Annotated in this window: 46 protein-coding genes, 1 tRNA gene and 3 pseudogenes; 23 read left to right on the top strand and 27 right to left on the bottom strand. The window is 65.9% G+C overall.

Annotated features, from left to right (window positions below):
- Positions 1–738: 738 nt before the first annotated feature.
- Both C489_RS12730 and C489_RS23230 read right to left on the bottom strand, forming a co-directional pair.
- Positions 739–813, bottom strand: a tRNA-Val gene (locus C489_RS12730).
- A 40-nt stretch (positions 814–853) separates the two neighbouring features.
- Positions 854–1,165 carry a DUF7553 family protein gene (locus C489_RS23230; RefSeq protein ID WP_083902811.1) on the bottom strand — a complete coding sequence of 104 codons (312 nt, stop codon included), beginning with the start codon at positions 1,163–1,165 and terminating at the stop codon, positions 854–856.
- A 116-nt stretch (positions 1,166–1,281) separates the two neighbouring features.
- On the opposite strand from C489_RS23230, the gene C489_RS12725 reads away from it, so the two are divergent.
- Together C489_RS12725 and C489_RS12720 are read left to right on the top strand one after the other, a co-directional pair.
- Positions 1,282–3,048, top strand: a complete 1,767-nt coding sequence (locus tag C489_RS12725; RefSeq protein ID WP_006431693.1) for an adenine deaminase C-terminal domain-containing protein — start codon at positions 1,282–1,284, stop codon at positions 3,046–3,048.
- A gap of 104 nt (positions 3,049–3,152) precedes the next feature.
- Complete coding sequence (locus C489_RS12720) at positions 3,153–3,347, top strand: hypothetical protein (RefSeq protein ID WP_049890829.1); 195 nt, start codon at positions 3,153–3,155, stop codon at positions 3,345–3,347.
- A 68-nt stretch (positions 3,348–3,415) separates the two neighbouring features.
- On the opposite strand, the gene C489_RS12715 is transcribed toward C489_RS12720, so the two are convergent.
- Entirely contained in the window at positions 3,416–3,949 is a 534-nt protein-coding gene (locus C489_RS12715; RefSeq protein ID WP_006431691.1) for a cob(I)yrinic acid a,c-diamide adenosyltransferase, read from the bottom strand.
- A gap of 126 nt (positions 3,950–4,075) precedes the next feature.
- Here C489_RS12715 and C489_RS22200 point away from each other — a divergent pair, with 126 nt between their 5' ends.
- Positions 4,076–4,252, top strand: coding sequence for a DUF7838 family putative zinc beta-ribbon protein (locus tag C489_RS22200; RefSeq protein ID WP_006431690.1), 177 nt, complete (start codon positions 4,076–4,078; stop codon positions 4,250–4,252).
- Positions 4,253–4,359: 107 nt separating this feature from the next.
- Here the strand turns inward: C489_RS22200 and C489_RS12710 are convergent, their stop codons facing one another.
- The 3 genes from C489_RS12710 to gcvPA are packed head-to-tail and all read right to left on the bottom strand — an operon-like array spanning position 4,360 to position 8,261.
- The gene (locus C489_RS12710; protein WP_006431689.1) at positions 4,360–5,391 is read right to left on the bottom strand and encodes a hypothetical protein; all 1,032 of its coding nucleotides are present in this window, start codon (positions 5,389–5,391) and stop codon (positions 4,360–4,362) included.
- Between the two features lie 15 nt (positions 5,392–5,406).
- The gene (gene gcvPB, locus C489_RS12705; RefSeq protein ID WP_006431688.1) at positions 5,407–6,927 is read right to left on the bottom strand and encodes an aminomethyl-transferring glycine dehydrogenase subunit GcvPB; all 1,521 of its coding nucleotides are present in this window, start codon (positions 6,925–6,927) and stop codon (positions 5,407–5,409) included.
- A complete protein-coding gene (gene gcvPA, locus C489_RS12700; RefSeq protein ID WP_006431687.1) occupies positions 6,924–8,261 on the bottom strand; it encodes an aminomethyl-transferring glycine dehydrogenase subunit GcvPA in 1,338 nt (445 codons plus the stop codon). The genes gcvPB and gcvPA overlap by 4 nt, the downstream gene beginning before the upstream one ends.
- A 214-nt stretch (positions 8,262–8,475) precedes the next feature.
- Here gcvPA and C489_RS20865 point away from each other — a divergent pair.
- Positions 8,476–9,182, top strand: a pseudogene (locus C489_RS20865) (DUF2270 domain-containing protein).
- Between the two features lie 19 nt (positions 9,183–9,201).
- Here the strand turns inward: C489_RS20865 and C489_RS12685 are convergent.
- From C489_RS12685 to C489_RS12670, 4 genes are all read right to left on the bottom strand, one after another.
- A complete protein-coding gene (locus C489_RS12685) occupies positions 9,202–10,308 on the bottom strand; it encodes an AI-2E family transporter (RefSeq protein WP_006431685.1) in 1,107 nt (368 codons plus the stop codon).
- Positions 10,309–10,557: 249 nt separating this feature from the next.
- Positions 10,558–11,895, bottom strand: coding sequence for a hydroxymethylglutaryl-CoA synthase (gene hmgB, locus C489_RS12680; RefSeq protein WP_006431684.1), 1,338 nt, complete (start codon positions 11,893–11,895; stop codon positions 10,558–10,560).
- A gap of 236 nt (positions 11,896–12,131) precedes the next feature.
- The gene (locus C489_RS12675; RefSeq protein ID WP_006431683.1) at positions 12,132–12,710 is read right to left on the bottom strand and encodes a DUF2150 family protein; all 579 of its coding nucleotides are present in this window, start codon (positions 12,708–12,710) and stop codon (positions 12,132–12,134) included.
- Positions 12,711–12,879: 169 nt separating this feature from the next.
- Positions 12,880–13,731 carry a TatD family hydrolase gene (locus C489_RS12670; RefSeq protein WP_006431682.1) on the bottom strand — a complete coding sequence of 284 codons (852 nt, stop codon included), beginning with the start codon at positions 13,729–13,731 and terminating at the stop codon, positions 12,880–12,882.
- A gap of 252 nt (positions 13,732–13,983) precedes the next feature.
- Here C489_RS12670 and C489_RS12665 point away from each other — a divergent pair, with 252 nt between their 5' ends.
- Positions 13,984–15,555 (top strand): Na+/H+ antiporter NhaC family protein, encoded by a 1,572-nt coding sequence (locus C489_RS12665; protein WP_006431681.1) that lies wholly within the window; start codon positions 13,984–13,986, stop codon positions 15,553–15,555.
- Entirely contained in the window at positions 15,552–15,824 is a 273-nt protein-coding gene (locus tag C489_RS12660; protein WP_006431680.1) for a DUF7513 family protein, read from the top strand. The genes C489_RS12665 and C489_RS12660 overlap by 4 nt, the downstream gene beginning before the upstream one ends.
- Before the next feature lie 48 nt (positions 15,825–15,872).
- Here C489_RS12660 and C489_RS12655 read toward each other — a convergent pair whose 3' ends face one another.
- Positions 15,873–16,343: an NYN domain-containing protein gene (locus tag C489_RS12655; protein WP_006431679.1), complete on the bottom strand. Its 471-nt coding sequence runs from the start codon at positions 16,341–16,343 to the stop codon at positions 15,873–15,875.
- Between the two features lie 273 nt (positions 16,344–16,616).
- Here C489_RS12655 and C489_RS12650 point away from each other — a divergent pair, with 273 nt between their 5' ends.
- Positions 16,617–18,239: a S8 family serine peptidase gene (locus tag C489_RS12650; protein WP_006431678.1), complete on the top strand. Its 1,623-nt coding sequence runs from the start codon at positions 16,617–16,619 to the stop codon at positions 18,237–18,239.
- 33 nt (positions 18,240–18,272) lie between these two features.
- Here the strand turns inward: C489_RS12650 and C489_RS12645 are convergent, their stop codons facing one another.
- The gene (locus tag C489_RS12645) at positions 18,273–19,754 is read right to left on the bottom strand and encodes an aldehyde dehydrogenase family protein (RefSeq protein WP_006431677.1); all 1,482 of its coding nucleotides are present in this window, start codon (positions 19,752–19,754) and stop codon (positions 18,273–18,275) included.
- A gap of 236 nt (positions 19,755–19,990) precedes the next feature.
- Between C489_RS12645 and gcvT the strand changes: the two genes are divergently transcribed.
- Positions 19,991–21,088: a glycine cleavage system aminomethyltransferase GcvT gene (gcvT, locus tag C489_RS12640; RefSeq protein ID WP_006431676.1), complete on the top strand. Its 1,098-nt coding sequence runs from the start codon at positions 19,991–19,993 to the stop codon at positions 21,086–21,088.
- Positions 21,085–21,468 carry a glycine cleavage system protein GcvH gene (gene gcvH, locus C489_RS12635; protein WP_006431675.1) on the top strand — a complete coding sequence of 128 codons (384 nt, stop codon included), beginning with the start codon at positions 21,085–21,087 and terminating at the stop codon, positions 21,466–21,468. Before gcvT ends, gcvH begins: the two co-directional genes overlap by 4 nt.
- A gap of 161 nt (positions 21,469–21,629) precedes the next feature.
- Here gcvH and C489_RS12630 read toward each other — a convergent pair whose 3' ends face one another.
- Both C489_RS12630 and C489_RS12625 read right to left on the bottom strand, forming a co-directional pair.
- Positions 21,630–23,837: a universal stress protein gene (locus C489_RS12630; RefSeq protein WP_006431674.1), complete on the bottom strand. Its 2,208-nt coding sequence runs from the start codon at positions 23,835–23,837 to the stop codon at positions 21,630–21,632.
- Between the two features lie 387 nt (positions 23,838–24,224).
- On the bottom strand, positions 24,225–24,935 hold the full coding sequence (locus tag C489_RS12625; RefSeq protein WP_006431673.1) for a helix-turn-helix domain-containing protein: 711 nt from the start codon (positions 24,933–24,935) through the stop codon (positions 24,225–24,227).
- A gap of 188 nt (positions 24,936–25,123) precedes the next feature.
- On the opposite strand from C489_RS12625, the pseudogene C489_RS12620 reads away from it, so the two are divergent.
- A pseudogene (locus C489_RS12620) lies at positions 25,124–26,691 on the top strand (ABC1 kinase family protein).
- Between the two features lie 76 nt (positions 26,692–26,767).
- A complete protein-coding gene (locus C489_RS12615; protein ID WP_006431672.1) occupies positions 26,768–27,406 on the top strand; it encodes a metal-dependent hydrolase in 639 nt (212 codons plus the stop codon).
- 39 nt (positions 27,407–27,445) lie between these two features.
- On the opposite strand, the gene C489_RS12610 is transcribed toward C489_RS12615, so the two are convergent.
- The gene (locus tag C489_RS12610; protein WP_006431671.1) at positions 27,446–28,207 is read right to left on the bottom strand and encodes a competence/damage-inducible protein A; all 762 of its coding nucleotides are present in this window, start codon (positions 28,205–28,207) and stop codon (positions 27,446–27,448) included.
- Positions 28,208–28,563: 356 nt separating this feature from the next.
- Between C489_RS12610 and C489_RS12605 the strand changes: the two genes are divergently transcribed.
- The 4 genes from C489_RS12605 (at position 28,564) to C489_RS12590 (ending at position 33,119) form a co-directional block, all read left to right on the top strand.
- The gene (locus C489_RS12605; RefSeq protein WP_006431670.1) at positions 28,564–29,913 is read left to right on the top strand and encodes a hemolysin family protein; all 1,350 of its coding nucleotides are present in this window, start codon (positions 28,564–28,566) and stop codon (positions 29,911–29,913) included.
- Between the two features lie 186 nt (positions 29,914–30,099).
- Positions 30,100–31,065 (top strand): hypothetical protein, encoded by a 966-nt coding sequence (locus C489_RS12600; protein WP_006431669.1) that lies wholly within the window; start codon positions 30,100–30,102, stop codon positions 31,063–31,065.
- Between the two features lie 181 nt (positions 31,066–31,246).
- Positions 31,247–32,761, top strand: coding sequence for a replication factor C large subunit (locus C489_RS12595; RefSeq protein WP_006431668.1), 1,515 nt, complete (start codon positions 31,247–31,249; stop codon positions 32,759–32,761).
- A gap of 157 nt (positions 32,762–32,918) precedes the next feature.
- Complete coding sequence (locus C489_RS12590; RefSeq protein ID WP_049890828.1) at positions 32,919–33,119, top strand: hypothetical protein; 201 nt, start codon at positions 32,919–32,921, stop codon at positions 33,117–33,119.
- Between the two features lie 12 nt (positions 33,120–33,131).
- On the opposite strand, the gene bioD is transcribed toward C489_RS12590, so the two are convergent.
- The 4 genes from bioD to bioB all read right to left on the bottom strand — a co-directional run bounded on the left by bioD (position 33,132) and on the right by bioB (position 37,469).
- The gene (bioD, locus tag C489_RS12585) at positions 33,132–33,884 is read right to left on the bottom strand and encodes a dethiobiotin synthase (protein WP_006431666.1); all 753 of its coding nucleotides are present in this window, start codon (positions 33,882–33,884) and stop codon (positions 33,132–33,134) included.
- Complete coding sequence (locus C489_RS12580; protein ID WP_006431665.1) at positions 33,881–35,104, bottom strand: aminotransferase class I/II-fold pyridoxal phosphate-dependent enzyme; 1,224 nt, start codon at positions 35,102–35,104, stop codon at positions 33,881–33,883. Before C489_RS12580 ends, bioD begins: the two co-directional genes overlap by 4 nt.
- Positions 35,105–35,273: 169 nt before the next feature.
- Positions 35,274–36,335, bottom strand: coding sequence for a hypothetical protein (locus tag C489_RS12575; RefSeq protein WP_006431664.1), 1,062 nt, complete (start codon positions 36,333–36,335; stop codon positions 35,274–35,276).
- A gap of 27 nt (positions 36,336–36,362) precedes the next feature.
- Positions 36,363–37,469, bottom strand: a complete 1,107-nt coding sequence (gene bioB, locus C489_RS12570) for a biotin synthase BioB (protein WP_006431663.1) — start codon at positions 37,467–37,469, stop codon at positions 36,363–36,365.
- Between the two features lie 241 nt (positions 37,470–37,710).
- Here bioB and C489_RS12565 point away from each other — a divergent pair, with 241 nt between their 5' ends.
- Positions 37,711–38,622 carry a haloalkane dehalogenase gene (locus C489_RS12565; protein ID WP_006431662.1) on the top strand — a complete coding sequence of 304 codons (912 nt, stop codon included), beginning with the start codon at positions 37,711–37,713 and terminating at the stop codon, positions 38,620–38,622.
- Positions 38,623–38,878: 256 nt separating this feature from the next.
- Entirely contained in the window at positions 38,879–39,910 is a 1,032-nt protein-coding gene (locus tag C489_RS12560; protein ID WP_006431661.1) for a hypothetical protein, read from the top strand.
- Between the two features lie 127 nt (positions 39,911–40,037).
- Here C489_RS12560 and C489_RS22195 read toward each other — a convergent pair whose 3' ends face one another.
- The 3 genes from C489_RS22195 to sucC all read right to left on the bottom strand — a co-directional run bounded on the left by C489_RS22195 (position 40,038) and on the right by sucC (position 42,406).
- Entirely contained in the window at positions 40,038–40,193 is a 156-nt protein-coding gene (locus C489_RS22195) for a hypothetical protein (protein WP_006431660.1), read from the bottom strand.
- A 192-nt stretch (positions 40,194–40,385) separates the two neighbouring features.
- Positions 40,386–41,258, bottom strand: coding sequence for a succinate--CoA ligase subunit alpha (gene sucD / locus C489_RS12555; protein WP_006431659.1), 873 nt, complete (start codon positions 41,256–41,258; stop codon positions 40,386–40,388).
- Positions 41,255–42,406: an ADP-forming succinate--CoA ligase subunit beta gene (gene sucC, locus C489_RS12550; RefSeq protein ID WP_006431658.1), complete on the bottom strand. Its 1,152-nt coding sequence runs from the start codon at positions 42,404–42,406 to the stop codon at positions 41,255–41,257. Before sucC ends, sucD begins: the two co-directional genes overlap by 4 nt.
- Positions 42,407–42,793: 387 nt before the next feature.
- Here sucC and C489_RS12545 point away from each other — a divergent pair, with 387 nt between their 5' ends.
- On the top strand, positions 42,794–43,666 hold the full coding sequence (locus C489_RS12545) for a UbiA family prenyltransferase (protein ID WP_049890825.1): 873 nt from the start codon (positions 42,794–42,796) through the stop codon (positions 43,664–43,666).
- 105 nt (positions 43,667–43,771) lie between these two features.
- On the top strand, positions 43,772–44,008 hold the full coding sequence (locus C489_RS12540) for a hypothetical protein (RefSeq protein ID WP_006431656.1): 237 nt from the start codon (positions 43,772–43,774) through the stop codon (positions 44,006–44,008).
- Between the two features lie 90 nt (positions 44,009–44,098).
- On the opposite strand, the gene C489_RS12535 is transcribed toward C489_RS12540, so the two are convergent.
- Both C489_RS12535 and C489_RS12530 read right to left on the bottom strand, forming a co-directional pair.
- Positions 44,099–44,326, bottom strand: a complete 228-nt coding sequence (locus tag C489_RS12535; RefSeq protein ID WP_006431655.1) for a DUF5795 family protein — start codon at positions 44,324–44,326, stop codon at positions 44,099–44,101.
- A 372-nt stretch (positions 44,327–44,698) separates the two neighbouring features.
- Complete coding sequence (locus tag C489_RS12530; RefSeq protein ID WP_006431654.1) at positions 44,699–45,496, bottom strand: helix-turn-helix transcriptional regulator; 798 nt, start codon at positions 45,494–45,496, stop codon at positions 44,699–44,701.
- 171 nt (positions 45,497–45,667) lie between these two features.
- Between C489_RS12530 and C489_RS12525 the strand changes: the two genes are divergently transcribed.
- Entirely contained in the window at positions 45,668–45,997 is a 330-nt protein-coding gene (locus C489_RS12525; RefSeq protein WP_006431653.1) for a hypothetical protein, read from the top strand.
- Between the two features lie 11 nt (positions 45,998–46,008).
- Here the strand turns inward: C489_RS12525 and C489_RS12520 are convergent, their stop codons facing one another.
- The 3 genes from C489_RS12520 to C489_RS12510 all read right to left on the bottom strand — a co-directional run bounded on the left by C489_RS12520 (position 46,009) and on the right by C489_RS12510 (position 47,730).
- On the bottom strand, positions 46,009–46,776 hold the full coding sequence (locus C489_RS12520; protein WP_006431651.1) for an MOSC domain-containing protein: 768 nt from the start codon (positions 46,774–46,776) through the stop codon (positions 46,009–46,011).
- 126 nt (positions 46,777–46,902) lie between these two features.
- Entirely contained in the window at positions 46,903–47,157 is a 255-nt protein-coding gene (locus C489_RS12515) for a HalOD1 output domain-containing protein (RefSeq protein WP_006431649.1), read from the bottom strand.
- 270 nt (positions 47,158–47,427) lie between these two features.
- Complete coding sequence (locus C489_RS12510) at positions 47,428–47,730, bottom strand: amphi-Trp domain-containing protein (protein WP_006431647.1); 303 nt, start codon at positions 47,728–47,730, stop codon at positions 47,428–47,430.
- A gap of 136 nt (positions 47,731–47,866) precedes the next feature.
- Here C489_RS12510 and C489_RS12505 point away from each other — a divergent pair, with 136 nt between their 5' ends.
- The 3 genes and pseudogenes from C489_RS12505 to C489_RS12495 form a co-directional block, all read left to right on the top strand.
- A complete protein-coding gene (locus tag C489_RS12505) occupies positions 47,867–48,163 on the top strand; it encodes an ArsR/SmtB family transcription factor (protein ID WP_006431646.1) in 297 nt (98 codons plus the stop codon).
- Between the two features lie 118 nt (positions 48,164–48,281).
- Positions 48,282–49,385: a sodium:calcium antiporter gene (locus C489_RS12500; protein ID WP_006431644.1), complete on the top strand. Its 1,104-nt coding sequence runs from the start codon at positions 48,282–48,284 to the stop codon at positions 49,383–49,385.
- A 75-nt stretch (positions 49,386–49,460) separates the two neighbouring features.
- Positions 49,461–50,159 (top strand): annotated as a pseudogene (locus C489_RS12495) (sodium:calcium antiporter); the annotation flags it as partial.

Genomic DNA, 50,159 nt, shown 5'->3' with positions numbered 1-50,159 from the left:
AGGATCAACCGGAATGCTATATGATCTCCCCCGTTGGGGAGGGTCTGTTGGCGGTGAATGTTGGTACACACTCACACATAATGGTCCACGTTCGATGACTCCGACTCGACGACCGAGCGGGCGTCACCGAACTACCAAGGCTAACATCAGATCCCATCTGTACGGCGGACCGCAGGGGTGGAATCCTCATCTTCTTCGTACTAAACCGTAATCACTGGTCTATACTTAAGGGCTACGAACCTTGGCTTCAAAGATAGGTAGTACCAAGCGCATCTACAATAGAGAATCAATGTTGCAACTCAGGAGAGAACGCACTACTTCTGAAGGTGTAGCGGTTCGGCCAGTGCCGTCATCACACAGGGCTCAGAAGGGTAACCATTCGTCATCGCCGCCACAAATGTACTGCGGAGTGCAAGTGTTTTGAGTCTCGGCTTCTGTAATCAGATCCACCACGCCAGGTGATGGATAAATATTAGGAGAATATATTATAATTGAATGGGTTGGATATCGTCGGAGAGTCAAGCTTAATCCCTACGGATATCGTGCTCCACAGATTCATGAGGAGAGTGGATTTATTATCAATCATCTCATACTTTGGGCGAGATTGTGGCACTGCACTGGGGCCAACAAGAACCTTGTTGGATTGGTAGCCGAGGTTACCGACAGGTTTCCAGCGAATACACCAGTAGAGTCCGTGAGGACGGGGAAAACGTTCACTCGACTCCGTCAATAATTTGATGGGTTGGGGCAGATTCGAACTGCCGACTTCCTCCGTGTGAAGGAGGTATCATAACCGGACTAGATCACCAACCCGCACGAGGTGATTCCCGTGCGGTCGACTTAAGACTTCCTTTCACCGATCGCTGTCGGCCTCGAGCAACCGATCCCTTGCCACCCGACTACGAACGTATCCGAGCGCCCCGCGGGCCCGCGTCTCGGCGCGGCGCTCGAGTGCGCTCACGTCTTGGCGGACGCCATCGAAGCGCCCGGATTCTGGCTCCGGATCGGTCTCCTGACCGAGGAGCGTTCGGACGCGATCTGCGAGTGGCTCGAGGGACTCGGTACGGCCGAGGCGGGCGTGTTCGGCGGCGCGGGAGAGGTAGTAGCGGCTGTCGTCGAAGTGCTTTTCATGTGATCCTCTCCCGTAGAGGTGCCAAGCGAGGATATAGTTCTTTTGTCGGCAACAGAATTCGAGAATCCGACCCGAACGGACACTACGGGCGACCGCGACCGCTCTCGAGTGACCGATTCACATAGGATCCTGCACGAGAATGACCGTCCATGAACGAGTTTCAGTCGGTCGCCCTCGAGCGCGAGGGGGCGACCGCCGATCTGGTCGTCGAGGGGGGCCGCGTCTACTGCTCGAACCGCCGGGAATTCCTCGAGCGCGACGTCGCCGTCGTCGGCGACAGAATCGCCGCGCTGCTCGGGGACGCCGACTCCGTCACCGGGCCGGAAACGACGGTCGTCTCCGCAACCGACCGCGTCGTCCTCCCGGGGTTGATCGATGCCCACACGCACGGGGACATCCAGCTGATTTTCGACCGCGCGGTTCCTGACCTGCTCGCGACCGGCACGACCGCGGTCGTCACCGAAAGCTCCGGGCTGGGGTTGCTGTTCGGCAGCCGCGGCGTCGACACGTTCCTCGAGCGGACCGCCGACTGCCCGATCACGACATATCTCACCCTCCTGCCCCAGGCCTTCATCGATACGTTCGGGCCGGCGACCGGTACCGCCGCCGAACTCGAGGCGCTCTCGGCCCTGCTCGATCGCGAGCGGGTCGTCGGCATCGGCGAGATCGACTGGATCCACGTCGTCGGCCGGGACGCGCCGATCGAGCGCCTCTACGAGCGCGCACGCGACGCCGGCGTCCCGATCGTCGGCCACGGAGCTGGCTGTCGAGGCGACTCGCTGCGCGCGTTCGCGACCGTCGTGGACAACGACCACGAGGCCATTTCGGCCGACGGCGTTCGCGAGCGCGCCGAGAACGGCGTCCACGTGGTCGGCCGCTGCGGCTCGATCCGTGACGACCTCGACGCGCTCATCGACGCCTACCCGGACCTCGACCCGCGGAGCGTCTCGCTTTCGACTGACGGCGTCTGGCCCGGGGACCTGCTCGAGGGGTTCGGCATGGCCGAGATCGTCCGGCGGCTGATCGAGGCCGGAATCCGCCCGGCGGACGCGATCGACGCCGCGTCCCGGAACACCGCCGCCCACTTCGGGCTCGCGGATCGGGGCGTCGTCGCACCCGGAGCCGTCGCCGATCTGCTCGTCGTCGAGGACCTCGAGACGATGGCCGTCGAAACGGTCCTCTCGGAGGGCGATCGCGTCGTGGTAGACGGCGACCCCGTCGTCGAAGCCAGAACCGACCCGTACCCCAACTACGTCTACGACACCGTTTCGGTCGATCTCGAGCGCGAGCGCTTTACCGCGCCGCTCGAGGCGGCTCCGAACGGCACCGTCCGTGCGATGGCGGTCGATCGGGGGCTCGTCACGACCGAAACGACGGCCGACGCTGGAATCGATGCCGGCGGAGACGCCTCGGACCAGCGGCTCGGGCCCGACCCCGAACACGATGTCCTCACCGCGACGCTACTCGACCGCGATCCAGCTACCGAGGATCGGGGCTTTACCGGCTTCCTCACCGGCTACGGCCTCGAGTCGGGTGCCGTCGCCACGACCGGTACGTGGGAAACAACTGGGCTGGTGACCGTCGCGGCGGACACCGACGACGCCGTCGTCGCCGCAGGTCGCGTCGCGTCGATGGGCGGCGGCTTCGTGGTCGCCCGCGACGGCGAGGTCGTCGCCGACCTCGCGATGCCGATCGCCGCGACCGCGGCGGAACTGTCTCCCGAAACGTTCGCAACGAAGTTCGGCGCGCTCGAGGACGCGCTTCGAGAGAGCGGCGTCGGCATCGAGCGGCCGCTGTTGACCCTCCAGACGCTCACGTTCCCCGGCGTTCCCGCGCTGAAGCTCACGGCCTCGGGCTACGCGAACGTGCTCGGGCGGTCGATCGTGGGCCTCGAACTAGCAAACCCGCCGAAGTGAGCGCCGACACGCCGGTTCCGAGGGGTCTGTTCGATACCGTTCGACGGCGAGTTCCAACGTCTTTTGGCGGACAGTTCAAGCAGTCGCTGGCCGACGAAGAGAGTATGGCAACGAAAGAGACAGCAGCGGTCCCCACTCGCGAAGCGACGAAGCGGTTCCTCGTGGACTGTGACAGCTGTTCGTACGAACGGACGGCCGACGGCCGCGAGGAGGCGACGCGGATCGGAGCCGACCACCGGCGAGCGACGGGACACGAACTCGTCGCGCTCGAGGTGCCGCAGTCGGTCGAGACCGCGTAGTCCTTCTCGTCCGCTCGGCTTCGACTCTCCGACGAGACGATCCAGCAGTCGCTTCCGAGATTCTAGCGCTAGTAGTCGGGCGCTTCCTCCGGTTCGCCGTCGCGGGCGTTGACAACGCGGGCGAACGTGAACAGCCCATCCGACAGGCGATTAAGATACTGGACTGCGTCCTCGTTGATCTGCTCGTCGGTCGCCAAGGCGACCGCCCGCCGCTCGGCGCGCCGACAGACGGTGCGGGCGTGGTGTAACGCCGCCCCGTCGTCGCTGCCGGTCGGCAGGATAAACGAGGTCAGCGGCTCGAGTTCCTCGTCGTACTCGTCGATCCAGTCCTCGATAGTCTCGACGTGGGTTGAACGGATTTCGGGGTCGCCCTCGTCGGGATCGGGATTCGCGAAGTCCGCCTGCACGACGTGGAGGTGGTTCTGGGTTTCGGACAGACGGTCATCGATGTCGTCGTACCCGGTCGACCGAACTGTCCCGATCAGAGCGTTGAGTTCGTCGACGGTCCCGTAGGCCTCGATCCGGGTGCTCGACTTCGAGACGCGGGTCATGTCCCGGAGATCCGTCTCCCCGTCGTCGCCGCGGCCGGTGTAAATCGACATGACCGAACCGACGGCGGGATTCCACTTAACTTCCCTGTCGCTCGAGCGGCCCGAGCCGCGTCTGGCGGTCCCGAGTCGGCCCGCGGAATCAGTACGTTAAACTCGCTTCGCTCACTACCGTCGGGTATGGCTCTGGAACTCGACCACGAGTGTCCCAACTGCGGGGACGAGAAGACGTTCTACCGCGCAGCCAGCACGACGCTTCACCTCGGCGAGAAGGTCAAATGGCACTGCCCGGACTGTGACTACGGCTTCGTCCGCATCGGTGACAACGGCACCGCCGTCGACTCGAGCACCGCGTAGCGCGTCGTCCCGTCCGGTTTTCTCGCCGTCCGACAGACTCCATTTTCCCCACCGCAAACTCGGCTCGAGTACGGAATTCTAACAAGGGGTGAGCGGTCGCGTGTCCGTTACACCGCGAGCGAGCGTTCGAACCAGATCGCCGCTTCGTCGGTCGTCTCCGCGGCGCGTTCTACCATCTCATTGTAGGTCCCGTACCGATCGTCGCGGTACGCTTTCGCTAGTACCGGCGCGGTGTCCATCGCGACGACGGGAACGACCCGATCGACGGGGAGACCCCAGTCGTGTCTGAACAGCGCCGCGTAGCTAACCGCCTGCCCGAGCGCCGTCTGAAAGCCGCTCACGTCCGGTTCGGACTTCACTTCGACGACGTAAAACGTCCGTCGAGCCGGGATATACACGACGAGGTCCGCGCGATACCGCCCCGCTTCGTCGCCGAAGATTCGCGTTCCGACGGGAACCTCTCGAACCCGTTCGCTCGCTCTCACCGCCGGCGGTGCGTGCGGACCGGTTAGAAACTTCCACGCGACGATTTCCTCGGCGGGCGTCTCGAGTTTTGGCCGTCCCTTGAGTTCGGACAGACAGGCCTCAATATCCGGGGTTGGGTCGACCGTTCGATCGAACGCCTCGCCGGTCATCGGCCACCAATCGGACGACTCACAGCAGACATCGATGTCAGTATCGCAGGCGGCGACGAGCAGCGAGCCGTGGGACGGGCGGTCGCCGAGAACGAGTCGGCGATCCACCGTCGCGATTTCCGGCTTCGGATAATACCGGTGGCGATCGCCGCCGTCCGCCGCAACGTGGGCTTCGAAGCCGCTGACGGCGCGTTTCGAGTCCCACGGTCGCTCCCGCTCCGCGAACGCGCGACGGACGGCCGCACGGTCGCGGCGAAACAGGTAGTCGTACAGCAGTAGCTGCCCGATCCCCCGAAAGGAGTACTTCCGCTTGCATTCGACGAGGAGATACGACTCCGCACCGTCCCGTTCGGCCAGCGCGTCGATCGCGGCCGCTTTCGGGCCCGCCATCGGCGTCAGGTCGGTGTACTCCCGCAAGAATCGGTTTCCAACGGTCTGTTCGATCGCGTATTCCTCGGCGGCGGACTCGCAGTAGTCCGCGCGGAACGACGACTCGGTTGTCATCTCACGACAGATCGGTCACTCGTCCTCGAGTGCTTGCCACGACAGCTGCGGGGTCCGCGCGGCGCTCGTCTGATCGATCCGGCGTGCGGTGGTCCGTTCGGGCGCGTGCTCGAGCGTTTCCGTCTCCTCGCCGGCGACGGCGTTGAACGCGGCGGCGAGCCGGTCGAGCGTGGCCTTGCTCTCGACCTCGGTGGGTTCGGTCATCAGCGCCTCGGGGACGATCTCGGGCCACTTGGTCGTGGGCGGATGGACCCCGTAATCGAGCATCCGCTTTGCCACGTCGGCCGCGTCCTGCCCGCCGGCGCTGGCGACGAACTCGTGGTGGAACGGGCCGTACGGCACGTCGTACTCGACCTGCTCGGCGAGGTAGTTCGCGTTGAGCACCGCGGAGGCGCTCGCGTCCGCCAGCCCCTCGTCGCCGAGGCGCGCAATGTAGGCGAAGGCCTTGACCAGCACCAGCCAGTTGCCGTCGAATCCGTGGACCTTGCCGATGGTGTGTTCGGGCTCGAAGCGTTCGTAGACTGGATCGCTGGACTTCGATCCTTCGTCGCGCTCCCTGACTCGAGGCGTGGGCAGGAACGGGGCGAGGTCGTCGACGACGCCGACCGGCCCCGCGCCCGGCCCGCCGCCGCCGTGGGGCGTCGCGAACGTCTTGTGGACGTTGTAGTGCATCACGTCGAAGCCCATATCGCCCGGCCGAGCGCGGCCGAGCAGGGCGTTCAGGTTCGCGCCGTCGTAGTAGAGCAAGCCGCCGACGTCGTGGACCATCTCGGCGATCTCGGTGATGTCGCGCTCGAACAGGCCGAGCGTGTTCGGGTTGGTCAGCATGAGCGCCGCGGTATTCTCGCTGAGGGCGGCCTCGAGTGCCTCGAGATCGACCCGCCCCTCGTCGTCGCTTGGTAGGGAGACGACGTCGTAGCCGCCCAACGCGGCGCTGGCAAAGTTGGTCCCGTGGGCGCTCTCGGGGACGATGACCTCGTCGCGGTGGCCCTCGCCGTTGTGCTCGTGGTAGGCCGCGGCGACGCGGATGCCGACGAACTCGCCGGCCGCGCCGGCGGGCGGCTGGAGCGTCACCGCGTCCATCCCACCGATCCGACCCAGATAGTCCTGCAGCCGGTACAGCAACTCGAGAGTGCCCTGAACTGATCCCTCGGACCGGTCGGGGTGGACGGCGGCCGAGGGCAGCGCCGCCACGTCCTCGGTGAACTTCGGGTTGTACTTCATCGTACACGATCCCAGCGGGTACGGCCCGCTGTCGATCCCGTAGATCATCTGGGAGAGCCGCGTGTAGTGGCGGGCCAGTTCGGGTTCGGAGAGTTCCGGAAGCTCGAGGGAGTCGCGGGTGAGGTCGTCGGGGAGCGGCGAGGCGTCGCTGCCGGTGCCATCGCTCTCGTCGCCACCGTCACCGCTACCGCCGCCGATCTCGACTCGCGTCAGATCCTTTGCCGAGAGCAGCGGTTCGTACTCGCCGTTCTCGATGTATCTGGCCTGATCGTAGCGCGAATTCGCCTCGCCGACGGGTCGGTCGTCGCTCATCGCGCCACCTCCGCGAAGGCCTCGGCGAATCGATCGATTCGGTCGTCGGAGACGCCGGCGACGCAGACTTGAATCTCGTGGTCCCCGAGGACGTGGACCGCGAAGCCGCGTCGCTCGAGGTCCTCGGCGACGGCCGTCGCGGGCTGGTCGACGCGGGCGACGAACTCCCGGAGGTGGTGCCGATCGTGGACCGGCGCTTTCACGCCGACGATGCCGTCGAGGCGGGCCGCGAGGTCCCGCGCTCGCCGCACGTCGCGCTCCGCGAGGTCGACCATGCCGCTCGGGCCGAGGACGGCGGCGTGCATCGCAGTCCGGAGCGCGACCCACGCCTGATTCGTACAGATGTTACTCGTCGCCCGTTCCCGGCGGATGTGCTGTTCGCGGGTCTGCAGGGTGAGCGTGAACGCCCGGCGGTCGGTCGCGTCCTCGCTGGCCCCGACCAGTCGGCCGGGAACCTGCCGAAGGTAGTCCTCTCGCGTCGCGAACAGGCCTAGCCCCATCCCGTAGCTCGTCGGGAGGCCGAGCACGCTCGCGTCGCCGATGACGACATCGGCACCGACATCGGCAGGACGCTGCAACACGGAGAGCGCGATCGGGTCCGAGCCGAGGACGAAGAGCGCGTCGTTGTCGTTGGCGAGGTCGCCGACCGCATCGAGGTGCTCCTCGATCGTCCCGCGTACCGTGGGGTTCTCGGCGTAGAGCATGACGACCTCCTCGTCGATCGTTTCCTCGAGCGCCGCGAGATCGACGTTGCCGTCCTCGACCGGATAGGTCTCGACGGCGAGGTCGGTGCCGGCGACGTAGTTCTCGAGGGTGCTTTGCCGTTCCGCGCGCAGGCGTTCGGGGACAAGCACGCGGTGGCCAGTGGTGTCGCGGATGCGGTCGGCCAGCGTCGCGGCCTCGCCGAGTGCCGTCGCCGCGTCGTACATCGAGCAGTTCGCGACCTCGAGGCCGGTCAGTTCGACCAGCAGCGATTGGTACTCGAACAGGGCCTGCAGGAACCCCTGCGAGATCTCGGGTTGGTACTGCGTGTAAGACGTGAGAAACTCCGAGCGGTCCGCGAGATGGTCGACCAGCGACGGGATGTAGTAGCCGTAGTGGCCGCGCCCGAGCAGTTCGGTCAGGTCGTCGTTGCGACCGAGCACCGAGCGAACCAGCCGCCGCGTCTCCCGCTCCGTTCGCGCGTCGATATCGAAACCGTCCTCGAACCGGACGTCGGCGGGAATGTCGAAGAGGTCCTCGACAGTGTCCGCGTCGACCGCCTCGAGCATCGCCGTGCGGTCCTCCTCCGTGTGGGGAGCGTACGGGCTCCCCGTGGCGTGTGATCCGTGCATGACTAAGCGTGGTCTCGATCGATCGAACCGTTCGCGCCCCACCCGCGCCGATCGCAGCGTTCGATCCGAGACACGATACTGGCCTCTAGCGGGTAGGGGGTAATGAACGCACCCGTTTGGCGTGACCGACCGGTAGCCACAGCCACGGTCGCGGTTCCGACCCCTGCAGTCGCCACACGCGCGACTATACCCGGCGGTGATGTCGAGGGGTCCCATGACCGACAGCGACGACGGGGACGGTCCGCTCGACCGCGACGACCAGGAGATCGGCGCGGCGGTCGCGAACGAATCCGAATTCCTGCTCGACGTCCTGCCGCACTTCTACCGCGGCGAGGTCAGTCAGGCCAACAGCGCACAGGACCGGATCGACCGAACGACCGACTGGGCGATCACGCTGCTCGCCGCCGTGCTCTCGCTCGTCTTCTCGAGTCGGAACATGCCCGCCTTCCTGCTCCTGATCGGGATCTTCGTCCTGTCGATCTTCCTGTTCTTCGAGGTGCGACGCTACCGGTTTTACGACCACTGGCGCGCCCGCGTCCGGTTCGTTCAGGAAAACGTGTTCGCGAACGCCTTGGAGCCGACCGGGGTCGAACACTCGGCCTGGCGCGAGGAGTTGAGCGACGACCTCCGATACCCCACGTTCAAGGTCTCGACTCGGGAGGCGCTCTCACGCCGAATCCGTCGGGTTTATGGCCTCCTCTTCGCGGTGGCCGGCGTCGGCTGGGGTTCAAGGTCACGCTGTTCACCCCGGAACAGCAGTGGACTGAGGCCGCCGAACTGCCGGGTATCCACGGCGCGCTCGTCGCGGCCGCCCTCGCCCTGTTCTTCGCGGCCGTGTTCGCGATCGGGCTGTGGCCGAACGAGCGGGAGGCGAAAGGCGAGATACACGGGGTCGAGTCGGGCGACTGGAAAGGCGACTGATCGATCGGCGAACGGGCCATCAGCCGTCGCCGTCGGCCGTCGCTCCGGACCCGGCGGCTGCGTCCTCGGTAGGGGGCTCCGACCCCGTCTCGGCCGCCGATCCGCCGGTCCGCTCTCGAGCGAAGATGTCGAGGACGACCTTCGAGCCGCCGAGGACGACGGGGCCGATGAACAGGCCGACCGCGCCGAACGTGAGGAGCCCGCCGAAGATGCCCACGACGATGATCGCGGAGTTGATCGCGCCGGTCCGGCCGATGAGCGCGGGCCGGAGATAAGTATCCGAGAGGGTGACAAGGAGGCCGTAGACCGCGAGCGCGGCCGCGGCGACGGTTCGTCCCGTCGCAAGGAGATAGATCGAAACGGGGAGCCAGACGCCGAACGCGCCGACGAGTGGTAGAAGCGTGAGCAGGAACGTGAGGACGGTGAGCAACACGACTGCGGGGATCCCCAGTATCGCGAGCCCAGCGCCCAGCATCACGGCCTGAATCGCCGCGACGAGGACGTTGCTGATGACCGACGCCTGCATGAGCCGGTCCAGTTCCTCGAACAGTTCCCGCTGGACATCGTCGTCGATCGGGACGACCCGATACAGCCAGTCGACCAGCCGGTCGCCGTCGCGCAACAGTGCGAAACAGACGAACAGCGTGATCGTCAGCCCGATCGCGATCCCCGGCAGCCCGCCGACGACGTCCAGCGCACCGGTTGCCAGCCCCTGTACCCCGCCCGTAATCGTGCCCTGATACGATTCGTAAAGAGCCGTCAAATCGACGTTGTACCCCGTTTCGGCGACCATCGACTCGATCATCTCGAGGTCGACATCCCCGTTCCGGACCGCGGTCACGAGCTGGCTCGTCTGGCGGAGCGCGACGCTGAGGATGTAGACGATCGGGAGTAAGATGGCAATCACCGCGACCACGATCGTGATCGAGGCCGCGATCATCGGCCGGACGTACCGCTCGAGACGCTGCTGGAGCGGCAACAGGATGTACGCGAGGACGACCCCGAAGAGGACGTACTGCAGGTACGGCAGGATGATGAGCAGCCCGAGGAAGACAGCGACCAGCGCGAGCGCGGTCAGGACGGGTTGTTCGACGGCCCATGCCGGCGGCTCGGGGCGATCTGCCATACGTCCGGCTGCAACGTCCCGATAGATTAGTCCACTGCAACGATTCCCGCTGCGAGATCGGTCCTGGCGGGAGCTCGAGAGACGGGTCTCAGAGACAGTTCACGCGCTCATGCAGGCGCGCTCGCTCGCAAAAATCCCCACCAAAAACCGCTACTCCACGTACCGGTACTTCCGCTCGTCCATGCCGACGTACCTTTTTCCTCGCTCGCGCTTTCGCGCTCGCTCGCAAAAATCTACGCTAAAAAACCGCTACTCGACGTATCGATACTTCCGCTCGCCCATGCGGCCCCAGCCGTCGAAGACGAACTCCTCGCTCGGCGTCGTGAACTCCTCGACATCGACATCCATCTCGTGGTTGTGGGCGTCGTGGATCTCCTCGTAGTCGTCCCACGACATCTCGTAGCGCTCGGCGAGCTGTTCGTCGACGTTCAGGGCCTCGATCTCCTCGGCCCAGCCCTCCCGAACCGTCTCGGAGTGGATCTCGGCCTGCGCGCCGCTGCCGTAGGAGCCGACGAGCAGTTGCTCGCCGGTCATCTCGCGGTCCTGCTCGAGGGCGTGTTTGAGCGCGCTCGCGCGGGCGACGTGGACGGAGCCGGTGTACCAGTTGCCGACCTCCCGAGCGATCGTCAGCGTCGGGTCGATCGTCGTGTCGTACCACTCGGCGTACTGCTCGGTGTCCTTGAGGAGGTCCATATACTCCCGGAGGGCGTCGCGGTACTCCTCGTCCGAGTCGAACGCCTCGGGGCGGGGTTGGCGACCGATCTCTTCCGCCAGTTCGTCCTCGAACTCCGTGTTGCGGGTGATGTGGCGGTAGGCGAGCAGGGCGGCCTTCCGGACCATGCCCGGGAACGGCGTGTGGAACGGAGCGAAGACGAGGTCGTCGGGATGGACCTCGCCCGCGACGCTCTCGTAGTCCTCGAGGGCTTCGCGCATCCGCGCGAGGTAGACCTGCACGGAGCGTTTGCCGTCGACGCTCGGAAACTGCTGGTTGGGCTTGAGGAAGTCCGTCTCGTCGGCCGAGCCGTAACCCTGTTCGGCGGAGAGTTCGACCAGGTTCGGGTCCTCGCTGATCAGCATCGCGACGGCACCGGCACCCTGGGTCGCCTCGCCGTCGTCACCGCGGGCGTACAGTGCGGTGTCGGTCGCGATGACCAGCGCCGAGCGGCCGCGATTGCGGCCCGCGCGGATCCAGTTGTACGCGTCGTCTAAGCTCTGGGTCCCCGCGATACAGGCGAACTTCCGTTCGCCCTTGTTCGCGTGGTGGAAGTCCGACTCGTAGACCTGCTCGAGACAGCCAGCGACGTACGTCGAAACCGGCTTGGAGTTGTCGAACGCGCTCTCGGTCGCGACGTCGATACGGCCGATATCGTCGGGCTCGAGGCCCTTGCGTTCCATCAACCGATGGGCGGCGTTTGCGCCCATCGTGACGATGTCCTCGTAACTGTCGGGGAACGAACTGGCGTTGAGGCCGAGTCCCTTCGTGTACTTTTCCGGGTCTTCGCCCTTCTCCGGGGCGAACGTACCGGGGAGGTCGAGTTTGAGGTTCCCGGTCCAAATTTCGACGGCGTCGATACCGACTGCAGTCATGTCTGGTCAATACAGGTGACGATACAAGGTATTGTCGTTCGGTGTTTCGACGGTTGTCGATAAAACGGTCGCCACTCGAGTCACTGCTGCTCCGCAAACCGACGAGACCGTCCCATGCCGTTTCGCTGATCCAGGCAGGAGCCTATGCGGCCGTCGGTCGTGGCGGCTCACCCGCGGCTACTCAGGTGCCAGCTACAGTGCCTTGAGAATACGCGAACCCGCAACCGCGAACGCGGCTATTCGTCTTCCTCGACGACCTCGGGGTCGCTCATCGCGCTCTGGAGGCTGTCGAGGCCGTTGATCCACTCCGTCACGAGGCCGTAGTCGAGGTCCTCGGCAACGGTCATGTCGAGTTCCTGCTCGTCGATGATCAGCGTCCCCGCCTGCGCCGCGTAGCCGAGCGCGGCGTCTAAGTCCTCCTCGGCTTCGGCGTCGGCCGCCGCGCTGAGGTAGTCGCCGACGGTGCCCTCCTCGGCCGGGCCGTTGGCGACGTACTCCTCGGCCGCGAAGAAGACACAGACCAGACTCGTCTGGACGCCGTCGACGAGGATCAGTTTCTCCTCGTCCTCGATGTCGACCTCGCTCAGGACGATCTCGCGGACATCGTTGATCTCCTCGAGCGTTTCCTCCTCGCCGAGTTCCCCGTCGTCGTAGGCGGCGACGATCTTGGCGATCGCGATCGCCGTGTCGTCCTGCAGGTTGAGCAGGAGTCGAGCCGAGTCTTCGTCCTCCGGATCGATGTCTTCGTCTTTGATGCGATCGATCCAGTTCTGCCAGCGTTCCTCCGAGTAGAACTCGGTCGGGGGATTGCTCATACAGACACCTACACCGGCCGCTTGAAATGCCTTTCTCTACACTGGACGGCTCGAGTGAATGTTTAACCGAGGCGGAAGAACCAGTCAAGGGAGCGTACAGCCACTCTATCGACTCTCCTGTACACTTGAGCGTCGTTGCTGTCCGCACTCGAGCAAACGTAATCAGTGGTTACTCCGTTCGATCGAGCGTCGCCTCCGTATCGATCCCGTACACTCGCTTCGGCGTCTCGACGTGGGCGTTCCGGACCGCCTCGTCGTGGCCGTTCTCGAGGAGCCACCGGACCCGCCGGGGGACCGTCTTCGGACCGAGCACTGCGCCCGGCCGATCGGGGTCGTCGATGTAGTCGGTCTCCATCAGGAACAGCTCGCCGCGCTCGACGGCGGTCTCGAGCCGCTCCTTGTCGCACATGACGCTCGGCGTCGGCCCCTCGAGCCGGCCGCTCGCGTAGTGTTTGACGACTTTGTGGGCGGGCATGCCGGCCTCCTCGGCCCACGTTGCGACCGCGGTCATGTCCTCGCTGGCTTCGGCGTGCAACTGGACGGCACACTCGAGGTCGGCCCCGTGTTCGAACGCGCGGCGCATGACTGCGTTCGAGGCGTCCCAGACCGCGTCGTCGACCTCGTAGTGTGGCCGGCCGGATTTCAGCGCCAGCGCCTCGCCCGCAGCGACGTATTCGGCGGCGACATCGATCCCCGCTTGCATGAGGTCTCGAGCCTCCTCGGGGGCGAAGTCGCGGTCGTCGACCAGCCGCGAAACGAGTCCCGGATGGACTCCCAAGACGGGCCACGCGCGGCCCTCGAGTTCGCTCGAGGCTTCGTCGACGATGTCGATGGTGCGTTCGAAGACCTCGCGGAAGTCCTCGCCGGACTCGGCCTCGACGCCGAGGTGCCAGGAGGGTTTGTTCACCACGAGCAGGTGGGTCCCGCCCAGCCGAGCGAAGTCCCGAACGGCGTCGATACCGCGGTGATGGTCCGGATCGAGGTGGAGGTGGTCGTCCAAGACCGGCGTCTCGTCGATCATAGCCGCTACTGGGCGGTCCGCGCTGGAAAGGTCACCGACTTCGGCACGGAGAGCGCCGATCGCAAGCGGGTGCGGAAAACCGATCGAGGATCGGCCGAGATCCGATCGGAATTCGATAGGTAAATCACAACCTTCGGCCGTACTGAGTAAAGGATTGATACCGATCGACGATCGAATTGGACAAATCTGTCAACAATAGTTATTATGACCCATCCAAATAGTGAGAATGTGTCACAGTATGAGTGATCGAGTATGAGTGCGAACGGAGAGTCGCCGTCCGACGAGGGGGCGGCCGACCAGTTCATCGGCGGCGAAACCGAGGGCGGGCCGACCGTCGAGTTCTACGGCGGCCGCGGGATGAGCGCGTTCCCGATCGCCTTCTTCATCGTCTGGGCCATCGTCCAGACCGCCCTCTGGCGGATCGGCGATACCGGGGGCCTCATCGTGGGTATCCTGGTCGGACTCATTGTCGGGATGTTCTTCGCCCGGGGTGACTGGAAGGACTACGCCAACACGATCTTCGAGGGGATGACCCAGCCCGTCGCGGTGACGGCGATCGTGGCGTGGATCTGGGCCGGCATGTTCGCCCAGCTCCTGCAGGACGGCGGCTTCGTCGGCGGCCTCGTCTGGCTGGCCGACGCCGCCGGCGTCGGTGCAGCGCTGTTCCCAGCGATCACGTTCATCCTCGCCGCCGTCTTCACGACCGGAATCGGGACGGGGTATGGCTCGAGCGTCGCATTCGTCGGCCTGTTCTTCCCGGCCGGCGTCTTGCTCGGCGCGAACCCCGTCTTGCTGTTCGGAGCGATCCTCTCGGGAGCGATCTTCGGCGACAACCTCGCGCCCGTCAGCGACACGACGATCGTCAGCGCCGTCACGCAGGACGCCGACATCGGGGGCGTCGTCGCCTCCCGGTTCAAGTACGTCATCGTCGCCGCCGTCATCGCCTTCGTCGGCTACGTCGTCGCCGGCGGGATGATGGGCGGCCTCGAAGTCGGTGCAGAGGCCCAAGCGATCTTCCTCGAGAGTAGCGAGGCTATCGGCCTCGTCCACGTGATCTCGATGCTGGCCGTGATCGGCGCGGCCGTCGCCGGTCGCCACATCGTCGAGGCGATCTCGTGGGGGATCGTCATCGCGATCGTCTTCAACCTCGTCTTCGGCCTGGCGAGTCTCGGCGATATCGTCATGTTCAACGCGCCCGAGGACGCGCCGCTGGCTCAACCGCTCGAGTCCCTGCCGATCCTCACGATCGTCGAGGACGCCGACGCGGTCGGTGTCACCGGGAGTCTGATGAGCGGCGTGGCTGGATTCCTCGAACTCTCGATCCTCGTCCTCCTGATCATCGGTGCGGCCCAGATCATGATCCGCGGCGGGGCCTTCGAGGTGCTGCTCGAGTGGTCCATCGAGAACCTCGCGACGAACGTGCGCAACGCCGAACTCACGATGGTCGGCACCGCGGCGCTGATCAACGCGATCATCACGATCAACACCGCCGCCGAGGTCGCGATCGGCCCCTACATCTCGAAGATCGGCGAGCGGTTCAACCTGAACGGCTACCGCCGGGCGAACATCTTGGACGGCCAGACCGCCGCCATGGGCTACATCTTCCCGTGGTCGGGCGGGGTCCTCGCCGCCTACGGCGCGATGCAGCAACTGCCCGGCGACTACGAGTGGTTCGAGCAGTCGATGATCGTCACGCCGATCGACGTCGTCCCGTACGTCTTTCAGGGCTGGCTGTTGGTTGCCGTCTTTATCATCGCCGCGCTGACCGGCTTCGGCCGCGAGTACGTGACCGACCGCGAAACCGAGGAGGTGGCTCGCGTATGAGCCTCCTCGGCAAGTACTTCAAGGGCTGGCGCTTCCGCACGTCCCGGCCCGCCCTCGAGCAGGGCAGCGAGGTCGACGTCTTCATCGCGGAATCGAACGGCACGTCGGGCCGGGCCTATATCGGCGATACCGAACTGATCGTCGAGGGTGCCGGGCCGGACTGCATCGAGAAGCAGGTTCGAGTCCGCGTCACGGAGTTCGACGAGGCCGCCGCCAGCGGTCGCGGCGAGTTCGTCGAGGTCGTCGGCGAGAGCTCTTACGACAGGTAGCGCTCCGTCGAATCGGATATCCCTCGTTTTCAGCGATTCAGGGCCGGCTCACGGCTCGAGCGTGATCGCGTCGTCGGCCGCGTTCTGCAGCGCGTCCGAGCGGCCGTGTGACCCCGGCGCGATCGCGATCGTTTCCACGCCGACGGTGCCCGCGTACTCGAGGACGGGCTTGAAGTCGGTATCCCGCGAGGCGATCGCGAGCCGGTCGACGGTACCGTCGCCGGCCAGCGCGGTCGCGTCGACGGCGAGTTTCACGTCGACGTCGCCGCTGGTGACGATCACCTCGAAGCCGCGGGCCTCGGCGGCCTGTATCAGGCCGGGCGTGGCGTGTTCGTCGAGGTAGACGCGGATGACGCCGACCCGTCCGAGTTCGCGGGCCGCGTCGCGGAGATCGTCGAGGTCGACGTTGAACTCGTCGCGGAAGACGTTCGGCCCGTCGACGAACAGGCCCACCGCCGGCTCGGCGTCGTGCTGTGGATCGCCTGACTGGGCGAGACGGGCGCGAACGCGGTCGAACATACCACGGAATTCCCGTGGCCGCGAGATAGATGTGACGAAACGCGACGGTGGGCGAGCCGCGCCGAGCCAATCCCGGTTCCGGTCAGCGACCCGAAAACGCCGCGGCGGTTTCTCGGCGCTCGTATCGCCCTTTCAGCACCGCCCTCCACATGTCCTCAGTATAAGTGCGGTTCTTCTTCGATTCTAACTAGATCAAGTCGATATTTGTCCAATGAAACAATTCTGAGTTCGATAAGAGTTTACTAATTTCAGGTCCAGATGACTGTCGTCCCTATGAGACAGAACGGTCCCCCCGATGACACCCCCGACCGAACCTACGACCGCCGAACGATTCTGACCGGCGCTGGCTCGATCGCCGTCGGCGGCCTGCTCGGCTCGAGCGGCGTCGCGAGTGCGACGCCCGGCCGCGATCCGGGGCCGAAGAAAGACGAAATCCTGGTCGGCGTCTCCCCGTCGGCGACGGACGTGGCGGCGGAGGCCCGCACCGCCGTTCCGGGCAACGCTGATGTCGTGCACACGAACGAGACGATTCGCTACGCCGTCGTGGAGTTCCCGACGGACGCACCCGAGCACGCTCGCGAGGCGTTCATCGACGCGATCACCGACTCGCCGGCCGTCGAGTACGCGGAGCCGAACGCGACCGTCGAGTCGCTCCTCGAGCCCGACGATCCCTACTACGGCCGCCAACACGCCCCCCAGCAGATCGGCTGCGAGACTGCCTGGGAGACCACCCGCGGCAGCGACGACGTGGTCATCTCCGTCGTCGATCAGGGGATTCAGTACGACCACCCCGCGCTCGAGGCGTGCGTCGACGACCGAGTCGGCGAGGACTTCATCGACGGCGACGGCGATCCGTACCCGGCCCAGGGAGCGGACCACGGCACCCACGTCGGCGGCGTCGCTGCGGGCGGGACCGACGATGGCACCGGCCACGCGGGCATCAGCGACTGCTCGCTGCTCTCGGCCCGCGCGCTCGACGAGAACGGCGTGGGATCGCTCTCGGACATCGCCGACGCGATTCAGTGGTCTGCTGACGCCGGAGCCGACATCGTCAACCTCTCGCTGGGCGTCGACGGCGCATACGACACGCTGACCGCGGCCTGCGAGTACGCGGCCGACCGCGGCGTCTTCCTTGTCGGTGCGGCCGGTAACGACGGCAGTGACCGCGTCTTCTCGCCCGCGGCGGAGGACACCGTCGTCGCCGTCGCCGCGCTCGAGGACGGCGATTCGATCGCCTCTTTTTCGAACACCGGTTCGGCGGTCGAACTCGCCGCGCCCGGCACCCGGCTCGTCTCGAGCGTGACCGGGAACGACTACGCACGGATGTCGGGGACGTCGATGGCAGCGCCGGTGGTCTCGGGCGTGGCGGGCCTCGCGCTCTCGGCCCATCCCGACCTCTCGCGGGCGGAACTCCGCGAGCACCTGCGGGCGACCGCGACCGATGTCGGCCTCAACGAGAACGAACAGGGTCACGGCCGCGTCGACGCGGCCGCAGCGGTCGAAACCAATCCGTTTTCGGACGACAGCGACGGCGCAAGCGAAGACGAGTCCGGCGGCGAGTGCGGCGACGAGACCGTCACCGCGAGCGCGAGCGGCACCCTCGACGGCAGCGGCTGGTGGGGCGAGAGCGATCGGTACAGCTACGGGTTGAACACCACGGATCCCTGCGCGATCACGATCTCGATCGACGGGCCCGCCGACGGCGACGTCGACCTCTACGTGACCACCGACGGCAGCAAACCGGACCAGTGGAGCTACGACGAGTCGTTGACGGGAACGGATGCGATCGAATCGATGACGCTCTCGCTCGAGGGTGACGAGACGTTCCGGTTCTACGTCTACGCGACTGCCGGTAGCGGCGAGTACACGTTGGGACTCGAGGAACGGGGACGGTAGCGCTGACGGCGGCGCAGCCGGCCGCTCACCGCATCACTCGAAAATGAAGTAATCGCGCTCTTCTCCCTGCACGGAGATCCACTTGGGCTCGGTGAGTTCTCGAGTGATCCACTCGCCGTGATACCGGCCGAGGCCGGACTGTTTGACGCCGCCGAAGGGCGCGTTGTGGTCCTCGTTGATCGGCTGGTCGTTGATGTGGACCATACCCGCCTCGACGCGGTCGGCGAGGGATCGAGCGCGCTCCTCGTCCTCGCAGAAGACCGCCGCCGAGAGGCCGTACTCAGTGTCGTTTGCCAACTCGATGGCCTCGTCGTCGTCCGAGAACGGGATTACGGGTGCCACGGGGCCGAAGTGTTCGTTACAGGCCGTCGGCATGTCGTTGGTCACGTCCGAGAGGACCGTCGGCTCGACGAAGAGGCCGTCGGCTTCGCCGCCGGTCTCGAGGGTCGCGCCGTCCTCGAGCGAGCCCTCGATGAACTCGACCAGATCGTCGCGCTGGGTTTCGTTCTGGACCGGCCCGAAGGTGACATCCTCGTTTTCGGAGGGGTCGCCGATGACGAGCGACTCGGCGTGATCGACGAGCAGGTCGACGTACTCGTCGTAGAGGTCCTCGTGGACCAGATGGCGGTTGATCGAGATACAGACTTGCCCCTGATGGAAGAAGGTGCCGAACGCGCCGGCGCGGGCGGCCCGCTCGAGGTCTGCCTCGTCGGTGACGATAAAGGGCGCGTTGCCCCCCAGCTCGAGGGCGGGCAGCGCGAGGTTCTTGCCGGCCGTCTCGGCGACGCCCTTGCCGACGGGCGTCGAGCCGGTAAAGGAGACGACCCGCGGGATCGGGTGGCCGGCGATCCGGTCGCCGATGGCCGAGCCGCGGCCGGTGACGACGTTGACGACGCCGTCGGGGACGCCCGCAGCCTCACAGAGCGTCGCGATGAGCAGCCCGCCGGTGATCGGCGTGTCCGTCGCCGGCTTCAAGACGACGGTGTTGCCCAGCGCGATCGCGGGTGCGAGCGCTCGCAGGGAGAGATGCAGCGGGAAGTTCCACGGCGAGATGACGCCGACGACGCCGACCGGTTCGTGGACGATGTGGTTGTCCTTGTCGTCGATCGACGAGGACGGCCGGACCTCCTCTTCCGGCGGTTCTAACTCCAGTGCCATCTCCACGTCGCCGGTCGCGGTGGCGAACTCGCCCATCGCGCGGTAGCCGGGGGTGCCCGCCTCGGTCGCGAGCAGGCCGGCAATCTCTTCGAAGTTCGCGTTGAGTTCCTCGAGCAGATTCTGGACGATCTCGTTTCGCTCTTCTCGAGGCGTTGCCGCCCAGTCCGACTGTGCGGCCTCGGCCGCCTCGTAGGCGGCGTCGACGTCCGCCTCGGTCCCGGCGGGTACGTCGGTAAACACTTCCTGTTTCGCCGGGTTCTCGACCGGGATGGTTTCGCCGCCGGTGGCCTCGCGCCACTCGCCGTCGATGTACAACTGGTTCCAGTCGGCCTGTGGCTCGAGCGTCGGGGCACTCATACTGTTTCCCGGCTACGTTATTTTCAGCCATATGTTTTCGGCAACCGGAGACGGTAGCTTCTCGCGTTGTAATTGGAATCAGTTACGCCGCCTGCGGGCGATCGGTTTCGACGACGGCCGTTGGTTCCTTCCCTCACCGACTCCACATCCTTCACCGCCTCGAGCGCCCGCCTCGAACGGCCGAGCGTGCTCGAACGACGAAAAGACATTACTACTCCGCGAATGACGTTCCGGATATGCCGCTTCAGACGCCGCCGTTACGTGGGATACACGACGATCGCGGGGCGAAGTTTACGGAGTTTGGCGGCTGGGACATGCCGGTCGAGTTCGATTCGATTCGGACCGAGCACGCGGCCGTCCGTGAGGATGTCGGGGTCTTCGACGTCTCACATATGGGTCAGATTCACGTCACCGGCCCGGACGCGACGGCGTTGATGCAACGGCTGACGTCGAACGACGTGTCCCGGCTGGCGGTCGGCGACTCCCAGTACGCCGCCATCACCGACGAGGACGGGCTCATCATCGACGACACCGTCGTCTATCGGCTGCCCGACGAGTCCCATCCGATCTACCTCTTCGTCCCGAACGCCGGCACCGACGAGGCGACCCACGAACGGTGGCTCAGCTACCGCAACGACTGGGACCTCGAGGCGACCGTCGACAACCGGACCGACGAGTACGCGATGTTCGCCGTGCAGGGACCGAACGCGGCCGACCTGCTCGAGGGCGTCGCCGAGGAATCGGTCACCGATCTCGACCGGTTCGAGGCCCAGTACGCGACGATCGAGGACGTCGACTGCTGGACGGCTCGGACGGGCTACACCGGCGAGGACGGCTTCGAACTGATCGTCCCGTGGGCGGCCGCCGAGGAGATCTGGACGGCGATCGACTGCCAGCCCTGCGGGCTCGGGGCTCGCGACACGCTCCGCATCGAGGCCGGCTTGTTGCTCGCCGGCCAGGAGTTCGATACTGAGTCGAACCCACGGACGCCCTACGAGGCCGGTATCGGTTTCACCGTGGCCCTCGATACCGAGTTCGTGGGCCGGGACGCGCTGGCTGCGATCGAGGAAAGCGGCGTCGAGGAGCGACTCGTCGGCTTCCAGTTGATCGACCGCGGGGTGCCGCGCCACGGCTACGATATCACGACCACCGAGAGCCGGGTCATCGGCACCGTCACCAGCGGCACGATGAGCCCGACCCTCGAGAAACCGATCGGCCTCGGCTACGTGCCGGTCGAGTACGCGGAGCCGGGGACCACCCTGCAGGTCGTCGTCCGCGGCCAGTCGAAAAAAGCAAGAGTTGAAACCACACCCTTCATCGACACAGTACAATGAGCTTCGACGTTCCCGACGATAGACGGTACCTGGAATCGCACGAGTGGGCACTCGAGACCGACGGCGTCGTCCGCGTGGGTATCTCCGACTTCGCACAGGACGAACTCGGCGACGTGGTCTTCGTCGAACCCCCCGACGAGGGCGACGAACTCGCCCAAGAGGCGGAGTTCGGCGTCGTCGAATCGATCAAGGCCGTCTCCGATCTCTACGCGCCCGTCGGCGGCGAGGTCGTCGCGATCAACGACGACCTGTTCGACGCCCCCGAACTCGTCAACGAGGATCCCTTCGGCGAGGGCTGGATGCTCGAGATCGAGGCCGACGACCTCGACGACCTCGAGGCGCTCCTCTCGGCCGACGAGTACGAAGACCAGATCGCCTGAATCGGCTCGTTTTCGCCGCGAGTCAGGCGTCGTACCTCGGCAGCGGTCGTTCTCTCGCTCACTCGTTCGTTCTCCTCTTCTCCCTCTCTCTCTGCGCTCGATAGCGACTCGAGCCGTCAGAAACGAGTGGAGCCGGCCCGAGCCGAACCGACCGACTACGGTCAGAAGACGAACCGTTCGACGATCCGGCCGAGCAGCCCCGGTCGGTGGGTGTCGTGTGCGTGCACGCCGAGTGCGGGCGACTCGGTCGCGTCGATGAGCCGGTCCGCGAGGTCGTTCCCGAGGACGGTCTGCAGCCGGCCGCCGTCGCGGCCGATGACGAGGAACTCGGCGGTCTGAGCGACCGTGATCAGTCCCTCGACCGAGCCGTCAGTCTCGACGATTTCGGTCGTGACCGGCGCGGAACAGAGGTCGACGAGTTCGTCCTGATAGTCCTCGATCGTCCGTCTGAGATCGGTCGAAGCCGACGACTCGATCGCGTACACGAGCCGGACCGTCGCGTCTAGCTCGGTGGCGAGCGCGTCGGCGATCCTGACCTTCGACGGATCGAACGGGCTCCGATCGGTGAGTACCGTGACCTCCCCGACGGCATCGAAGTCGCGGTCCTCGACGAGAACGACGTCACAGGGGGCGCGATGGAGGACCCACTCGATCGGACTCCCGATGAACTGGTGGCGGAGCCCGCCGGGCTGGCGCTCCATCAACAGCGCGTCGACCCCCTCGTGGGCCGCGAAGTTGACGATCGCGTGTTTCGTGTCGTGGCTCACGATTTCCCCGTAGGTGATCGGGACATCGAACTCCTCGCACAGCTCTCCGGTCTGTTCCTCGAACTCGAGGTCCGCCGGCGACTGCGTCTCGGAGGCGTAGCCCAGCGACACCTGGTCGGGCACCTCGTCGAACTGGATGACCGTGACCCCGCCGCCGCGTTCGCGCGCGACGTCCGCGGCGATGCGGATCAGTTGCCGCTCGCGGGCTTCGCCGGTCCCTTCGGTCAGCGCGACGAGGACGTTCGCGGTATTCGACTCGAGCGCGTCTTCGGTTCGGTCGACGGCCGAGCGGCCGGTCGTTCGGCGGACCGTGTCGACGGCGATCCCGGCGCGGTCGATCCGCGGACGCGCGTAGACCCAGTACCAGCCGATGCTGCCCGCGGTGATGACGGCCGCGCCCGCGAGGGCGACGGTCCCCATCTGGGTGAGCAAGACGAAGCCGCTCGCGATGCCGAAGAGCTGCATCGCCGGGTACAGCGGCGACTCGAAGCTCGGCTCGTACTCCTCGACGTCGGCGTGGCGGAACGCGATCAGGGCCACGTTGATCAGGATGAACACGAGGATCTGGAACGCGCTCGCGAGTTTGGCGATCTCGAGAATAGGGACGAACGCGATCAGGACGAGCATGACGCCACCGGTGAGCGTGATGGCGGTGATCGGCGTGCCGAACCGATCGCTGACGGTCGCAAAACGGGGCGGCGCGAGATTATCGCGGCTCATCGCGAAGGGGTACCGCGACGAGGAGAGGATGCCGGCGTTGGCAGTGCTGACGAGCGCGAGGATCGCCGCGAGCACCACGGCGATGACGCCGGGTTGGGCGAGTGCCCCCTCGGCGGCGATCGCCATCGGCGTCTCCGAATCTGCAAGGGACTCGAGCGGCGAGATGCCGACCATCACCGCGACGATGAGGACGTACAGGACCGTGGTGAACGTCAGCGAGCCGAGGATGCCCAGCGGGATGTTTCGGCCGGGGTCTTCGATCTCCTCGGCGACGCTCGCGACCTTGGTGACGCCCGCGTAGGAGACGAAGACGAGGCCGGTGGCGGCGAGCAAGCCGCCGATGCCGTCGTCAAACGAGCCGTCGAACTGGCCGGGGTCGATTCCCGGCGCCCCGCCGCCGACGAACCACGCCAGCGCGGCCAGCATGACGACGACGATCGCGACCTGCAACTGGCCGGTCTGTTTGGCTCCGAAGACGTTGACGGCGATGAGGACCACTGCGAGGGTGAGCGCGACGGGTTTGACCGGCAGATCGAACAGGAGCACGAGGTAGGGAACGCCGCCGACGAGCGCCAGCGCGCCCTTGAACGCGAGTGAGAACCACGTGCCGACGCCCGCGACGGTCCCCAGTATCGGCCCCATCCCGCGTTCGATGAAGATGTACGTGCCGCCGGCTTCGGGCATCGCCGTCGCCATTTCGGACTTGCTCAACGCGGCGGGAACCACGAGCAGCCCCGCGAGCAAGTACGCGACGACGACGCCCGGGCCGGCGATTTTGATCGCTAACGCCGGCAGGATGAAGATCCCGCTCCCGATCATCGCACCGATACTGATCGCCATCACCGACGGCAGTCCGAGGTCTCGTTCGAGGTCTTTTGTCATTGATCTGAATATGGTGTAGCGAGGCCGCGACTCACCCGGGTCGGGGAGCACGCGACCAGCGCCGGAGTCCGTCTCGTCTCTCGCTCGAGTGTGATCGTCGGATCACCAGATCGTCAGATCCGTGGACGACGCACTGCTCGAGGGGCCCGAAGCCAGAGAGATGCGAGGCGGTATCCAGAAGCCGGATACCCGCTTACGAGGGAAATACGGCGACAACGAAATAAACCCCACGGGTTTCCGTTCGATATGAGCTACGTTCCCATCAATATCGGATCGAAAATCCGTTCCGTCGAAAGGAGAAATATGAACCGAACGATTGTCCAATAGTGTCGAGCGACGCGGGGTCGCTCACCGCTCTCATCTCTCACCGCTGACCGCGGGACGGCGCTACTCGAGGGTGACGAGGTGCTCGAGAACGTCGTCGAGCGGTGCCGACGTGACCGCAAGCGAGTAGCCGTCGATGCGCGCGAGTTCCCCCGCGTGATCCCAGAGGTTCTCCTCCTCGAGCCCGTGGAGGATCACGGCGTTCGGCGTCGGGTTGACCATTCGGAGCGCGATGCCGACGCCCTCGCCGCGGGTGACGTTGGTGAACACGAGCACGCGGTTCGTGCTCTGGCCGTAGAGTCGGAAGAACTCCTCCGTCGAGAGGCGCGTGATCGCCTCGATACTGTCGATGACCGTGTGGCCGCTGACCTGTTGGGTGCCGCCGCCGGCCACTTCGGTCGCCTCGAGATCGTCGTGGAGTTGCTCGAGGGGCAGCGAGGTGGCGTACTCCCGCAGGTCGTAGACGACGTCGCTGTCGAAGCCCGCCGAGAGGACGCGGCCGTACTGTCGGATACGCTCGCCGCCGCGGCGCTCGTCGATCGCGAGCAGTCCCTCGACGAGGCGGCCGACGACGCCGATCCCCGGACTCTCCCGGCGGCCGCTCTCGTAGTCCGAAATCACCGACGACGAGACCTCGAGCTCGGCCGCGAGATCGGTCTGTGAGACGTCGAAGTCGGTGCGCCACTTGCGCAGCGTGGCACCGGGGTCGTCGCTCAGCGTGATCTCCCCGGCGATCTTCTCTGCGAGTTCCCGTTTCGGTCCGCGTCCGCTCATACCCGAGGGTCGCCCGGTCGGGCCAAGTAGCTACCGGAGACGACCGCGGCGGCCGACCGTTCGCGGCCTCGAGATCGGGACCGATCGACCGGCCGCACGATACCGGGAACGACCACGGACGTATTTGTGGCCGGTGTTCGAAGACCGGGTATGAACTGTCGACCGATTGACGCCCTGCCAACGAGCGAATGAGAGGGTACTATCTCCGCTACCTGCAGGTCCTCGTTCGGTTCCTCCCGCTCGCGGTCGCCGTTCTCCGGGACCGTCGGCGGTTCCTCCTGTTCGGATCACCGAGACGTGTCTCCGAGGACACTCACCGGAAGCGCGCCCGGCAGGTGACCGAAACGATGATCGACCTGGGGCCGGCATTTATCAAGATCGGACAGGTGCTGTCGACCCGCCCCGACCTCGTGCCGCCGATCTACGTCGAGGCGTTCGCGACGCTGCAAGACGAGATCCCCAAGACGCCGGCGGTGATCCGCTGACCGTCGTCGAAGCGGAACTCGGCGACGACATCGATCTCGAGACGCTCGAGCCGGTCGCCGGGGGGTCACTGGCGTTCGTCTACACCGTCGCGTACGAGGGTGAGCGGATCGCGCTGAAAGTTCGGCGACCGGGCCTCGAGCCGATGATCGAGCGGGACCTCCGCGTCGTCAGGGGGCTCGTCCCGCTGCTCCGGGCCGTCGCCGACGAGGACCAGCGCTACTCGATCGAGAACGTCGCCGACGACTTCGAGGCGATCGTCCTCGAGGAACTGGACTTCGCACGCGAGGCCGAGATCATGCGGACGATCGCGGACAACTTCGCCGACGACGACCGGGTCCGAATTCCGGCGACCTACGACGACCTCTGCTCCGAGCGGGTCGTCGCGATGGAGTACGTCGAGGGAACGAAGATCACCGACGAAGACGCGCTCGCAGAGGCCGGACGAGACCGGACCGAGATGGCCACGCTGATCGCTCGAACGTATCTGAAGATGGGGTTGGTTGACGGCGTGTTTCACGCCGATCCACACCCCGGCAACCTCGCGGTGACGGCGGACGGCCGACTCGTCGTCTACGACTACGGCATGAGTCGGCGACTCACGGAGCAGGAACAGACCGATATCACGAGGCTCTACCGACACCTCGTGCGCCGCGATATCGACGGCCTGCTGAACGCGCTGATCGCGCTCGAGGTATTGGACCGATCGGTCGACCGCGCCGCGGTCAAGCAGGTCCTCAAACTGGTGATCGAGAACCTCGAGGGGCGGTCGGAGATCACGTGGCGGCAGATCATTACCGAACTGTTCTCGACGCTCCAGGAGTTCCCGTTCCGGATCCCGCCGAACGTCATGTTGCTCGTCCGGGTCGGAACCGTCGGCGAGGGCGTCTGTCGGAGCCTCGATCCCGAGTTCGACTTCATCGCGGTCACGCGGTCGTTCCTCGTCGACCACGGGTTCATCGAGAGCGAGATCGACGCGCTGCTCGCCGACGTCCGGACCGATCTCCGCGAGTCGGCCCCCGTCCTGGCGCGGGCCCCGGCGCGGTTCGATTCCGTCTTCGGCCAACTTGAGCGCGGCGAACTCGTCGTCAAGACCGATCCGGTCGAACCGAGCGACGGTGGCGATCCGGCCGTCGGGTACGCCGTCCTCGCCGGCTCCCTGGTGCTCGCAAGCGCCGTCCTGACGTTCCACGCAGCGCCGCTCGAGGTCGGAAGCGCCGTGCTGGCGGTCGTCTTTCTCGGACAGTACGTTCGCCACCGGCAAACGGGGTAGCGACCCGTCGGCCACGACGCCGGTGTCGGCGACAGCGCCCCAACAATCAAGCCCCCGCGGTTCGAGTCGGCGGAACGTGCCATCGACCGTCGTCCACGTCGCGTTCGCAGGGTTGCTCGGGGTCGCATTGCTCGGCGACGAGTTCGACACCCGAGCGATTCTGGTCGTCATGGGCTGTGCCGCTCTCCTCGATCTGGATACGCTGATCGGCATCGTCGTTCTCGGCACCCACCGCGCGGCGTTGCACAACGTCTGGATCGTCCTCGTCCCCGCCGCAGTCCTGCTGTGGGACGGCACGGTCCGCGATCGCTCGAGCGTCGAAGAACGGTGGGGGACCTACGGCCGCCGCGTCGCGTGGACGGGGGTCGCGGCGGTGCTGTTCGCCCACATCCTGTTCGACGCCTTCTTCAACGGCGTCAATCTCTTCTGGCCGCTCCACGACCGGTTTTACGACCTGTCCGGTTCGTTGCTCGTGACCGATCAGCGCGGGCTCGTCCAGACCTTCGTCGAACTCGACGCCGGAGCCCTCGCCGAGTCGACGGCCCGCGGAACCACCGAAAACACCCACTACAGAACCGGGTTCGACCCCACCCGCGGCGAGCCGGCGACGGCCGTCGAGCGGATCTTCCCCATCGCGGCGACCGGCGAACGGTTCGTCCTCACCCTCGCCGGGTTCACTGCGGTCGTCGTCCGCATCGCCGAGGAGCGCTGGTGAACTGGCGATGCTCAGTATCGCCGCGGACGAGCGGATAGCTTACGCGGACGACTCGTCGCTCGAGGACGGCGGGTCCGTCGTCTCGACACGCTCGCGGAGCCACGCGATCGCGGCCTCGACCGTCTCGGGATCGGTGCTCGAGACGCGGATTCGGCCCGGCCGATTCTCGCTCCGGGGGTAGCTCCCGACGGCGACGTCAAACCGCTCGGTGACACCCTCGAGGACCTCGTGGAGCGATCCCTCGGGTGCTGGCGTGTACAGCGTTTCCGCGGTCGATGCCCCCTGGAACTCGTCGGCGACGGCCTCGAACATCGCCTGCATCTCGTCGGGGATGCCGGCGAAGACGTAGACGTTCTCGACGATGCAGCCGGGAGCCCACCCCTCGTCGGTGACGATCGGCGTCGCTCCCTCGGGGATCGAGGCCGCCGCGTCGATGTCGAGTTGGAGGTCGTACTCCTCGACCATCTCGGGGTTCTCGTCGCGGAACGCGGCCGCCTTCTCGACCAGTCGCTCCCGGATCTCGCCGTGGACGACGTGATCGCGCTCGAGACCGTCGGCGACGGCTTCGACGGTCACGTCGTCGGGCGTGCCGCCGATGCCGCCGGTGACGATCACGGCGTCGAACTCGTCGCGCCAGCGGGCGACGTAGTCCGCGATGAGTGCGCGGTCGTCGGGGATCGTCAGGATCCGCCCGACCGTGCCGCCGCGCTCGGTGATCCGCTCGGCCAGCCACGACGCGTTGGTGTTGGTCGTCGATCCCGCGAGTATCTCGTCGCCGACGGTGACGATCGCGACGTTCATAGTCGGCCTTGGACTCCCGGGCAGTTATCGGCTCTGGAACGCGCCGACCGTCGCGCCCGGACTCGTCTCTCTTTCTCGGCTGACCTCGAGGGACAGCCCTGGCCGACTCGAGCGTGCCGATCGACGCCGCCGCTTGCCGATCGCCAGCGCCACGGTTTTGTAAGTCGTGTGCCAAGTGACGGTATGAACGTCGTCACCGGTAGCGGGCTCTGCAGCGCCGCTCGTCTCTCGAGTCGCGCCCGCCCGCTCGGATTCGGACTGGACGCGTCGATCCGTCGGTTGGAGAGTCAGTCACTGAACGGTACCGGTGCGGTGCCGGCAGTGCCGGATCGCGCGCGATCGGCAGGGTGGCGGCGATGGTAGACCTCGCCTTCTCCGTCGGACGGCTCCTCTTTGCCCTCTTGCTGGTCTTCCTGAACGGCTTCTTCGTCGCCGCGGAGTTCGCCTACGTTCGGATCCGACCGACCCAGATCGAGGAACTCGTCGCGGAGGGGCGGTCCTCGGCCAAACTGGTCCAGGAGGCAGAGGAAAACCTCGACGACTATCTCGCGACGACCCAACTGGGCATCACGCTCGCCTCGCTGGGACTCGGGTGGGTCGGCGAGCCCGCGATCGCCTCGCTGCTCGAGCCGGTACTGGGGCCGATCCTGCCGGCCGGAACGCTGCATCTCGTCTCGATCGCGATCGGGTTCAGCATCATCACGTTCCTCCACGTCGTCTTCGGGGAACTCGCGCCGAAGACGCTGGCCATCGCCGACGCCGAGCGGATCGCCCTGCTGGTCGCCGCGCCGATGAAGTTCTTCTATTACATCTTCATCCCGGGAATCATCGTGTTCAACGGCACGGCGAACTTCTTTACGCGCCTGATCGGTGTCGCGCCGGCCTCCGAACGCGACGAGAGCCACAGCGAGGAGGAGATCCTGCGGATCGTCGCTCAGTCGGGCGAACAGGGCGCTGTCGACGCGGACGAGGTCGAGATGGTCGAAGCGGTGTTCGAACTCGGCGACACGGTCGCCCGCGAGGTGATGATCCCCCGGCCCGACGTCGTCACCGTCCGCGCGGATATGCCACTCTCGGAACTCCGCGGGGTTGCCGCCAGCGGGAACTACACCCGGTTCCCCGTGGTCGACGAGGAGGCCGACGAACCCGTCATCGGCTTCGTCCACGCCAAAGACGTGCTTCAGGCCATCGAAGCCGCTGATAGGGAGGGTGCGGACGCCGAACCGACCGCCCGCAACCTCGCTCGAGAGGCGCTCATCGTCCCCGAGACCCGCCGGATCGACGAGGTCCTCGCGGAGTTCCGCCGCCGGAACGTCCAGTTGGCCGTCGTCATCGACGAGTGGGGTGCCTTCGAGGGCATGCTGACCATCGAGGACGTTATCGAGGAGGTCGTCGGCGAGATCCAAGACGAGTTCGACGTCGCCGAGATGGAGCCCTCGGTCGACGAACTCCCCGACGGCAGCTATACCATGGACGGCGGCGTCCCGCTCGAGGACGTCAACCAACTCCTCGGAACGGAACTCGAGGGTGACGCGTTCGGTACCATCGGTGGCCTCGTGTTGAGCCGCCTCGGCCGCGCCCCCGAAGTCGGCGACGCGATCGAGGCCGACGGCTACGAGGTAACCGTCGAAGACGTTGAGGGAACGCGGGTCTCGAGCGTGACCGTAAGCGAGGTCGCCCCCGAGGCCGAGGAGTCGACCGACTGAGCCGCCGCGCAGGACGACACGACTCGCACCGAGGACGAGCGTTTCTCCGTGGAATATCATCTCGCGGGTCATTCCCGCTCAAGCCGACGGTCCACTACTGCGGACGGTCACTCACGAGACCATGACTGTAATCAGACATAACACATCTGCGACATCTTTATGCGGTGAGCTGTGCTTCCTCCGGCTATGCAACGACGGACCTTTATCGGCGTCTCGAGCGCCGGACTCGGCCTCGCGGGCTGTCTCAACGCGGAGTTTGACGATTCGGACGCCGAGGCCGAGCCGGAATCGGGGAACGAAACGGGCGAGACCACGGACGAGTCGTTCAGTGACGCGAACTCCTTGACCAGCAATGGGTCCAAGTCGGAAGGCGATTCGAACGCCAACGAGTCCGAAGGAGGGTCCGACGACGCCGCGGAAGACGACGACACCGACACCGAGAGCGGGAACTCGGAGCAGACCGTCTCGTTTCCGTCCTGTACCCGGGCGGAGCTCACGGGGACGTTCGAAGCCGGCGATGTCGCCTTCGCGAGTACGGGCTTCTACGACGACGGACTGTACGGTAACACCATGCTCGAGGACGGGTTCGTCTTCGGCGAGGACGTCGACGCGCCGTTTTCGGGAACGGTGGTATTCGAAATCGGCAGCGACGCCGCCGTACGCGAGGGCGACGGCGAAATCACCGTCGAGATCCCAGCGTACGGTAGTGACGGCACCGTCATTTCCGGACTCGCAACCGAGGAGATGGATTATCGGACGGGCGGCACCACACACGGAAACCCGAACGCACAGGAGTGTCTGAGCGAGATCGAACCCGACGAGACCGGTGACGGAAGCGACGGCGGGACCGCGACGTTTTCGGTGACGGCCCTCGAGACCACTACCCCGGTCGACGCCGGCGACTTCCTCGAGGTGAGCGCGACGGTCGAGAACACCGGCGGAGCCGCCGGCACGCAGGACCTCGCGTTGATCGTCGGCCACAGCGCGGAGCGGGTCGAAGAGCACTCCGTGACCCTCGAGGCCGGAGAGCAGACGGGCCTCACGACGGGGTACAGAACGCCGCCGGTCGACGCCGATCAGGAGTTCCCAATCCGCATCGAATCGGACGACGATGCGGCCGAGCGCACCGTACTCGTTTACGGGACGAACTGAGGTCATGTCGCTTCTGGGATCGCGTCTCGGAGCGTTTCTGGCCGGTTCCGCGATCGCCGTTCGATCCCTGCCTCGAGCGACGATGCGTACGCGGAGACGACGCCTCGTCTCGACCTGAAGACCGTCGGCGAGGAGTAGTGCTCCGCAACCACTAAACGCGACTCACGCCTATCAGTAGCCAATGACTGACTGGACCGAGAAGTACCGCCCGACGACGCTGTCGGAGGTGCGCGGAAACAACAAGGCCCGCGACAAACTCGAGGAGTGGGCCGAGAGCTGGGACGAGCACCGGAAGTCGGTGATCGTCCACGGCAGTCCCGGCATCGGGAAGACCTCCGCCGCCCACGCGCTGGCCGCGGACATGGGCTGGCCGGTCATGGAGTTAAACGCCAGCGACAGCCGCGGGGCCGACGTCATCGAGAAGGTCGCCGGGGAGGCCGCAAAGAGCGGCACGCTCACCGGCGGCGAGGCGGGCCGCCGGCTCGTCATCTTGGACGAGGCGGACAACTTCCACGGCAACGCCGACTACGGCGGCTCGCGGGAGGTCACCCGCGTCGTCAAGGACGCGAACCAGCCGATCGTCCTCGTGGCAAACGAGTTCTACGACATGAGCAAGTCGCTGCGCAACTCCTGTGAGACGATCGAGTTCCGCGACGTCTCGAAGCGGTCGATCGTTCCCGTCCTGCGAGACATCTGCCGCCGCGAGGGCGTCGAGTTCGAGGAGGACGCACTCGAGAAGATCGCCGAATCGACGAGCGGCGACCTACGTTCGGCGGTCAACGACCTGCAGGCCGTCGCCGAGGAGACCGAACGCTTGACCGTCGACGACGTGGTGACTGGTCAACGTGATACCACAGAGGGCATCTTCGATTTCCTCGACGAACTCATCAAGGAGAAAGACGCCGAAGGGGCGCTGCGGGCCTCCTACGATGTCGACGAGACGCCAGACGACCTACTCAACTGGATCGAAGACAACGTCCCGAAAGACTACCAGGGGGCGGAACTCGCCGACGCCTACGGGTTCCTCGCGAACGCCGACCGCTGGCTGGGTCGGGTGCGGGCGACCCAGGACTACTCCTACTGGCGCTACGCGACGGACAACATGACCGCCGGCGTCGCCGCCTCGAGACGGGGCGATAAGGGCGGCTGGACTCGCTACGGCCCGCCGAGCTACTGGTCGAAACTCGGCCGGACCAAGGGGACTCGGAACACCCGCGATTCGATCGCCGAGCGCATCGCCGAACGGGAGGGGACGAGCGTCGCGACGGCACGGCGTGAACTCATGCCGTTCCTCTCGGCGATGACCCACCACTGCAAGAACCGCGACCTGACCGTCCGGATGGCCGCGGCGTACGACCTCGACGAGTCGGAGGTCTCTTTCGTCACCGGCAGCGGTAAAGACACCAACAAGGTCCAGTCGATCGTCGAGGATGCCGCGGAACGCAAAGCCGAGGAAGCGGTCGAACACTCGGGCAACGCCTTCTTCGAGGCCGAGGGCTCGAGCAAGGACGACGCGGACGCCGCCGAAACGGGGGCCGACGGGAACGCTGACGGCGACGCCGCCGGCGACTCGAGCGGCCAACAGGCGCTTGCAGGGACGGCGGCCGAGGACGGAAGCGACGGCGAGCGGTCGGGCGACGCGCCCGCAGCCGAGGACCCGGACGAGGACCAGTCGGGGTTAGACGATTTCTTCTGAGCCTCCCGAGGTCGCCGTTCGCCGACGCCGCTGGGTGGATGCCGGGGACGTGACGGAGATTGCTAACTTCGATTCGTTTCCATCGAACATATCAATTCATCGACTGACGACACTATTACGTCGATGAACGGTGTGCCATCTCGTGGTGACCGACCGAATGACAGACTCCCGTAGCTGCCCGCTTTGTACCGAGTCGTACGACGACCGGAACGACCTTCGCGTCCACCTCGAGGTCGAACACCGGAAATCCGAGGTCGTCGCCCGACTGGTCGAACTCGACGCGGCGGTGACCGATCTGTCGTCCGAACACGAACGGGCGGCGGCCGACGACGAGCTCCCGGCACCGTCGGCCGACTGACCGCGACACACTTTAGAGACCGGCTACCGGAAGCGACGCCAGAAATTCAGCGGAGAGCGCACCGCTGACGCCGGCAGCGAGGGGACGCGGGTCGGGTTCTTCGGCAGGCATATCGTCGTCTACCGGCGGGACCGTCTCGACGGGATAGCCAGTCATCCGCTCGAGTTCGTCGGGGTTGGTCCGTTCGGCCACCGTCTCGCCGGCGTACTCGTTGACGAGGATCCCGCAGATATCGATCCCGCGGGCCTCGAGCGCGTCGACCGAGAGCGCGGTGTGATTGAGCGTGCCCAGCCCCGAGCGCGTGACGACGACCGCCGCGGCCTCGAGGTCGGCGACGAGGTCGATGACCTCGCGGTCGCCGGCCAGCGGCACCCGGAGGCCGCCGATTCCCTCGACGATCGGGACCGGTGTCGCCTCGATTTCGCGCTCGCAAGCCTCGCGGATCGTCTCGTACGAGAGGTCCTCGCCCGCGACCTCGGCGGCGACGCGGGGTGCGAGCGCCGGCTCGAGATAGCGCGGGCAGGTCGCGGCCGTGGGATCGTCACAGGCCGCGGCGACGAATCCGGCATCACCGACGAGCGACGCTCGTCGAGCCGACGACTGTAAGTCGTCGACGTCGTCGGGCGGGTGGCCGGTCTGGGCCGGTTTGATCGCCCGCGCGTCGTGGCCGGCCTCGCGGAGCAGTCGCGTGAGTCCGGCCGTCACGACCGTCTTGCCGACGCCCGTTCCGGTGCCGACGACGGCGATTGGTCGGGTCCCGGTCACAGTAGCCCCACTTCCTCGCCCGCGGCGCGGAACGCCTCAAGGCAGTCGATGATGTCGTTCTCGTCGTGGGTCGCTATCGGAGCGACGCGGAGCCGGCTGGTCCCTTCGGGTACCGTCGGCGGCCGGATCGCCGGCGCGACGACGTCGCGCTCCCGAATGCCGTCGGCGAGGGCCATCGCGTCTTCCCGGTCGCCGACGACCAGCGGGAGGATTTGGGAGTCGCCCCAGACGTCGAACCCCATGGTCTCGAGGCCGTCGCGGAGGTGGGCGACGTTCTCCCAGAGGCGCTCTCGAGCGTCGCCGTGTCGGGCGACGTGGAGTGCTTCGCTCGCGGCCGCGGCGGCCGGCGGCGCGAGGCCAGTCGAGAAGACGAAGGAGCGCGCGTCGTTTACCATGCACTCGATTAGATCCGCGCTGCCGGCAACGTAGCCGCCCTGACTCGCCAGCGCCTTCGAGAGCGTTCCCATTTGGATCTGGATCCTGTCCTCGAGCCCCTCGGCCTGCACGACGCCGCCGCCGTCCGCGTAGAGGCCCGTCGCGTGGGCCTCGTCGACCATCACCCACGCGCCAACGGCCTCGGCGGCGTCGCAGATTTCCTCGAGCGGCGCGACGGTGCCGTCCATGCTGAATACCGAGTCGGTGACGATCAGCCACGACTCGTCGGTCGGGTCTCGGCCCGCCCGCGCGGCTGCGTCGGCCCGCTCCTCGAGGGCCGATCGCAGGCTCGCGGCGTCGCAGTGGTCGTAGACGACGGTGTCGGCGTCCGCGAGCCGGCAGCCGTCGACGATGCTCGCGTGATTCAACTCGTCGGAGAAGACGACGTCCGGCTCGAGGGCGGTGATCGTCCCGACGTTCGCGGCGTAGCCCGAGGAGAAGGTCAGCGCGCGCTCGGTCCCCTTGACCTCGGCGAGCAGTCGCTCGAGGTCTCGGTGGACCATCGTGTCGCCGGTGACGAGCCGGCTCGCTCCGGCCCCGGTGCCGACGGTCGCGGCGGCCTGTCGGGCCGCGTCCTGAATTCGCTGATCGTCCGTCAGCCCGAGGTAGTTGTTCGAGGCGAAGACGAGCGCCTCCGCCGACTCGAGGACGGGTAGCTCACCGCCCGAGGGCTCGGCGAAGTAGCCCCGCTCCGCAACTCGGTCGACGGGCGAGAGGGCACGTTTCAAGTCGTGGTCCTTGAGGGTGTCGAGTCGTCCCTCGAGGTCGAACCCGCGGTCGGCCATTCGGGTAAGGGAACTCAACGCCACGGTTTGACTCTCACGGTTCTAATCGGTCGATTGGTTCGACTCGACACGGCCGGAGCAGCCGGCTCGGGACGGTTGAGTCGCTGTGGCGGCTGGAGTATCGGTATCATATGTGCTCGAGAGTAGTCGGAAAATGCCGGGCCGACGCTCAGAAGCCGGGCAGCAGGTCCACCGGGCCGAAGACGCCGTACTCGCCGGCGCGGTTCCGCCGGACACCGGTCTCGAGATAGCCAAGCGCGGGGCCGTTGACGTTCGCCTCCATGCTCGTCTCGTCGCCGAGTTCGAACGTGTTCGTCGCCGTCTCGCCGTCGAAGGTCCGGCCGGTCACACGGACCGTGGTCGTCGTCGGTTTCTCGTCGTTGCGAACGTCGAGGATCCCGCCGACCGTGACATCTTCGGCGTCGCAGACGCCCGCCCGCTCGAGGAGAACGTCGTCGGCGTGTTCCATATCCTCGAACTCGATGACACCGTCGTGGTCGTCGATGATCGACTCGATCTCGGCCTCGGAGAGGTCGCGGGCGGTCTCGATGTCGTACCCGGGGAGGTGCGCGATGTCCTCGCGGACGGTGCCACGGTTGTCCTCGTAGCCCGATTTGAGCCCGACGCCCCAGTGGATGTCGACATCGGTGACCTCGACGAACGACTGCGCGGCGAGTGCGGCCGCGCCGGTCAGCAGCCCGGGGGTCGCGCCCGCGCCGCAGATGAACGTGATCCCGGCTTCCTCGAAGTCCTCGCTGCGGTCGTCGAGCATGCTGATCACGCGCGAGCGCTTGAGCACGTCGACCAACACGCCCGCGTAGTCGCCATCGACGAAACGGTCGGCGGTCCGCGGGATGAAGTCGTGCTCGTAGTTCGGCAGGGCCAGTAGGACCGCGTCGATCCCGTCGCCGCGGTCGATGATCTCCTGAATCGGGTCCGCGCTCGGGCGGGCCTGACTCGAGGCGACGACGCCCCGCTGCTGGCCGTGTTGTTTGACGCCGCCTTCGGCGGCGGTCGTCCCGCCAGACCCACCGTCCGTCGCGACCTCGTTATCGATATTGCCCTCCGTCGCCGCCAGTAGCTCGTCCACGTCGAGGCCGTCGAAGTCGACGGCGACGCCGTGGCGGTCACACGCCGCGACGGGGGTCAGCGCGTCCTTGTGCTGGCTCACTTCGAGTGCTCGTCGGCCGATACCGCCGGTTCCGAGTACCGCAAACGTGATTTCGTCCATAGCTGTCGATGTGTTGAATCCGCCGTCTCAGTCGTCGCTCGGTTCCGCGCCCGTACTCACCGTTTCGTCGGTCGACGATTCCCCAGCCCCGTCGTGGCGGGCCTTAACCACCTCGGGATCGAACTCGTTGGTGTCCCGATTGGGCTCGAGGCCGGCCCGTTCGATGATCTCTAAGTCCTCGCCGGGCGATTGGCCCTCGGTTGTCAGATAGTCGCCGGTAAGGAGCCCGTCAGCGCCGGCCTCGAGCGGCAGGTGCTGCTCGTCGGGCTCGAGGTTGACTTCGCGGCCGCCGGTCAGGCGGACCCGCGACTCGGGGTGAAGCAGCTTGTACACCGCGACCGTCTTGACGATTTCCTCCGTGCTGATGTCGACCCCCTGCTCGGCCAGCGGCGTCCCCGCAACCGGGTTGAGGACGTTGACCGGCAGCGAGGAGATCCCGATGTCCTGCAGCGCGATCGCGGCCTCGACCCGATCTGTCGGCGTCTCGCCCATCCCGAGGATGACGCCCGCACAGAGGTCCATGCCGGCCTCCTTGGCGACCTCGAGGGTCCGGACCCGGTCTTCGAACCTGTGGCTCTCGACGATTTCGGGGAAGTAGTTCGGCGAGGTCTCGATGTTGTGATTGTAGTGGTTGATCCCCTCCTCGGCGAGGATCGCGGCCTCCTCCTCGGTCAAAATTCCGAGGGAGGCGTCGACCTCGAGATCGCACTCGTCGCGGACGAGGCGGATCGACTCGAGCACTTCCGCCCACTCGTCGGGTCGGCGCTCCTTCGAGACGCCCTTCTCGGCGACGACGATGCCGAAGCGCTGGGCACCGTCGCGTTCGGCGCGTTTCGCGGCCTCGAGGATTTTCTCGGGGCCGAGGAAGCCGTAGGTATCGATGCCGGTGTCGAAGTGAACCGACTGCGCGCAGAAGCCGCAATCTTCGGCGCAGTTGCCCGCCTTCGCGTTGACGATCGAGCAGGCGTCGACCGTACCGTCGCCGAAGCGATCGCGCACGGCCGCGCCGGCCTCGGCGAGCGCGTCGACCGGTTGGGCCAGCAGCGCGAGCCCGTCGGTGCGATCGAGTCGCTCGCCCGCCAGCACCCGCTCGAGCGCGTCGTCGACCGTCTCGTTGCCAATCTCGTAAACCATATCTCTAGAAGTGGTTAACGAGAATATAATGTTTTTGGATGGTCACCCCAGTGGACGGTTCTCGAGGACCGCCAGTACGCACAGCCGGTATCTGAAACTATCCGATACGGCCGAAATAGCGTCTCGACGTGAGTAGGGGACCCGGCCATGTCCCTGCGTTTCGATCGCTCCGACCGGAAACGGTGGGCGAATTCATCTCGGTTCCCGAACCTTTGAATAGTGGTATGTGGTGTCGTGGCGTATGGTCGTCAGTATCTCAGAGGAACGGTTCACCGACGTGCCGAACTTCGACTACGAGCCGCAGTACGTCGATGTCGGTGATTTAGACATGGCGTACGTGGAAACGGGCGGTAGCGAGGGCAGCGGCGATGCCGAAGAGACGTTCCTCTGTCTCCACGGCGAGCCGACGTGGTCGTTTCTCTATCGGAAGATGATGCCCACCCTGGCCGAACGGGGCCGCGTCGTCGTCCCCGACCTGATCGGCTGCGGTCGCTCCGATCGGTACGAGGACCGCGACGCGTACTCCGTCGAGATGCACTACGACGCGCTGAAGACCTTTGTCGAGAAACTCGAGCTGACGAATATCACGCTCGTCTGTCAGGACTGGGGCGGCGTTCTCGGACTCCCGCTCGCAACCCACGAACCCGAGCGGTTCGCGCGCCTCGTGCCGATGAACACCGGCGTGCCGGACGGCACCCAAGCGATGAGCGATCGATGGCACGAGTTCGCCGAGATGGTGGCGACCGCCGACGATCTCGACATCGGCAGACTCGTCCGGAACGGCTGCTACCGGGACCTCTCCGAGGCAGTGGTCGACGCCTACCGCGCCCCGTTCCCTGACGAGCGATACATGGCCGCTGCGCGGACGTTCCCCGGCCTCGTCCCGCAGTCGCCGGACGATCCCGGTGCGGACCTGCTGTCGGAAACCCAGGATCGCCTCGGCGAGTGGGAGAAACCGGCGTTCGTCCTGTTCGGGCGGGAAGATCCGATCACATCACACGACCGCGATCCGCTCCGACACCACATCCCGACCGCGAGCGAGCAGCCCGATATCTGGATCGACGACGCCGCCCACTTCCTACAGGAAGACGCCGGCGAGGAAATCGCCGAGCACATCGTCGACTTCGTCGATCGAACGCCACTGACCCGCTAAGCGGACGAGATCGACGCCGACGACGCGATGTTTCCACCTCAGTCTGTGCCGACCAGCGGGACCCCATCCTATCGAAACCCTAGATTGTCCGTATCGGCACCTAACTGCCCCAGTCACTAGTCACTTGTCAACTTTCGATGTCATCGATCCCGTCTGACGGCCAGTACACTAATACGTCACTTCTTTCATCTATCGTGACTGAGAAAATTCCAAAAATTAAAGTCGCGTGATAATCCACTAGCACAGAAGGACCTTCATGACAGATAGTACAACAGACAATCCGGGCGACGGGGCACTCGAGGTGGGCTCGAGCGTCGACGACCTGTTCGGGGATGTCGAGACCGGCGTCGATTCGGGGGACGAGCGCCGGTCCGAACCGGCAGACGGGGACCGAGCCGACGACGGGAGCGACGGCGTCGAGGACAGGACGGCCGCCGACATCTTCGATCAACTCCGCGCGGACGCGGCCGACGATGGGGGTGCCGACGACGTGCTCGAAGACGAGAGTCCGGACGATATCATCGCGAGCGCGGACGAGCCGGACCCCGAGCCGGAGACGCCCGTCGACGACGAGTTGCTGGCCGACGACGACGAACTGACGGATCTGCTCCTCACCGGGCGCACGAAAGACCAAGAATTCCTCTGGATCGACCCGGACGCGTCCGACGACTCGCAGGGCGACGAGACCGGCGATCCGGCCGCAACGGAGGGCGGCACAGAATCGGCCGACGAGAACCCATCGGCCGACGAGGACGACCCCGACGCTGACGAGGTGGCCGCTACCGACGCACCCAGCGCCACCGACGGCGAGACGGGGACCGACGCCCCGCTCTGGGACGACAACGGTGAGACGACCGCGAGCGATGCCGAAACTGGTGACGAGCCGTCCGAAAGCGAGTCCGATGTCGAGAGCGAGTCAGGCGACGGTCTCGAGTCCGACCCAGCCGATGCGACGGAAGAGGCTGTGGAAGATGCGACCACGATGGAGGATGCAGCTATCGCCCCGGAGACGGACCCCGACTCGAGTACTGAGACGGCAGCGGATGGCGAAGGCGACGATCTAGAAGACGATACCGCGGACGACGACGCGGCCCTCGAGACCGCCTCGGAACCCCCCGCAGCCGAAGACGCAGCGGTCGACGGTGGCGACGACGGCGAAACCGATACGGAGGCCAACCCCGACCAAGCCGAGGACGTGGCCGACGGCGATGCGGACGCGACGGCTGACGATGACGAGTCGTCGGGGCCGCTCGGTCGACTTCGGTCGTCGCTCGGCGGGTTGTTCTGACCCGCTCGGTCGACCGTTCCCGTCGAGCAAGCGGTGATCGCGCGCTGGGGAACCACGTCGAATCGCGCCGGTTTCGCCCGATATTCTCCCGGGTTTTCTCTCTCGCTTCGATCGACCTCGAGAGCGGTCACGGATCGGGGTGCCACGCGAGTCCCGTCCGTCGAACCACGTACGATTTCCCGCCGCACTCGGGACACTGTGTGCCACCCGTTTCCGGATCGGCGGCTCGCTCCGGAACGCTGTGTTCGTCCCCGCAGTTCGCACACTCGAGCCAGACCGGCATACGGGCGAGTGATGTGTGGCTTCCCTGTGATCTTACTGCGCGAATACGACGGGTTCGCGTTGCGAGCCACAGTGCAGAGCGACGGCTCCGTGGCTCAAGGAGGGGGCGTGTCGACCGAGCCGAATACAAAAGACCGCAAAACGGCCGGCCCGCGAAGCGGTCACGGGCCGAGGCGGTCGCGAGGTCGAAGCGTTACGAGAGGAACTCTTCGATGTGGTTGGCGACTTCTTCGGGGGTGTCACCGACCGGAACGCCGGCGTCGTTGAGCGCCGAGATCTTGCTCTCGGCGGTCCCGGTACCGGAGCCGGAGACGATCGCACCGGCGTGGCCCATCCGCTTGCCCGGGGGCGCGGTGCGGCCGGCGATGAAGCCGGCGACCGGCGTGTCGACGTAGTCGTCGATGAACGCGGCCGCTTCCTCCTCGTCTTCGCCGCCGATCTCGCCGCACATGACGATGGCGTCGGTGTCGGGGTCGTCCTCGAACAGCTCGAGGGCGTCGACGAAGTCGGTGCCGATGATCGGGTCGCCGCCGATCCCGATGGCGGTCGTCTGGCCGATACCACGGTTGGTCAGGCTGTCGACGACCTGGTAGGTCAGGGTGCCCGAGCGGGAGACCAGACCGACGTTCCCCTCCGAGAAGATGTTCCCGGGGAGGATGCCGAGTTTGGCCTCGCCGGGCGTGATGAGACCGGGACAGTTCGGGCCGATGAGTCGGGTGTCGGTCTCGGAGAGGCGCTTGTTGACCCGCGCCATATCCTGGGTCGGAATGCCCTCCGTGATCGCGACCGCGAGGTCGAGATCGGAGTCGAGCGATTCGAAGACCGCGTCGCCGGCAAACGCCGGCGGGACGAAGATGACCGAGGTGTCGGCGTTCTCCTCGTCGACGGCCTCGTGGACCGTGTCGTAGACCGGCACGCCGCTGACTTCCTGCCCGCCCTTGCCGGGGACCGCACCGGCGACGACGTTGGTGCCGTACTCCATCATCTGTTCGGCGTGGAACTTCCCTTCCCCGCCGGTGATGCCCTGTACCACGACGCGCGTGTCGTCGTCGACTAGTACGCTCATTGTTCGTTCACCTCGTCAGCGTATTCGACGGCACGCTGAACCGCGTCCTCGAGGGTCTGTTCGACCGTCACGAGGTCCTCGTTCAGAATCTCCATGCCTTCCTCCCAGTTGGTCCCGGCCAGTCGGACGACGACCGGCTTTGGGATCTCGTCGAACTGCTCGAGCGCCTCGTTGATACCGCGGGCGACCTCGTCGCCGCGGGTGATCCCGCCGAAGATGTTGAAGACGACCGAATCGACGTTGTCGTCCGAGAACACCATATCGAGCGCGTTCGCGATGCGGGCGGCCTTCGCGCCGCCGCCGACGTCGAGGAAGTTCGCGGGCTGGCCGCCGTAGTGGTCGACCAGGTCCAGCGTCGTCATCACGAGTCCGGCACCGTTGCCGATGATGCCGACGTTGCCGTCGAGACGGACGTAGTCGAAGCCGTACTCGTCGGCCTTCTGCTCGAGTTCGTCGCCGCCGGCCGCCTCCTCTTCCATCTCGGCGAGTTCGGGCTGGCGGAACAACGCGTCCTCGTCGATGTTCATTACGGCGTCGGCCGCGATGACCTCGTTATCGCTGGTGACCATCAGCGGGTTGATCTCGGCGTCGGCACCGTCTTTCTCGTCCCAGAGCTCGTAGAGCGTGGTGAGAACACTCGAGACGTCGCGCGCGATCGATTGATCGACGCCGGCGTCGTAGACGGCCTTCCGGGCCTGGTACGGATGCATCCCGAAGGCGGGATCGATGTGTTCGCGGGCGATCGCATCGGGATCTTCCTCGGCGACCTCCTCGATGTTGACCCCGCCCTTGGTCGAGACCATCGCGACGGGTTTGCCCTCGCCGCGGTCCATCGTGATCCCCACGTAGAGTTCGTTGACGAAGTCGACCGCTTCCTCGACGAGCACGCGGTCGACGTGATACCCCTTCAGATCCATCCCGAGAATGGACTCGGCGGCCTCGCGGGCCTCGTCCTCGTCCTCGACGAGTTTAATTCCGCCGGCCTTCCCCCGGCCGCCGACCTGTACCTGCGCTTTCACCGCTACTGGATACCCGATCTCCTCGGCCGCGGTGACGACGCCGTCGACGTCGGAGGCGAGCTCCGAAGCCGGCGTCGGAATCCCGGCATCGGCGAAGACGCTCTTCGCCTGATACTCGTGTAATTTCATGCCATGTGAACGGCCGTTCCGCCCTTGCTTAAATCCTGCCAGTTTCCGCTCGTCACGTGATATCCATCGACGTGTATCGACTCGACCGGGTTCGTCACCAGCGTACCGTTTTCCGTGTCACCGTCTTTCTGTGGGTTTTCAAGCGAAGGTGGGTGTGACCTACCCGCACGTCCGAACTCGAGCCCGAATCGTCGCGATGAGTCATCGATTTTCCAGTGGATCGAAATCCGGCTGTCCGGCTCACAGCCCGGATTTCGGTCGGAATGTGGCATCCGTTTTTCAGTTTCTCCCGTGCCCCGTTCGGTCTCGAGTCCGAGGCGATTGGAACCGTCCGACACAGCATTCAAACGTCGCCTCTCCCTACTACTGCCACGAGGCGCACCCGCTGTGACGAACCCCACCGCAACGCACCGATCCTCGGGTTGGGTGTCATCGGTGAAAGCCGCCCTCCGATTGCTCGTTCACAGCAACCTCTTCATCTCGCTGGCCACGGTCAGCGTCGTCGTCACGACCGTGGTGCTCGCGGCGCTCCCCCTCGAGGCCCTGCCGCTGTTTATCGTCTTCGCGGCGACGATGTTCGTCTACACGGTCAACCGGTTTACCGACCTCGAGGAAGACGAGCAAAACGTCCCGCGGCGCGCGGCGTTTACGAAACGCTATGGCCGACTCTGGCTCGCGCTCGGGATCGGACTCTACGTCGCCGCGATCGGCGTCGCCGTCGCGCTCGGCCTGCCCGGCGCGGCGTACATGCTCCTCCCGCTCGCCGTCGTCCTCCTGTACTCCGTCGGCGGCGTCAAACGGGTCTTCCTCGTGAAGAACCTCGTCGTCGGCCTCGCGTGGGGCGCGATCCCGCTCGGCGTCGGCTACTACTACGGCCGGTTGTACTCCCTCGAGATCCTGTTCCTCTTTGCCTACATCACGACGATGATCACCATCGCCGCGGCGATCTTCGATATCAAGGACATCGAGGGCGACCGCGCGGAAGGGATTCCGACGGTCCCCAACCTGTTCGGGCCGCGGTGGACCAGACTCCTGTCGCTGTGTTCGACCGTCGCCGTCGCCGCGGCGGTCATCGCCCTCGTCGGTGCCGGCGTGCTCCCGGACGAGTTCCTCGTCGTACTCGCGATGAACGCCTACGTCTGTGCGTACATCCCCTTCGCGACCCCCGACCGCGGCCCGCTGTACTACGGCTTCGTCGTCGACGGCGAACACGTCTTCCTCGCCGCCCTCGTGGTCGCCCTCGAGTGGCTGGTGTGGTGACTTCCCGGCCGGTCGAAACGACCACGCTCGAGTCGCGGGTAACTCGGCCGACCCGATATCCCCTTCCGAATATTTATTCGGTTGCCATAATTCTCAAAAAAGACGATGAGTGTACTCGATTCCTTCGGCGTCTTAGCCGCAAGTATCATCACGGCCTTGGTCATGCTCGTCTTCGCCGTCCTCAGTTTCTTCGTTACCATGTTCATCGTGCAGACGGGCGCGGGACTGGCTGGCTACTCGCCGAGCGGGGACTTCGTCGCCCTCTCGGCCGCGATTCTCTCGACCGGGGCGATCGTCGCGGGCGCGTCCCCGGTCTCGGGACTCGCAACTACTGATCAGTAACGACCGACCTGGTTTTCGAGACGAGACGATAGCTATCGGAGCCGAAACGTGTCGATGGCCGCAGTGGCCGTCAACCGCGCAGTCACGGGCTCAGTCCCGATCGTCCTCGCTCCAGTCGCAGTCTTGGCACTTCCAGCCGGTCACGAGTTCGGTAACCGACGGCATGTACACCACTTTCAGTACGTTCCCGCCACAGTCCGGACACTCCTCGTCGGCCTCGACGATCGAATCGACTTCCATCACGGAGTCGCCCTCGACCAGTTCCGCGAGTTTTTCGGCTGTGACCATTCGCCCCTGAACGACTCGGTTCTCGCTCACATGCTGCGTTCCGGACGCGACATCCTAAGCGTTTCCTGATTGACCTCCTCCCGCGCCTAAAGACGGAGATATGTGCTCGTAACTGTATCAAACGCCCGCGGAACGGAGATACATCTCGAGGCCGAGCCACTCGAAGGCGAAAAGCGGTCCCGGGGCAGGCCGGAACCGGCGTCGGTGTCGTGCGGTCGGCGTCGCGGCCCGTCGACGAATGCTCCCCCCATCCGTTGACCGTCAGCGCCGCGCGAATCACCACCTACCGCATCGGTACTGTCCGATGCGAGGCCGTATCAGTGTACCCCGCACAGCATGTGCACGGCGTGCACGCGTCGGCTCGACGCGTCACCCTGCGAGGGCGACCCGCCCGCCGGACGGCTATTCCTCGAAATCGATCGCCCTAGCCTGTGTTGCGAGGGAGTCGAACCGATCGATCGCCCACTCCCGAACCCGCGCATCGGTCGACTCGAGGAGCGCCGTCGGAAGCCCGGTGTCGTCGTCCACGCCGATCTGGACGGCGTCGTCGATGACGCCCAGATAGAACGGAATCCCCCGCTCGACGACGGAGACGGAAACGGAGTCGGACGCAGCGATCGTCGCGAACGAATCCGCGATCGACGGCTCCGTCCGCAGCGTCTCCGCGACCGATTCCGTGACGATCAGTTCGAAGACCGCACCCGCTTCGACGGCCTCCCGCGTCCGTTTGATCGGCTCGGCTCCGGCCGCCGGCAACGCCAGTCTGGCGTGTCTCGCGTCCGCGAGGCTCGCCGCGTGGTGCTCAACCGGGCCGTAGGGATTCGCCGTGGTGGCTTCGACGACCGTCGCGTCGACCAGCCGCTCGAGATCGAAGGCGAGTTCGGCCGGTGGAATCCGCTCGAGCACCGGTCGCAAGCGCTCCGCGGCGTCGATCCGCTCGATCGCCGTCGAAAGCCCGCCCGTCGCGAGCGAGCCGGCCGACGTGAGTTCGTAGCGCCGATCGCGCTCGCGGATCAGCCCTCGTTCGATCAACCCCGTGAGGTTCCGTTGTAGCGTCGTTCGCACGACGTCGACCTCGGCTCGCAACGCGTCTCTGGAAACGGCACCCTCCGCGGACAGCGTCTCGAGGATCCGCACGCGGCTCGGCGAGCGCGCCACGTACTCGAGCGTCTCGATCGCGTCCCCCTTTCGATCGGTCATCACGTCTGGTCAATCAAGCGAACCCACTTTATCGCACTGGCCCCGCGGGCGGTAATCGCCGGGACGGCGTCGGGACGAAGGCCGCGAGCGACCGCTATTCAGATCAGGGCCGGCGGCCGGCCTGTGTCTGCGGGCACAACCGTATAGAACGCCAGGGCCGAAGCCCGGGATATGGAAACGCGATGGACGACCGTCGACGGCGTTACCCTCGAGCTACCGGCCGACAGTACCGTCAGCGAACTCCGGGACGCGCTCTACAAACCCGACGACGCCGCGCTGATCGCGGTGACGGGTGACCTCGTCTCGGTCGTCCACGACGAGGAGCGACCGCTTTCCGAACTGGTCGCCGGCTGTGCGGACACCTACTACTTCCGCCGGCCGGACGAACCCGAGCGAAACGAGGTACTCGCCGCACCGGAACTCGAGGACGCGTTGAACGGGCCACGCCGCGGAAACGAAACGGCCGAAACGACGTTCCAGCGCCCCGGAATCGACCACTGAGAACGGGGCCGTTAGACGACTTCGACCGGCTCGCCGACGCGGAGCGTGTTCCCGCGGTCGCTTTCTGCGACGCGCGTGATAATCATCAGCGAGTAGTAGTGATCGAACGCGGCCGCGTCGGCCCACTCGGGGAACGTTTCCTCTCGCTGCTGGATGAACCGGTCCCGGAACTCCGCGATCGGCTCTCCAGTATCGGGATCGCGTTGGGGAACGACACAGCGGCCACAGGGCGTGATCCCCTCGAGCCGAACGCCGCCGATCTCGAACGCCGGCGCGTCTTCGCCGACGAACCGGTCCTCCCAGAAGGGGGCGACGCCGGACACTTCGATGTTCGCCCGCATTCGCCGCCGCGCGCCCTCGACGGTCATCCCATCGAACCACGACGCGACGGTCTCGAGTGTCGCCGTACTGACCACCGAGGGTCCCATCTCGCGCCGGTCGACGAAGCCGAGCGAGGCGTCTCGCTCGAGCGAGAGGTCCTCGTCGAAGAACTCGCTGAACCACGCCGCGGCGGTCTCGCGGTCGGCGTCGAGATCGAACCGGCGCGTCTCTCCCGCCGGCGGGTCGACCGTGAGGACGGTCGTCTCGGGATCGAAATCGGTGTCGAGAGCGTGTACTCGGTCGGTCCGTTTGCCGTTGAGAACGTCGCCGTCGGCGTCGAACAGGGCGAACTCCCTGTCGTGGGCTATCGTCCCGCCCTCGAGCACTGGAGTCGCCTCGAGATCGATCCCGTCGAGTCCCTTCACCGGATACGCGCGAAGCCGCTCGAGTGCTGCCATCGGCGACACGTATCAGCCGAGCCAGCATTAGTCTTCGTTCGAACGAAATCGGACCGCCCCGGCTGAACGCCCCACTGGCGACCGCTCCCGATCGACGGCCGACGGGCCGGTCGGGCGGTTGGGCCGTCAATCGATCGTCACGACGGGCGTATCGGTCTCGTCGAACTCGATCGTCACCTGATGGCCGACGTAGGTAAAGCCGACGTGGCCGGATCGGGGGCTGCCCGACTCCGTGGTCGCGAAGAGAGCCGCGAGTGCGTCGGGATCGACCGCGTCGAACAGCGGCGGGAGCGAGAGCGGATCGACCCCCTCGAGTGCCGCAACTCCGGTAACGATCCGCTCGTGTACCCCGTCGGCATCGACCGCGAGGGATTGATTCATTGCTATCTACCGCCACACCGCTGTATTAATAGCTTTCGAAGGGTCGGTTGCCGGTAATAATAACCAACGGAATCGGAGATCGGAAAGAGGACGATGGCCAAGATTGTCCGCTGAAGCTGGAAACGAACCGTCCGACGAGATCGACGACGAACGATCGATCGTCCGGTCGCGTTCGCCACGGACACTCACGATCTCGCCAAAACACTGGTACGGCTCTTCACGGCCGATACTCACCGATCGAGGGCGAGGAATGTCGTGGTACCAGACGGACTACCGAACCGACAGGTCGTCACCCCCGCTCGGCTCCGTGAACTCGAGTTCGATCTCGAGTTCGCGTTCGCGCTGTTCGGAAAACTCGACCTCGACTTCGACGGGATCGCTGTAGTCGAAGGGGATCTCCCACTCCGATGCGGAGATCGTAAACGAGGTCCCGGCCTCGAGTTGGTCGGCGAGGTCGTGGAGGAACGCCGCCGTCTCCTCGCGGGAGAGGTACACCTCCTGTTCGAAGAACCCGCTCGTGATCGTCCGCCGGTCGCTGGTCCGCTCGTCCGGGAAGTCGACGCGGTCGCTCATGGGACTATGTGACACGGCAACGGAGATAAAGCCCCGTTCACGCCGTTCGATACGTCGACTTCGGGGCCGGCTCGAGCCGCGAATCTAGACTGATCGCCGAAACCCTTCTTGTGTACAGCGCCCGATATCTAGCGGTATGGACCTGCTCGACGCGTTGGGCAACGGGACGCGCCTCGCCATCCTCAGGGAACTCTCGCGCGAGCCGATGTACGTCTCGGAGCTCGCGGAGGCGACCGGGATGGACGGCAAGACGGCCGTCCACCACCTCTCGACGCTAGAAGAGGCGGGACTAGTCGCACACTACCGGCGCGGGAACAAGAAGTACTACGAACTCGTCCGCAGCGTCGAGTTACGGATCACCCCGCCGCCCGAACGGACGTTTGTTCTCCAGGCCGACGACATCGACGGAACGGATCGGCTCGCGAGCGACTGAACGGAGCCATCCACCGACGGGGAACCGCGTTCCGGTCGCTCGAGCGTGTATACATTTCCCACGGAAATCCATTCCCGGCCTGTTAGCTATATGTGAACAGCTACCGTGGATCGGGGACATGATCGAAGCGGCCGTCGAGAGCGTCGTCGAAGCACAGGGGCTGTGGGCCGCGTACCTCGTCCTCGCCATCGGTGCGATCGTCCTGACCTACAGCGTCGAAAAACTCATCAGCTATCTCACGCGGGCGGCGCTGGGGCTCGGCGTCTCGATATTCGCGCTGGCGATCGTCTTCACCGGGATCGAATTCGACGACACCGTCGTCGCGCTCGTGTTCGGTGCCGGCGAACTCGAGCAGGTCGCGCTCGGCACCGCGCTCGGCACCGCGCTCGCGATCACCGGCATCACGCTTGCCGTCGCGGCGATCTACAGCCCGTTCCCGGTCGAGGTTCCCCGCGACTACCTGCTGTTGCTCGCGATCGCTCCGCTGCTTTTGATTCCGTTCGTCATCGTCGAGACGCTCACGCTGGGACACGGGCTCGTTCTCACCGGCGTTTTCGTCGCGCTCTTCGGCTACATCGTGCTCCGAGAGATACAGCGCGACGTTCCCGTCTTCAGGGACTCGGAGATCGCGGAGCGAATCGAGGCCGACGGCGGCGTCCCCATCGACGAACTCGCCATCGAAGACGTCGACAGCAGGACCGTCCTCGAGGACATCCCCGAAGATCGCTACGTCGCCGAGCGACGCTACGAGGGCGTCTTCTGGCTCGGGTTCGCCGGCGTCGCGCTGGTCGGCGTGATGGCCGGCGCGCTGCTCCTCGAGACGGGCTCGGAGGCGATCATCGAATCGTGGGGGATCGAGGAGACCGTCTTCGGCGCGACGGTGTTGACGCTCGTGTTGACCGTCGAGAACCTGCTGTTGACGATCGAGCCGGTCCGACGCGGGATTCCGGAGATCGGCATCGGCCACGTCATCGGAAGCGTCATCTTCTCGGTGACGGCCAACGTCGGGGTCATCACGTACGTCGCCGACGTGACGATTCCGCGCGAAGTCCTGTTCTTTCACCTGCCCGCCGTCGCCATCCTCACGGCCGTCGCCGCAGTGGTCATCTCGACCGGACGGATTCGCCGCCGCCACGGCTACGTGCTCGTCGGCCTCTACGTCGCCTACTGGCTGTGCTCGCTCCTCTTCTTCGGTGGCATCCCGATTCCCGAAGCGCTCTGAACGGATACGTCTTCGATCGCTTTCCAGAACGCCAATGCTTGCTAATAAGTAGCATAGCGGTGTAGACGCGGGGACATGGTCGTTCCGAGCTCCCCGATCGCCCTCGTCGGGCTGTTTCTCGTCGGCGTCGTGCTGGTGATCTGGTGTGTGGAGGTCTTCATCGAGGCCGTCGCCCAGAGCGCCGTCTCGCTCGGGGTTTCCGGCTTCTTTCTCGCGGTCGTGTTAGCCGGCGTCGACCTCGAGAACGCCGTCCTCGGTATCGCCGCGGCGTTCGTCGAACTCCCGGCCCTCGCGCTCGGAACGGTGTTCGGGGAGTCGCTGTTCGTCCTCGCCGTTGCCGTCGGGCTCGCGGGGCTCCTCGTCCCGTTTCGGATAGACGTTCCGCGGCTGTATCTGCTCATGCTCGTTCTCGTCCCCGTCCCGGCGTTCGCGATGTCGCTCGACGGAACGATCGGCCCGCTCGAGGGAACCGCGCTCCTCGCCCTGTTCGTCCCGCTGCTCACGGCTATCTTCTGGCGCGAGCGGCGTTCCGAAACGACGTATCTACTTGCGGAGGAGGTACAGGAGGCCGTCGGTCTGGAGGCCGAACCGGATGCGGGGACTGGGACGGGACCGACGGCCACGAACGGCGGCGACGAACCGGACGGACGAGTGGATCGGGCACGCGATTCGGATTTCGATCTCGATCTCGACGATCTCGTCCCGTCGTTCGAGCACCGAAGCGGGCGCTTCAATCTGGGTGTGGCCGTCCTCGCGACGATCGGCCTAACGATC

The sequence above is a fragment of the Natrinema versiforme JCM 10478 genome (assembly GCF_000337195.1).
Taxonomy (GTDB): domain Archaea; phylum Halobacteriota; class Halobacteria; order Halobacteriales; family Natrialbaceae; genus Natrinema; species Natrinema versiforme.
The sequence above is the reverse complement of the archived record's forward strand: the minus strand, read 5'-3'. Positions and strand labels throughout refer to the sequence as shown.

Excerpts from the sequence above, each read along its gene's own strand:
- C489_RS12575 (WP_006431664.1), bottom strand. The coding sequence starts at position 36,335 with ATGGACGAAATCACGTTTGCGGTACTCGGAACCGGCGGTATCGGCCGA.
- C489_RS12515 (WP_006431649.1), bottom strand. The coding sequence starts at position 47,157 with ATGAATCAATCCCTCGCGGTCGATGCCGACGGGGTACACGAGCGGATC.
- C489_RS12505 (WP_006431646.1), top strand. The coding sequence starts at position 47,867 with ATGGACCTGCTCGACGCGTTGGGCAACGGGACGCGCCTCGCCATCCTC.
- sucD (WP_006431659.1), bottom strand. The coding sequence starts at position 41,258 with ATGAGCGTACTAGTCGACGACGACACGCGCGTCGTGGTACAGGGCATC.
- C489_RS12660 (WP_006431680.1), top strand. The coding sequence starts at position 15,552 with ATGAGCCTCCTCGGCAAGTACTTCAAGGGCTGGCGCTTCCGCACGTCC.
- C489_RS22195 (WP_006431660.1), bottom strand. The coding sequence starts at position 40,193 with ATGCCGGTCTGGCTCGAGTGTGCGAACTGCGGGGACGAACACAGCGTT.
- hmgB (WP_006431684.1), bottom strand. The coding sequence starts at position 11,895 with ATGACTGCAGTCGGTATCGACGCCGTCGAAATTTGGACCGGGAACCTC.
- C489_RS12655 (WP_006431679.1), bottom strand. The coding sequence starts at position 16,343 with ATGTTCGACCGCGTTCGCGCCCGTCTCGCCCAGTCAGGCGATCCACAG.
- C489_RS12665 (WP_006431681.1), top strand. The coding sequence starts at position 13,984 with ATGAGTGCGAACGGAGAGTCGCCGTCCGACGAGGGGGCGGCCGACCAG.
- C489_RS12610 (WP_006431671.1), bottom strand. The coding sequence starts at position 28,207 with ATGAACGTCGCGATCGTCACCGTCGGCGACGAGATACTCGCGGGATCG.
- C489_RS12520 (WP_006431651.1), bottom strand. The coding sequence starts at position 46,776 with ATGGCAGCACTCGAGCGGCTTCGCGCGTATCCGGTGAAGGGACTCGAC.
- bioB (WP_006431663.1), bottom strand. The coding sequence starts at position 37,469 with ATGGTTTACGAGATTGGCAACGAGACGGTCGACGACGCGCTCGAGCGG.
- C489_RS12710 (WP_006431689.1), bottom strand. The coding sequence starts at position 5,391 with ATGACAACCGAGTCGTCGTTCCGCGCGGACTACTGCGAGTCCGCCGCC.
- C489_RS12625 (WP_006431673.1), bottom strand. The coding sequence starts at position 24,935 with ATGAGCGGACGCGGACCGAAACGGGAACTCGCAGAGAAGATCGCCGGG.
- C489_RS12560 (WP_006431661.1), top strand. The coding sequence starts at position 38,879 with ATGACAGATAGTACAACAGACAATCCGGGCGACGGGGCACTCGAGGTG.
- C489_RS12650 (WP_006431678.1), top strand. The coding sequence starts at position 16,617 with ATGAGACAGAACGGTCCCCCCGATGACACCCCCGACCGAACCTACGAC.
- C489_RS22200 (WP_006431690.1), top strand. The coding sequence starts at position 4,076 with ATGGCTCTGGAACTCGACCACGAGTGTCCCAACTGCGGGGACGAGAAG.
- C489_RS12715 (WP_006431691.1), bottom strand. The coding sequence starts at position 3,949 with ATGTCGATTTACACCGGCCGCGGCGACGACGGGGAGACGGATCTCCGG.
- C489_RS12525 (WP_006431653.1), top strand. The coding sequence starts at position 45,668 with ATGGAAACGCGATGGACGACCGTCGACGGCGTTACCCTCGAGCTACCG.
- gcvPB (WP_006431688.1), bottom strand. The coding sequence starts at position 6,927 with ATGAGCGACGACCGACCCGTCGGCGAGGCGAATTCGCGCTACGATCAG.
- gcvH (WP_006431675.1), top strand. The coding sequence starts at position 21,085 with ATGAGCTTCGACGTTCCCGACGATAGACGGTACCTGGAATCGCACGAG.
- C489_RS12720 (WP_049890829.1), top strand. The coding sequence starts at position 3,153 with ATGGCAACGAAAGAGACAGCAGCGGTCCCCACTCGCGAAGCGACGAAG.
- C489_RS12670 (WP_006431682.1), bottom strand. The coding sequence starts at position 13,731 with ATGATCGACGAGACGCCGGTCTTGGACGACCACCTCCACCTCGATCCG.
- C489_RS12605 (WP_006431670.1), top strand. The coding sequence starts at position 28,564 with ATGGTAGACCTCGCCTTCTCCGTCGGACGGCTCCTCTTTGCCCTCTTG.
- C489_RS12540 (WP_006431656.1), top strand. The coding sequence starts at position 43,772 with ATGAGTGTACTCGATTCCTTCGGCGTCTTAGCCGCAAGTATCATCACG.
- sucC (WP_006431658.1), bottom strand. The coding sequence starts at position 42,406 with ATGAAATTACACGAGTATCAGGCGAAGAGCGTCTTCGCCGATGCCGGG.
- C489_RS12590 (WP_049890828.1), top strand. The coding sequence starts at position 32,919 with ATGACAGACTCCCGTAGCTGCCCGCTTTGTACCGAGTCGTACGACGAC.
- C489_RS12645 (WP_006431677.1), bottom strand. The coding sequence starts at position 19,754 with ATGAGTGCCCCGACGCTCGAGCCACAGGCCGACTGGAACCAGTTGTAC.
- C489_RS12595 (WP_006431668.1), top strand. The coding sequence starts at position 31,247 with ATGACTGACTGGACCGAGAAGTACCGCCCGACGACGCTGTCGGAGGTG.
- C489_RS12675 (WP_006431683.1), bottom strand. The coding sequence starts at position 12,710 with ATGAGCAATCCCCCGACCGAGTTCTACTCGGAGGAACGCTGGCAGAAC.
- gcvPA (WP_006431687.1), bottom strand. The coding sequence starts at position 8,261 with ATGCACGGATCACACGCCACGGGGAGCCCGTACGCTCCCCACACGGAG.
- C489_RS12530 (WP_006431654.1), bottom strand. The coding sequence starts at position 45,496 with ATGACCGATCGAAAGGGGGACGCGATCGAGACGCTCGAGTACGTGGCG.
- C489_RS12580 (WP_006431665.1), bottom strand. The coding sequence starts at position 35,104 with ATGGCCGACCGCGGGTTCGACCTCGAGGGACGACTCGACACCCTCAAG.
- C489_RS12685 (WP_006431685.1), bottom strand. The coding sequence starts at position 10,308 with ATGGCAGATCGCCCCGAGCCGCCGGCATGGGCCGTCGAACAACCCGTC.
- C489_RS12565 (WP_006431662.1), top strand. The coding sequence starts at position 37,711 with ATGGTCGTCAGTATCTCAGAGGAACGGTTCACCGACGTGCCGAACTTC.
- gcvT (WP_006431676.1), top strand. The coding sequence starts at position 19,991 with ATGCCGCTTCAGACGCCGCCGTTACGTGGGATACACGACGATCGCGGG.
- C489_RS12600 (WP_006431669.1), top strand. The coding sequence starts at position 30,100 with ATGCAACGACGGACCTTTATCGGCGTCTCGAGCGCCGGACTCGGCCTC.
- C489_RS12510 (WP_006431647.1), bottom strand. The coding sequence starts at position 47,730 with ATGAGCGACCGCGTCGACTTCCCGGACGAGCGGACCAGCGACCGGCGG.
- C489_RS12630 (WP_006431674.1), bottom strand. The coding sequence starts at position 23,837 with ATGACAAAAGACCTCGAACGAGACCTCGGACTGCCGTCGGTGATGGCG.
- C489_RS12725 (WP_006431693.1), top strand. The coding sequence starts at position 1,282 with ATGAACGAGTTTCAGTCGGTCGCCCTCGAGCGCGAGGGGGCGACCGCC.
- C489_RS12500 (WP_006431644.1), top strand. The coding sequence starts at position 48,282 with ATGATCGAAGCGGCCGTCGAGAGCGTCGTCGAAGCACAGGGGCTGTGG.